Origin of the sequence: Streptomyces sp. AF1A, assembly GCF_047340315.1 — a bacterium.
Taxonomy (GTDB): Bacteria; Actinomycetota; Actinomycetes; order Streptomycetales; family Streptomycetaceae; genus Streptomyces.
In genome coordinates this window covers 1-48247 of sequence record NZ_JBLEBI010000034.1, presented here as the reverse complement: position 1 = coordinate 48247, position 48247 = coordinate 1, and the positions used below count along the sequence as shown (strand labels likewise).

Annotated in this window: 45 protein-coding genes and 3 pseudogenes; 22 read left to right on the top strand and 26 right to left on the bottom strand. The window is 71.9% G+C overall.

What is annotated here, in order from left to right; all coding sequences use genetic code 11:
• Positions 1–283 precede the first annotated feature (283 nt).
• Together ACLU3S_RS13495 and ACLU3S_RS13490 are read left to right on the top strand one after the other, a co-directional pair.
• Positions 284–1399 (top strand): LacI family DNA-binding transcriptional regulator, encoded by a 1116-nt coding sequence (locus ACLU3S_RS13495; protein WP_413952035.1) that lies wholly within the window; start codon positions 284–286, stop codon positions 1397–1399.
• On the top strand, positions 1396–2307 hold the full coding sequence (locus tag ACLU3S_RS13490) for a carbohydrate kinase family protein (RefSeq protein ID WP_413952034.1): 912 nt from the start codon (positions 1396–1398) through the stop codon (positions 2305–2307). The genes ACLU3S_RS13495 and ACLU3S_RS13490 overlap by 4 nt, the downstream gene beginning before the upstream one ends.
• Positions 2308–2452: 145 nt before the next feature.
• Here ACLU3S_RS13490 and uvrA read toward each other — a convergent pair whose 3' ends face one another.
• Positions 2453–5476: an excinuclease ABC subunit UvrA gene (gene uvrA, locus ACLU3S_RS13485; RefSeq protein ID WP_413952033.1), complete on the bottom strand. Its 3024-nt coding sequence runs from the start codon at positions 5474–5476 to the stop codon at positions 2453–2455.
• Between the two features lie 224 nt (positions 5477–5700).
• Between uvrA and ACLU3S_RS13480 the strand changes: the two genes are divergently transcribed.
• On the top strand, positions 5701–6387 hold the full coding sequence (locus tag ACLU3S_RS13480) for a maleylpyruvate isomerase family mycothiol-dependent enzyme (protein WP_413952032.1): 687 nt from the start codon (positions 5701–5703) through the stop codon (positions 6385–6387).
• Positions 6388–6464: 77 nt separating this feature from the next.
• Positions 6465–7121 (top strand): MBL fold metallo-hydrolase, encoded by a 657-nt coding sequence (locus tag ACLU3S_RS13475; RefSeq protein WP_413952031.1) that lies wholly within the window; start codon positions 6465–6467, stop codon positions 7119–7121.
• 36 nt (positions 7122–7157) lie between these two features.
• Here ACLU3S_RS13475 and helR read toward each other — a convergent pair whose 3' ends face one another.
• Complete coding sequence (gene helR, locus ACLU3S_RS13470) at positions 7158–9302, bottom strand: RNA polymerase recycling motor ATPase HelR (protein ID WP_413952030.1); 2145 nt, start codon at positions 9300–9302, stop codon at positions 7158–7160.
• 466 nt (positions 9303–9768) lie between these two features.
• Here helR and ACLU3S_RS13465 point away from each other — a divergent pair.
• Positions 9769–9903, top strand: a pseudogene (locus ACLU3S_RS13465) (amino acid ABC transporter substrate-binding protein); the annotation flags it as partial.
• A gap of 72 nt (positions 9904–9975) precedes the next feature.
• Positions 9976–10119 (top strand): annotated as a pseudogene (locus ACLU3S_RS13460) (peptide ABC transporter ATP-binding protein); the annotation flags it as partial.
• Positions 10120–10132: 13 nt separating this feature from the next.
• Here ACLU3S_RS13460 and aroQ read toward each other — a convergent pair.
• Entirely contained in the window at positions 10133–10606 is a 474-nt protein-coding gene (aroQ, locus tag ACLU3S_RS13455) for a type II 3-dehydroquinate dehydratase (protein WP_413952029.1), read from the bottom strand.
• A 213-nt stretch (positions 10607–10819) separates the two neighbouring features.
• Between aroQ and ACLU3S_RS13450 the strand changes: the two genes are divergently transcribed.
• On the top strand, positions 10820–12088 hold the full coding sequence (locus tag ACLU3S_RS13450; RefSeq protein ID WP_413952039.1) for an MFS transporter: 1269 nt from the start codon (positions 10820–10822) through the stop codon (positions 12086–12088).
• Positions 12089–12115: 27 nt separating this feature from the next.
• Here the strand turns inward: ACLU3S_RS13450 and ACLU3S_RS13445 are convergent, their stop codons facing one another.
• The 6 genes from ACLU3S_RS13445 to ACLU3S_RS13420 all read right to left on the bottom strand — a co-directional run bounded on the left by ACLU3S_RS13445 (position 12116) and on the right by ACLU3S_RS13420 (position 20366).
• Positions 12116–13216 carry a calcium:proton antiporter gene (locus tag ACLU3S_RS13445; RefSeq protein WP_413952028.1) on the bottom strand — a complete coding sequence of 367 codons (1101 nt, stop codon included), beginning with the start codon at positions 13214–13216 and terminating at the stop codon, positions 12116–12118.
• Positions 13217–13351: 135 nt separating this feature from the next.
• Positions 13352–14353 carry a TerC family protein gene (locus ACLU3S_RS13440; RefSeq protein WP_413952027.1) on the bottom strand — a complete coding sequence of 334 codons (1002 nt, stop codon included), beginning with the start codon at positions 14351–14353 and terminating at the stop codon, positions 13352–13354.
• Between the two features lie 221 nt (positions 14354–14574).
• A complete protein-coding gene (locus ACLU3S_RS13435; protein WP_413952038.1) occupies positions 14575–16506 on the bottom strand; it encodes a TerD family protein in 1932 nt (643 codons plus the stop codon).
• Between the two features lie 54 nt (positions 16507–16560).
• Positions 16561–17139: a TerD family protein gene (locus ACLU3S_RS13430; protein ID WP_413952026.1), complete on the bottom strand. Its 579-nt coding sequence runs from the start codon at positions 17137–17139 to the stop codon at positions 16561–16563.
• 157 nt (positions 17140–17296) lie between these two features.
• The gene (uvrB, locus tag ACLU3S_RS13425) at positions 17297–19453 is read right to left on the bottom strand and encodes an excinuclease ABC subunit UvrB (RefSeq protein ID WP_413952025.1); all 2157 of its coding nucleotides are present in this window, start codon (positions 19451–19453) and stop codon (positions 17297–17299) included.
• 40 nt (positions 19454–19493) lie between these two features.
• The gene (locus ACLU3S_RS13420; protein ID WP_413952024.1) at positions 19494–20366 is read right to left on the bottom strand and encodes an MHYT domain-containing protein; all 873 of its coding nucleotides are present in this window, start codon (positions 20364–20366) and stop codon (positions 19494–19496) included.
• Positions 20367–20643: 277 nt separating this feature from the next.
• On the opposite strand from ACLU3S_RS13420, the gene ACLU3S_RS13415 reads away from it, so the two are divergent.
• Positions 20644–21513: a glycerophosphodiester phosphodiesterase gene (locus ACLU3S_RS13415; RefSeq protein WP_413952023.1), complete on the top strand. Its 870-nt coding sequence runs from the start codon at positions 20644–20646 to the stop codon at positions 21511–21513.
• Positions 21514–21554: 41 nt separating this feature from the next.
• The gene (locus tag ACLU3S_RS13410; RefSeq protein WP_413952022.1) at positions 21555–22109 is read left to right on the top strand and encodes a methylated-DNA--[protein]-cysteine S-methyltransferase; all 555 of its coding nucleotides are present in this window, start codon (positions 21555–21557) and stop codon (positions 22107–22109) included.
• Between the two features lie 42 nt (positions 22110–22151).
• On the opposite strand, the gene ACLU3S_RS13405 is transcribed toward ACLU3S_RS13410, so the two are convergent.
• Complete coding sequence (locus tag ACLU3S_RS13405) at positions 22152–22583, bottom strand: VOC family protein (RefSeq protein WP_413952021.1); 432 nt, start codon at positions 22581–22583, stop codon at positions 22152–22154.
• Positions 22584–22682: 99 nt separating this feature from the next.
• On the opposite strand from ACLU3S_RS13405, the gene ACLU3S_RS13400 reads away from it, so the two are divergent.
• The gene (locus ACLU3S_RS13400) at positions 22683–23591 is read left to right on the top strand and encodes a pseudouridine-5'-phosphate glycosidase (RefSeq protein WP_413952020.1); all 909 of its coding nucleotides are present in this window, start codon (positions 22683–22685) and stop codon (positions 23589–23591) included.
• The gene (locus tag ACLU3S_RS13395) at positions 23576–24511 is read left to right on the top strand and encodes a carbohydrate kinase family protein (RefSeq protein WP_413952019.1); all 936 of its coding nucleotides are present in this window, start codon (positions 23576–23578) and stop codon (positions 24509–24511) included. The genes ACLU3S_RS13400 and ACLU3S_RS13395 overlap by 16 nt, the downstream gene beginning before the upstream one ends.
• Positions 24512–24979: 468 nt before the next feature.
• Here ACLU3S_RS13395 and ACLU3S_RS13390 read toward each other — a convergent pair whose 3' ends face one another.
• Complete coding sequence (locus tag ACLU3S_RS13390) at positions 24980–25777, bottom strand: methyltransferase domain-containing protein (RefSeq protein ID WP_413952018.1); 798 nt, start codon at positions 25775–25777, stop codon at positions 24980–24982.
• A gap of 401 nt (positions 25778–26178) precedes the next feature.
• Here ACLU3S_RS13390 and corA point away from each other — a divergent pair, with 401 nt between their 5' ends.
• Positions 26179–27306, top strand: coding sequence for a magnesium/cobalt transporter CorA (corA, locus tag ACLU3S_RS13385; RefSeq protein ID WP_413952017.1), 1128 nt, complete (start codon positions 26179–26181; stop codon positions 27304–27306).
• A 31-nt stretch (positions 27307–27337) separates the two neighbouring features.
• On the opposite strand, the gene ACLU3S_RS13380 is transcribed toward corA, so the two are convergent.
• Positions 27338–27970: a uridine kinase gene (locus ACLU3S_RS13380; protein WP_413952016.1), complete on the bottom strand. Its 633-nt coding sequence runs from the start codon at positions 27968–27970 to the stop codon at positions 27338–27340.
• Positions 27971–28231: 261 nt separating this feature from the next.
• On the opposite strand from ACLU3S_RS13380, the gene ACLU3S_RS13375 reads away from it, so the two are divergent.
• Together ACLU3S_RS13375 and ACLU3S_RS13370 are read left to right on the top strand one after the other, a co-directional pair.
• Positions 28232–28927, top strand: a complete 696-nt coding sequence (locus ACLU3S_RS13375; protein ID WP_413952015.1) for a DUF2293 domain-containing protein — start codon at positions 28232–28234, stop codon at positions 28925–28927.
• 264 nt (positions 28928–29191) lie between these two features.
• A complete protein-coding gene (locus tag ACLU3S_RS13370; RefSeq protein WP_413952014.1) occupies positions 29192–30676 on the top strand; it encodes a glutamate synthase subunit beta in 1485 nt (494 codons plus the stop codon).
• A 114-nt stretch (positions 30677–30790) separates the two neighbouring features.
• On the opposite strand, the gene ACLU3S_RS13365 is transcribed toward ACLU3S_RS13370, so the two are convergent.
• Positions 30791–31045, bottom strand: coding sequence for a DUF397 domain-containing protein (locus ACLU3S_RS13365; RefSeq protein WP_413952013.1), 255 nt, complete (start codon positions 31043–31045; stop codon positions 30791–30793).
• Positions 31046–31906, bottom strand: coding sequence for a helix-turn-helix domain-containing protein (locus ACLU3S_RS13360; RefSeq protein WP_413952012.1), 861 nt, complete (start codon positions 31904–31906; stop codon positions 31046–31048).
• Positions 31907–32114: 208 nt separating this feature from the next.
• On the opposite strand from ACLU3S_RS13360, the pseudogene ACLU3S_RS13355 reads away from it, so the two are divergent.
• Both ACLU3S_RS13355 and ACLU3S_RS13350 read left to right on the top strand, forming a co-directional pair.
• Positions 32115–32717 (top strand): annotated as a pseudogene (locus ACLU3S_RS13355) (ATP-binding protein); the annotation flags it as partial.
• 443 nt (positions 32718–33160) lie between these two features.
• Positions 33161–33559: a hypothetical protein gene (locus ACLU3S_RS13350; RefSeq protein WP_413952037.1), complete on the top strand. Its 399-nt coding sequence runs from the start codon at positions 33161–33163 to the stop codon at positions 33557–33559.
• Between the two features lie 45 nt (positions 33560–33604).
• On the opposite strand, the gene ACLU3S_RS13345 is transcribed toward ACLU3S_RS13350, so the two are convergent.
• The 3 genes from ACLU3S_RS13345 to ACLU3S_RS13335 all read right to left on the bottom strand — a co-directional run bounded on the left by ACLU3S_RS13345 (position 33605) and on the right by ACLU3S_RS13335 (position 35504).
• Positions 33605–33781: a hypothetical protein gene (locus ACLU3S_RS13345; protein WP_413952011.1), complete on the bottom strand. Its 177-nt coding sequence runs from the start codon at positions 33779–33781 to the stop codon at positions 33605–33607.
• Between the two features lie 213 nt (positions 33782–33994).
• A complete protein-coding gene (locus tag ACLU3S_RS13340) occupies positions 33995–34651 on the bottom strand; it encodes a DUF899 domain-containing protein (RefSeq protein WP_413952010.1) in 657 nt (218 codons plus the stop codon).
• Between the two features lie 202 nt (positions 34652–34853).
• On the bottom strand, positions 34854–35504 hold the full coding sequence (locus ACLU3S_RS13335; RefSeq protein ID WP_413952009.1) for a helix-turn-helix domain-containing protein: 651 nt from the start codon (positions 35502–35504) through the stop codon (positions 34854–34856).
• A gap of 141 nt (positions 35505–35645) precedes the next feature.
• Here ACLU3S_RS13335 and ACLU3S_RS13330 point away from each other — a divergent pair, with 141 nt between their 5' ends.
• On the top strand, positions 35646–36635 hold the full coding sequence (locus ACLU3S_RS13330; RefSeq protein WP_413952008.1) for an alpha/beta fold hydrolase: 990 nt from the start codon (positions 35646–35648) through the stop codon (positions 36633–36635).
• Positions 36636–36998: 363 nt separating this feature from the next.
• Here ACLU3S_RS13330 and ACLU3S_RS13325 read toward each other — a convergent pair whose 3' ends face one another.
• Positions 36999–37766 carry a nucleotidyltransferase domain-containing protein gene (locus ACLU3S_RS13325; protein WP_413952007.1) on the bottom strand — a complete coding sequence of 256 codons (768 nt, stop codon included), beginning with the start codon at positions 37764–37766 and terminating at the stop codon, positions 36999–37001.
• A 180-nt stretch (positions 37767–37946) separates the two neighbouring features.
• On the opposite strand from ACLU3S_RS13325, the gene ACLU3S_RS13320 reads away from it, so the two are divergent.
• Positions 37947–38363 carry a RidA family protein gene (locus tag ACLU3S_RS13320; protein WP_413952006.1) on the top strand — a complete coding sequence of 139 codons (417 nt, stop codon included), beginning with the start codon at positions 37947–37949 and terminating at the stop codon, positions 38361–38363.
• On the top strand, positions 38360–38812 hold the full coding sequence (locus ACLU3S_RS13315) for an N-acetyltransferase family protein (RefSeq protein WP_413952005.1): 453 nt from the start codon (positions 38360–38362) through the stop codon (positions 38810–38812). Before ACLU3S_RS13320 ends, ACLU3S_RS13315 begins: the two co-directional genes overlap by 4 nt.
• Here the strand turns inward: ACLU3S_RS13315 and ACLU3S_RS13310 are convergent.
• Positions 38794–39522, bottom strand: a complete 729-nt coding sequence (locus ACLU3S_RS13310) for a uracil-DNA glycosylase (protein WP_413952004.1) — start codon at positions 39520–39522, stop codon at positions 38794–38796. The genes ACLU3S_RS13315 and ACLU3S_RS13310 overlap by 19 nt on opposite strands.
• 144 nt (positions 39523–39666) lie before the next feature.
• Between ACLU3S_RS13310 and ACLU3S_RS13305 the strand changes: the two genes are divergently transcribed.
• Entirely contained in the window at positions 39667–40248 is a 582-nt protein-coding gene (locus ACLU3S_RS13305) for an RNA-binding S4 domain-containing protein (protein ID WP_413952003.1), read from the top strand.
• An 87-nt stretch (positions 40249–40335) separates the two neighbouring features.
• On the opposite strand, the gene ACLU3S_RS13300 is transcribed toward ACLU3S_RS13305, so the two are convergent.
• The 3 genes from ACLU3S_RS13300 to ACLU3S_RS13290 all read right to left on the bottom strand — a co-directional run bounded on the left by ACLU3S_RS13300 (position 40336) and on the right by ACLU3S_RS13290 (position 42580).
• The gene (locus ACLU3S_RS13300) at positions 40336–40806 is read right to left on the bottom strand and encodes a DoxX family protein (RefSeq protein WP_413952002.1); all 471 of its coding nucleotides are present in this window, start codon (positions 40804–40806) and stop codon (positions 40336–40338) included.
• A gap of 104 nt (positions 40807–40910) precedes the next feature.
• A complete protein-coding gene (locus ACLU3S_RS13295; protein ID WP_413952001.1) occupies positions 40911–41606 on the bottom strand; it encodes a class I SAM-dependent methyltransferase in 696 nt (231 codons plus the stop codon).
• 62 nt (positions 41607–41668) lie between these two features.
• Entirely contained in the window at positions 41669–42580 is a 912-nt protein-coding gene (locus ACLU3S_RS13290; protein ID WP_413952000.1) for an acyltransferase domain-containing protein, read from the bottom strand.
• An 87-nt stretch (positions 42581–42667) separates the two neighbouring features.
• On the opposite strand from ACLU3S_RS13290, the gene ACLU3S_RS13285 reads away from it, so the two are divergent.
• Complete coding sequence (locus ACLU3S_RS13285) at positions 42668–42964, top strand: DUF6343 family protein (protein ID WP_413951999.1); 297 nt, start codon at positions 42668–42670, stop codon at positions 42962–42964.
• Between the two features lie 29 nt (positions 42965–42993).
• On the opposite strand, the gene ACLU3S_RS13280 is transcribed toward ACLU3S_RS13285, so the two are convergent.
• The 4 genes from ACLU3S_RS13280 to rpsA all read right to left on the bottom strand — a co-directional run bounded on the left by ACLU3S_RS13280 (position 42994) and on the right by rpsA (position 46721).
• Positions 42994–43374: a tetratricopeptide repeat protein gene (locus ACLU3S_RS13280; RefSeq protein ID WP_413951998.1), complete on the bottom strand. Its 381-nt coding sequence runs from the start codon at positions 43372–43374 to the stop codon at positions 42994–42996.
• 50 nt (positions 43375–43424) lie between these two features.
• Positions 43425–44039 carry a dephospho-CoA kinase gene (gene coaE, locus ACLU3S_RS13275; protein WP_413951997.1) on the bottom strand — a complete coding sequence of 205 codons (615 nt, stop codon included), beginning with the start codon at positions 44037–44039 and terminating at the stop codon, positions 43425–43427.
• Between the two features lie 45 nt (positions 44040–44084).
• Positions 44085–45023 carry a PAC2 family protein gene (locus ACLU3S_RS13270; RefSeq protein WP_413951996.1) on the bottom strand — a complete coding sequence of 313 codons (939 nt, stop codon included), beginning with the start codon at positions 45021–45023 and terminating at the stop codon, positions 44085–44087.
• Positions 45024–45227: 204 nt separating this feature from the next.
• On the bottom strand, positions 45228–46721 hold the full coding sequence (gene rpsA / locus ACLU3S_RS13265; RefSeq protein ID WP_413951995.1) for a 30S ribosomal protein S1: 1494 nt from the start codon (positions 46719–46721) through the stop codon (positions 45228–45230).
• Between the two features lie 336 nt (positions 46722–47057).
• Here rpsA and ACLU3S_RS13260 point away from each other — a divergent pair, with 336 nt between their 5' ends.
• On the top strand, positions 47058–47927 hold the full coding sequence (locus ACLU3S_RS13260; RefSeq protein ID WP_413952036.1) for a class I SAM-dependent methyltransferase: 870 nt from the start codon (positions 47058–47060) through the stop codon (positions 47925–47927).
• Positions 47928–48247 lie beyond the last annotated feature (320 nt).

The following is a 48247-nucleotide window of genomic DNA, read 5'->3' as shown; positions in this document are numbered from 1 at the left end:
GCGGTGTGTGGTGCGGGGCGGTGCGCGGTGCGTGGCGCGGGGGGCGGGACGGGGCCGCGGGACGGGGCGCGGGAAGCGGTCTGGGACGGCACGGGGGGACGTAAACGCTTGCGCAAGCGTTTACGCAGGGGCGGTCGATGGGATACCGTCCCGGCCGGAAGCCCTGTGTGGCCCGACCCGATGACCCGGTGGCCGGCAACTCGGTGGCCGATGACTCGATGGCCGGTGACCCCGTGGCCCGGTGATGCTGCGGCCCAGCGGGACCGATGGAGGAGAGAACGCGATGCCCACCATGGCGGACGTCGCCCGGAGCGCCGGAGTCTCCGTGGCGACCGTCTCGCACGTCCTGAACGGCACCCGCCCGGTGCTGCCCCACACCCGGCAGGCCGTCCTGGACGCCATCGACGCCCTCGGCTACACGCCGAACACCCTGGCCCGCTCCCTGGTGACCTCGCGTACCCGCTCCATCGGGCTCGCGGTGTCGGCGATCAGCAACCCGTACTTCACGGAGATCCTGCAGGGCGTCGAGGCGGCCTGCCTGGAGGCGGGCTACAGCCTGCTCATCGCCGACCCGCACGACGACCCCCGGCACGAACGCAAGGTCGCGCAACTCCTCCACGAGCGCCGGGTGGACGGCATGATCGTCGCCCCTTCCGCGGACCCGCACGACCTCGTCGGCTACCTCCGCCGCCACGCCGTGCCGACCGTGTTCCTGGACCGGGTGGTCGACCCGGACGTGTACGACGGTCCCGGGCGGGGCGCCGCAGCCCCGGGCAGACCGTGCTTCGACCAGGTCTGCGCCGAGAGCGCCGCACCCACGGCCGAGCTGGTCGCGCATCTCGCCGGGCTGGGCCACCGCCGGATCGGCCTCGTCGCCGGCCTGCCGGGACTGAGCACGACCGGTGAACGCATCGACGGCTACCTGCACGGCCTCGCCGCCGCGGGTCTGGCGCGCGACGACCGCCTCCTGGTGTCCGGGCACTCCGAGTCCGCCGGCGCCGAACAGGCCACGGACGCCCTGCTCGGCCTGCCCGATCCGCCGACGGCGCTCGTCACCGCCAACAACGCGATGACCATCGGCGCCCTGCGCGCCCTGCGCCGGCGCGGACTGTCCGTGCCGGACGACATCGCCCTGTGCTGCTTCGACGACTTCGTCTGGGCCGACCTTTTCTCGCCCCGGCTCACCGCCGTTGCCCAGCCGAGCAGGGAACTGGGCGCCGAAGCCGTCCGGGTGCTCCTGGACCGCTTGGCGGAGCCGGACGGTCCGGCACGGACGGTCCGGCTGCCGTGCACCTTCGTCCACCGCACGTCCTGCGGGTGCCCGGAGGAGCCGGGCAGGGCCGGGACGGCCCGGCACATCGCATCAGCCCCCTTGTCCCAGAAGGGAACCGACTCGTGATCGTCGTCGCCGGTGAGGCACTGATCGACCTGGTACCGCAGGGCCCCGGTGCCCTCGCGGGCCTGAAGCCGGCGCTGGGCGGCGGCCCGTACAACACCGCCGTAGCCCTCGGCCGCCTCGGCTCGCGCACCGCGTTCTGCTCCCGGACGTCGAACGACGCCTTCGGCGAGGCCCTGCTCGACGGGCTGCGGCGGGCCGGAGTCGACGTGTCGGGCGTACAGCGCGGACCGGAGCCGACGACCCTCGCGGTGGCCACGATCGACGACGGTGGCTCGGCCGCGTACACCTTCTACGTCGACGGCACCGCCGACCGCCTCTTCACCACCCCGGCCGCGCTGCCCGCGGACACGCGCGCGGTGTCCTTCGGCACCTGCTCGCTCGTCCTGGAACCGGGGGCGAGCGCCTACGAGGAGCTGATGCGGAGGGCGGCCGGACAGGGGCTGTTCACCGCGCTCGACCCCAACATCCGGGCCGGACTGATCCCGGACGCGGACGCCTACCGGGCGCGCTTTCGGAGCTGGCTGCCCTCGGTGACTCTGTTGAAGGTGTCCGCGGAGGACGCGGCGTGGCTGGGCGGCACGCCGCGCGAGTGGCTGGCCGCGGGCCCGTCGGCCGTCGTGGTCACGCGGGGCGGCGACGGCCTGACCGTGTTCACCCGTGACGGCGGGGAGTGCTCCGTGCCGGGTGAGAAGGTCGAGGTCGTGGACACCATCGGCGCGGGCGACACGGTGAACGCGGCCCTGCTGCACGGCCTGGCCACCCAGGAGGCGCTGTCTGCGCAGGCGCTCACCGCCCTCGGGACGGAGGGCTGGTCACGGCTGTTGCGCTTCGCGGCGCGCGCCGCGGCGATCACCTGCTCGCGGCCGGGGGCGGAGCCGCCGTACGCGGCAGAGGCGGGTGAACCGTAGCGGTCCTTCTCCGCTGTCGTCTTTTCAAGGTGCGGCCGGTCCTGCGCTGCGGGGACCCGACGAACCGCAGGGCCGGGGTGGCTGATGATGGAACGAGCGGCGCCCCGCGGGGAGTTCCCGCGGGGCGCCGCTTTCTGAGCGGGTGTCAGGCCTTGCGTGTCCGCGTCGACTTCTTCGCGGGCGCCGCCTTCTTCGTGGCTCCGGCGGCCTTCTTCGTCGCCGTGTTGTTGGCGTTGGCCGTCACCGTCTGCCGGGTGGCCGACCTGGCCGCGGCCGTCTTCCTCTTCGCGCCGCGCGGCGCCGGCACCGTGTCCGCGTCGCTGATGCGGTCGGCGCCGAGGATCTCGCGCAGGAACTTGCCGGTGTGGCTGGCCGGGACACCGGCGACCTCCTCGGGCGTGCCCTCCGCGACCACGAGACCACCGCCCGCGCCGCCCTCCGGGCCCATGTCCACGATCCAGTCGGCCGTCTTGATCACATCGAGGTTGTGCTCGATGACGATGACCGTGTTGCCCTTGTCGACCAGGCCGCCGAGCACCGTCAGCAGCTTGCTGATGTCCTCGAAGTGCAGACCGGTGGTCGGCTCGTCCAGGACGTAGACGGTGCGGCCGGTGGAGCGCTTCTGCAGTTCGCTGGCCAGCTTCACGCGCTGGGCCTCACCGCCGGAGAGGGTGGTGGCGGACTGGCCGAGGCGGACGTAGCCGAGGCCGACGTCGTTCAGCGTCCTCAGGTGGCGGGAGATCGCCGGGACCGCCTCGAAGAAGTGCATGGCCTCCTCGATCGGCATGTTCAGCACCTCGGCGATGGACTTGCCCTTGTAGTGGACCTCCAGGGTCTCCCGGTTGTACCGGGCGCCGTGGCAGACCTCGCACGGGACGTAGACGTCCGGGAGGAAGTTCATCTCGATCTTGATGGTGCCGTCGCCCGCGCAGTTCTCGCAGCGGCCGCCCTTGACGTTGAAGGAGAAGCGGCCGGGCAGGTAGCCGCGGACCTTCGCCTCGGTGGTCTCGGCGAACAGCTTGCGGATGTGGTCGAAGACACCGGTGTACGTCGCCGGGTTGGACCGCGGGGTGCGGCCGATGGGCGACTGGTCGACGTGCACGACCTTGTCGACCAGGTCGTCGCCGTCCACGCGCGTGTGCCGCCCCGGGACGTTCCGCGCGCCGTTCAGCTCGCGGGCCAGGTGCGTGTAGAGGATGTCGTTGACCAGGGTGGACTTGCCGGATCCGGACACGCCGGTGACGGCCGTGAACACGCCCAGCGGGAAGGACACGTCGATGTCCTGCAGGTTGTTCTCGCGGGCGCCGTGCACGGTGAGCTGACGGGACGGGTCGCGGGGACGGCGCACGTCCGGGAGCGGGATCGCCTTGCGGCCCGAGAGGTAGGCGCCGGTCTGCGACTCGGTGTTGGCGAGCAGCTCCTTCAGGGAGCCGCTGTGCACGACCTTGCCGCCGTGCTCACCCGCGCCGGGGCCGATGTCGACGACCCAGTCGGCGACCTTGATGGTGTCCTCGTCGTGCTCCACGACGATCAGCGTGTTGCCCATGTCGCGCAGCCGGACCAGCGTCTCGATCAGCCGGTGGTTGTCCCGCTGGTGCAGGCCGATGGACGGCTCGTCCAGCACGTACAGCACGCCGACCAGGCCGGAGCCGATCTGCGTGGCCAGGCGGATGCGCTGGGCCTCGCCGCCGGAGAGCGTGCCGGCCGCGCGGTTGAGCGAGAGGTAGTCCAGGCCGACGTCGACCAGGAAGCGCAGCCGCTCGTTGACCTCCTTCAGCACCCGCTCGGCGATCTTCTTGTCCCGGTCGTTCAGCTTCAGCTCGCCCAGGAAGTCCGCGCAGTCGCTGATCGACATGGCCGAGACCTCGGCGATCGACTTCCCCATGATCGTGACGGCGAGGACGATCGGCTTCAGGCGCGTGCCCTCGCAGGAGGGGCAGGGCACCTCGCGCATGTAGCCCTCGAAGCGCTCCCGGCTGGCGTCGCTCTCGGCCTCGCTGTGCCGGCGCTTCACGAACGGCACCGCACCCTCGAACGGCGTGGTGTACACGCGCTCGCGGCCGTACCGGTTGCGGTAGCGCACCTCGATCTGGGTCTTGTGGCCGTAGAGCAGGGCCTTCTTCGCGCGCTGCGGCAGGCCCGCGAACGGGATGTCCGTGCGGAAGCCGAGCGCGTCCGCGAGGGCTCCGATCAGGCGGCCGAAGTAGTCCTTGGTGTGCCCGTGCGACCAGGGGTGGATGGCGCCCTCGTCCAGGGACTTGTCGGGGTCCGGGACGATCAGCTCGGCGTCGACCTCCATGCGCGTGCCGATGCCCGTGCACTCGGGGCAGGCGCCGAAGGGCGAGTTGAAGGAGAAGGAGCGCGGCTCCAGCTCCTCGAAGGACAGGTCGTCGTACGGGCAGTACAGGTGCTCCGAGTACATCCGCTCACGCTCGGGGTCGTCCTCGGGGAGGTCGACGAAGTCGAGCACGACCATGCCGCCGGAGAGGCCGAGGGCGGTCTCGACGGAGTCCGTGAGGCGTCGCTTGGCGGAGTCCTTGACCGTGAGGCGGTCGACGACCACCTCGATGGTGTGCTTCTCCTGCTTCTTCAGCGTCGGCGGCTCGGACAGCTGGATCGTCCGGCCGTCCACGCGCGCGCGGGAGTAGCCCTTGGTCTGCAGGTCGGCGAAGAGGTCGACGAACTCGCCCTTGCGCTCGCGGACGAGCGGCGACAGCACCTGGAAGCGGCTCCCCTCCGGCAGCTCCAGGACCTTGTCCACGATGGCCTGCGGCGACTGGCGCGTGATCGGGCGGCCGCACTCGGGGCAGTGCGGCTTGCCGATGCGCGCGAAGAGCAGACGCAGGTAGTCGTAGACCTCGGTGATGGTGCCCACTGTCGAGCGCGGGTTGCGCGAGGTCGACTTCTGGTCGATGGAGACCGCCGGGGACAGACCCTCGATGAAGTCGACGTCCGGCTTGTCCATCTGGCCGAGGAACTGCCGGGCGTACGAGGAGAGCGACTCCACGTAGCGGCGCTGACCCTCCGCGAAGATCGTGTCGAAGGCCAGGGATGACTTGCCCGACCCGGACAGGCCCGTGAAGACGATGAGCGCGTCACGAGGCAGGTCGAGCGAGACATTCTTCAGGTTGTGCTCGCGCGCGCCACGGACGATGAGACGGTCGGCCACGCCGGTCCGCACCTTTCTTGAGAGAAGTGACAGGGGCGGGGCCCCCGTGCTTCTTCAGACTAGGGGGAGCCACTGACAACGCCGGTCGGATTACCAGGGTGCATAACAACCCCCAGCCCTCCAGCATGCCCGACGCCGCCCTCGACGATATAGCACGAGCTTTCGATTTGCGGGCCGGGTTCACCACCTTCACCCGAACGTGTGGCCGGGCTAGGGTCAGGCCCATGATTGATCACGCTCATGACCTGGCCTGTGTACGCGAAGCGACCGAACGGCTTCTCACCGGGGTCGCCGCACTGGACAACGCCTCGCTCGCCGAGCCGTCACGGCTTCCGGGCTGGAGCCGCGGGCACGTCCTCGCCCATCTCGCCCGCAACGCGGACGCGCTCGTGAACGTCCTCGAAGGCCGCCCCATGTACGCGAGTGCCGAGGCGCGGGACGCCGACATCGCGCGCGACTCCTCGCGCCCTCTGGACGCCCAGCTGGCGGACCTGCGTGAGAGCGCGGCGGGCTTCCAGCGGGTCGGTGAGGCGCCGGCGGACTGGACGCGCACGGTGGAGCTGCGCAACGGGGTCACCGACGTGGCGGCCCGGGTGCCCTTCCGGCGCTGGGCCGAGGTGGAACTGCACCATGTGGACCTCGGAACCGGGTACGAGCTGGAGGATCTTCCGGCGGAGTTCGTCGAGCGCGAGATCGACTTCCTCACCCGGCGGTTCTCCGGGCTCCCCGACGTCCCGGCGACCCGGGTCACGGACGGCACGCGCGCGTGGAGCACCGGGCGGGCGGCGGACAAGCCCGAGGTGACGGTCAGCGGTGCGCCGGCGGAGCTGCTCGGCTGGCTCGCCGGACGGCGCGACGGCTGCGGCCTGACCACGGACGGCGACACACTCCCGAAGCTTCCCTCGTTGTAAGGCGGCTGCGGTCCGATTCCCCCGTTGCCAGGGCGGCTGCGGTCCGCCGAACCCCTGCCCGCTATAGGCTGATCACCATGATGTACACGGGAGAGGTCAAGGTCGGCGGACCGGCGGACGTGCACGAGCTGAAAGACCTGATGATCACCAAGATCGCGGTCGGCCCGATGGACAACAACGCCTATCTGCTGCGCTGCCGGGCCACCGACGAGCAGCTCCTGATCGACGCCGCGAACGAGGCTCACACCCTGCTGGGGATGATCGGTGACGACGGGATCGCGTCCGTCGTCACCACGCACCAGCACGGGGACCACTGGCAGGCCCTCGCCGAGGTCGTCGCAGCCACCGGCGCGCGCACGTACGCCGGCCGTGAGGACGCCCCCGGCATCCCGGTGCCCACCGACGTCCTCGTCGACGACGGCGACGTCATCAGGGTGGGGCGCGTGGAACTCACCGCGCGCCACCTCGTCGGGCACACCCCGGGCTCGATCGTCCTGGTGTACGACGACCCGCACGGCCATCCGCATGTCTTCACCGGCGACTGCCTCTTCCCCGGTGGGGTCGGCAACACCCGTAAGGACCCGAAGGCCTTCGCCAGCCTGATCCACGACGTCGAGACGAAGATCTTCGACGTGCTGCCGGACGAGACGTGGGTCTACCCCGGTCACGGCGACGACACCACGCTGGGTGCCGAGCGGCCGCACCTGCCCGAGTGGCACGCGCGCGGGTGGTGAGATGGCGGGTGTCGGGATGGGGGTTCCGGTCGCCCGTCACGGTGTGAGGACGACGAGCTGCCGGGTCGCCCGGGTCATCGCGACGTAGCGGTCGACCGCGCCCTCGACGCCCTCGCCGAACCCCTCCGGGTCGACGAGGACGACCAGGTCGAACTCGAGCCCCTTCGACAGCTCGGGGGTCAGCGACCGGACGCGTGGCGTCTTTGGGAACGCGGGATCGCCGATGACGCAGGCGGTCCCGTCCGCGTGCGCGGTGAGCCAGTCGTCGAGGACCCGGTCCAGGTCCGACACCGGCCCGTGGACGACGGGGATGCCGCTGCTGCGGACGGAGGTCGGCACGTTGGCGTCCGGCAGTGCGGCGCGGATGACCGGCTCGGCCTCCGTCATGACCTCTTCGGGCGTCCGGTAGTTGATGCTCAGGGAGGCCACCTCGATGCGGTCGAGGCCGATCCGTTCGAGGCGTTCCTGCCACGGCTCGGTGAACCCGTGCCTGGCCTGGGCACGGTCGCCGACGATGGTGAAGCTCCGGGACGGGCAGCGCAGCAGCAGCATCTGCCACTCGGCGTCGGTCAGTTCCTGGGCCTCGTCGACGACGACGTGCGCGAACGGGCCGGCGAGCAGGTCCCGCTCGGCGCCGGGCAGCGCGTTCCCGTCGATCAGGCTGTCCTGCAGGTCACGCCCGCGCAGCATGGTCACCGCGCCCTCGCCGTCGTCGTCGGCCGCGAGCACGTTGTCGATCACGTCGGCCATGCGCGCGCGTTCGGCGGCGGCCGCGGCCTCCTGGCGGCGCCTGCGGCGTGACGCCTCCGGGTCGCCGAGCCGCTGCCGTGCCGCGTCGAGGAGCGGCAGGTCGGACACCGTCCAGGCCTGGGGGTCCTTGCGCTGCAGCCTGCGTACGTCGTCGGGGCCGAGCCAGGGAGCGCACATCCGCAGGTAGGCGGGGACCGACCACAGGTCTGCGACGAGATCGGCCGCGTCGAGCAGCGGCCACGCGCGGTCGAGGGTGCCGACCAGCTCCTCGTCGTGCAGCAGAGCCCTCCGGAACAAGTGGGGCGGGACGTCCAGGTCCTGCTTGTCCAGCAGGATCGTGACCAACTCGTCCCAGATCTGGTCGCGTGCCTCGTTGTGCGGCGTGCCCGGTCCCGGCGCCCGGAACGCCTCCGCCCAGTCGTCGGCGCTCAGCCGGACGTCGGACCAGGGTGTCGTGACCGTCATGCTCTCGGCGGGCGGCTCCTCGTAGAACCTGACGGCCGTCTCGATCGCCTTCACCATCCGCGCGGACGACTTCAGGAGGGCCACGTCCGGGTCGCTCTCGGGCACCGCTCGGGCTCCCTCGGCGACGAGGTCCCGCAGCGTGCAGGTCTGCACGCCCTCCTCCCCCAGACTGGGCAGGACGTCGGCGACGTAGGCCAGGTAGGGCTGGTGCGGGCCGACGAAGAGCACGCCGCCCCGACGGTGGCCGAGGCGGGGATCGGAGTGGAGGAGGTAGGCGGAGCGGTGCAGGGCGACGACGGTCTTCCCCGTGCCCGGACCGCCGTCGACGACCAGAGCGCCGCGGGAGCCGGCCCGGATGACGGCGTCCTGGTCGGCCTGGATGGTGGCGAGCACGTCCCGCATCCGGGGCGAGCGGCTGCCGCCCAGGGCGGCGATGAAGGCGGACTGGTCGTCGAGGGCGGCGTGCCGCTCGAGCCCCTCCGCGATGAAGACCTCGTCCCAGTAGTCGGTGATCCGGCCGTCGGTCCAGCGATACCTGCGGCGGCTCGCCAGCCCCATGGGGTTCGCGTGGGTCGCCGCGAAGAACGGCTCGGCCGCCGGGGAGCGCCAGTCGACCAGCAGCCGGCGTCCCGCGCTGTCGGTGAGGCCGAGCCGCCCGATGTACAGGGGCCGGCCCTCGTCCGCGCCGACGACGCGCCCGAGGCACAGATCCAGGCCGAAGCGGCGCAGGGCGCGCAGACGGCCGGTCAGCCGGTGCACCTCCGCGTCCCGGTCCATCGCCGCCCGGCCGGCGCCGCCGGGCGCCCTGAGTTCGGCGTCGAGGCGGTCGGAGAGTTCGGCGACCGCCTGCGCGAGGCTCTCGGCGATGGCCTCGAAGTGCTTCTCGTCCTCGCCGATCAGCGCCGGGTCGGCCTTCGGGGAGAGGCGGTCGGGAAGGTCGAAGGCGCTGGTGGTCAGGGGACTCATCGCCGCGGCCCCGATCCGGAAACAGCCTCAAGGGCCGACAAGAACACATGCACTTCGCGATTTCCTCATTTCCGCTGGTCCCGGCTTCGGCCAGCGATTGTGCGGCACGACCGGGGCCTTGCCGCAAGCCCCCCGGTGCGCTATACGTTGAGAGTGGCAGGGAGCGGGTCTCCTTGCCCTTTCCTGTCTGCGGGTGTTTCCGCGTCCTCCCACCCGGACTTCCTGGGGGGAGGACGCCCGGCGCGCAGGGCACTTCACGCGCCCCGTGTGAACACTTCGCACAGACCGATGCAGCGTGCGCGCTCCCGACGCGCGGTCCTGCGCAGTCAACTGGTGGCAGCCCCGCACAGGATGACGGCTCCTGAGCGGTAGGGCCGCCGGTCTTTCACCCCGCCCTCGACCGGCGGCCCGGCCCCGCTCGGGCACGCGCGCGTGGGCTGCGTCGACCGGTGTGCACACGGCCGCGCTCATGCTGGACGAGGGCAGCGCGCCGGCCCCGTGCGTGACCGGCGCGGTCGACGCCCTGCGCCGGGACGGCACCCCGGCGAGACCGGAGAAGCAGTGGCTGTCCGACGCCGTCGACGCGCCGGTGCTCAAGTGACCGTCACGGAGGGCGACTCCGCGCGGGAGGGAGCGGACGGCAACGGCGGCATGCCCGGCGGCCGACGCCCACGGTGAGGCGCACGCCTGCCCGGACCGGCTCAGCGGCGGCCGGCGGCAGTGGGCGGCGATCGCCGCGCGGCCCCGGCCGTCGCTGCTGGACGAGATCACGGCCGCGCTCGACCCCGAACTCGTGGACGGGGTAGTGGAAGTGCTGTGGCGGCCGGTGGCTATGCGTTCGCCCGGGCGGCGCCCAGCAGGGCGGCGACGCGCTCCACGCCGAAGACGTAGCCCTGCACGCCGCAGCCCGCGATCACGCCGTCGGCGCGCAGGGAGACATAGGAGTGGTGCCGGAACGACTCCCGCTGGTGGATGTTGGAGATGTGCACCTCCAGCACGGGCATGCCGTCGCAGGTGTTGAGCGCGTCCAGAATCGCGACCGAGGTGTGCGAGTAGGCGCCGGGGTTGATGACGATCCCGCAGTGGTTCAGGCGTGCCTCGTGGATCCAGTCGACCAGTTCGCCCTCGTGGTTGGACTGCCGGAAGTCGATCGTGCCGCCGTGCGCGGCCGCCGCCTTGGCGCACAGCGCCTCGACGTCGGCCAGGGTGTCCCTGCCGTAGATCTCGGGTTGACGCCGGCCGAGCAGGTTGAGGTTCGGCCCGTTGAGGATCATGATCGGGGCGTTGGCCAGGGTGCGGGGCACGGTTCCTCCGGTCCGTTCGGGGCGGTGCGGGTACGACCGCTGCTCGCACTCGGTCTATCACGGTCGCCGGCGCGCACGGCCGGCCACGGGCGTCGCGGTCGCTCCGGGCGCGCACTCCGGCGCCTTGATCACTTCCGTACGCTCCCGTGACCACCGATCACGGTGGGTAGTTGACGTGACATGCACGATGCACGCTCCGTGAGAGCCCCGTCCATGCCGCGCCTCGCCGCCGCCTCCCTCGCCGGCACGGCGATCGAGTTCTACGACTTCTTCGTCTACGGAACCGCGGCCGCGCTGGTTCTGGGGCCGTTGTTCTTCCCGACGTTCTCACCGGTCGCCGGGACGCTGGCCGCGTTCGCGACGTTCGGGGTGGGGTTCGTGGCGCGGCCGCTGGGCTCGGTGCTGTTCGGGCATCTCGGGGACCGGCGCGGACGACGGCCGGTGCTCGTGGTCTCGCTGCTGCTCACCGGCGCCTCGACGGTCGCGGTGGGCTGTGTGCCGTCGTACGGGACGGCCGGTGTCGCGGCTCCCGCGCTGCTGCTCCTGCTGCGGTTTGTGCAGGGCCTCGGGCTGGGCGGCGAATGGGGCGGGGCGGTGCTGCTGACCGCCGAGCACGCGCCCGCCGGGCGACGCGCCTTGTGGTCGAGTTTCCCGCAAGTGGGACCCGCGGTCGGCTTCGTGCTCGCCAACGGTGTGATGCTCGCGCTGTCGGCGGCGCTGTCCGACGCCGAGTTCGCGCGCTGGGGGTGGCGGGTGCCGTTCTGGGCGGCCGGGGCGCTCGCTCTGGCCGGGCTGTGGCTGCGCTCGTCGCTCACCGAGAGCCCGCGGTTCCTGGAAATCGACGACCACGCGCGCGTACCGCTCGCCGAGGTCGTGCGGCACCACGGGCGGCTGGTGCCGCTGACGGCCGGGGCGATGGCGGTCGGGTACGCGGTGTTCTACGCGGTGACGACCTGGTCGCTGGCGTACGCGACGGAACGGCTCGGGGTCAGCCGCACGGTCATGCTGGGCTGCGTCATGGCCGCGGTGGCCGTGAAGGGCGCGCTGACTCCCCTGCCCGCGCTGCTCGGCGACCGTTACGGCCGCCGGACGATGTGCCTGGCCGGGTGCACGGCCTGCGCCCTGTGGATGCTTCCGATGGTCGCACTGCTGGCGACCGGCGAACCGCTGCCGATGTTCCTCGGCATCCTCGGTGCGCTGCTCGCCTTCATCACCATGTTCGCGGTGGTCGCCGCCTATGTGCCGGAACTGTACGAGGCACGGGTGCGCTGCACGGGCGCCGCGGTGAGCTACAACCTCGGCGGCGTCCTCGGCGGCGCGCTCACCCCGATCGTGGCCACGAAGCTCGCGGAAGGAGGCGGGCGCGTCCCCTGGGGCGTGGGCGTGTATCTGACGGGCGTCGCCCTGGTCAGCCTGGGGTGCTTCGCGCTGCTGCCGGAGACCCGGCCGGTCCCGGTGCCGGCCGTGGAGCCGGCCGCGTGACCCTGCTCGGACGGGTGAGCGGCCGCGCTACGGGTTGATCGCCAGTTCGAGGTAGGCCGCGAACAGCACCAGGTGGACGCCGCCCTGCAGCGGGGTGGCCCGTCCCGGCACCACCGTCAGGGACGCGACCACCACCGTCAGCGCGAGCAGCAGCATGTGGACCGGGCCTAGGCCGAGGATGAGCGGTCCCGGCAGCCAGACGGAGGCGAGCGCCACGGCCGGGATGGTCAGGCCGATGCTGGCCATGGCGGATCCCAGGGCGAGGTTGAGGCTGGTCTGCACGCGGTCCCGCCGCGCCGCGCGCAGCGCGGCGATCGTCTCGGGGAGCAGCACGAGCAGGGCGATGATCACACCGACGACGGCCTGGTTCAGGCCCACCGCCGCCACGCCCGACTCGATGGTGGGCGACACGCCCTTGGCCAGGCCGACCACGCCGATCAGCGCCAGGCCGAGCAGGCCGAGGCTGATCCCGGCGGTGCGGGCGGACGGCGGCTCGGCATGGTGCTCGGCGGTGATGACCTCGCCGTGCCGGGTGATGGGCAGGAAGTAGTCGCGGTGGCGCACCGTCTGAGTGGCCACGAACAGGGCGTACAGGATCAGCGAGGAGAGTGCGGCGAACGTCAGCTGCAGGGAGGAGAACTGCGGCCCGGGCTTGCTGGTGGTGAAGGTCGGCAGTACGAGACTCAGCGTGGACAGGGTCGCCACGGTCGCCAGGGCGGCGCCGGTGCCCTCGGGGTTGAAGACCGCGATGCGGTGCCGCAGAGACGCGACGAGCAGGCACAGGCCGGCCACGCCGTTGCACGTGATCATCACGGCGGCGAAGACCGTGTCTCTGGCCAGGGTGGCGCTCTTGGGGCCGCCGTCGACCATCAGCGTGACGATCAGGGCCACCTCGATGACCGTGACGGCGATGGCGAGCACCAGGGAGCCGAAGGGCTCGCCGACCCGGTGGGCGACGACCTCAGCATGGTGGACGGCCGCCAGCACCGATCCGGCGAGGACGAGGGTCACCACGGCGACGACCGCGCCGGGCAGGCTACGACCCCAGGTGAAGACCAGAAGCACGATCGCGAGCACCGGCACGAACATCGTCCAGCGCCGGGCGAGCGACCGCAGCCCAGTGATCATGCTGCGATCGTCGCAGAAGGCCACAGGGTTCGCATTCTTTGCTTTCCCGATACTTTCACCCTTTCGGCGGGGCCCGGTACCGACGCGGCCGGGCCCCGCTGTTCGTGTTCCGAGGACGCTCCTGTGCGGGTGCGGTCAGGCCTCCACGCTTTCCTTCCGTGTGTCGTCGTCGCCCGCACCCGTCGCCGAGAGCGCCGTCTGCTTCCGGGAGGCCACGAGGCTGGTGACGGTGGTGACGATCAGGACCCCGCAGATGACACCGAGCGAGACCGGGATGCCGATCTCGGGGACATGCACACCGGACTCGTGCAGCGCGTGCAGGACGAGCTTCACGCCGATGAAGCCGAGGATCACCGAGAGGCCGTAGGTGAGGTGGACCAGCCTCTTCAGCAGGCCGCCGATGAGGAAGTACAGCTGACGCAGGCCCATCAACGCGAAGGCGTTGGCGGTGAAGACGATGTAGGGGTCCTGGGTCAGACCGAAGATCGCCGGTATCGAGTCCAGGGCGAAGAGTACGTCCGTGCTGCCGATGGCGAGCATCACGACCAGCATCGGGGTCATGACCCGCTTGCCGTTCTGCCGGATCCACAGCTTGGTGCCGTGGTACCGGTCGGCCACGCCGAACCTGCGCTCCGCGGCCCTCAGCAGCTTGCTCTCCTCGAACTCCTCGGCCTTCCAGTCGGCGCGGGCCTCCTGGACGAGCTTCCAGGCGGTCCAGAGCAGGAAGGCGCCGAAGAGATAGAACACCCAGGAGAAGCTTGCGATGAGCGCGGCTCCGGCGGCGATGAAGGCCGCCCGCAGCACCAGGGCTATGAGGACGCCGACGAGCAGCACGCGCTGCTGATACCGGCTGGGCACCGCGAACTTCGCCATGATCAGGACGAAGACGAAGAGGTTGTCGACGCTGAGCGACTTCTCGGTGATGAAGCCCGCGAAGAACTCGCCGGCCGGCCGGCCGCCGCCGTAGGCGAGGAGACCGAGGCCGAAGAGGCCGGCCGCGCCGATCCATGCGGCGGTCCAGATGCCCGCTTCCTTGATCGACACCTCGTGCGGCTTGCGACCGATGAAGAAGTCGACCGCGATCAATGCGGCGAGACCCGCGATGGTCAGGACCCACAGGGTCAGGGGGACTTCCACTGGACCTCCGGCTTTTCGTCATGGCAAACACATAGGCGTTGTCATTGCCGGAGGTCTCTTCCGCCCGCGCGGGGCCGGCGCCCCGGGACCGGAACCGGCCCGTACTGACGGGTGCGCCGCAGTCAGGGAGTACTCCCCTCCGCAGTTGAGAGCCTACCCAATCACCAAGAAAAGGTAAAGAGAAAAGTAAAAGAAAGACCAAGTTGCCTGGCGGTAGCGCTTTACCGATACTTGGCCCGGGCTGCGGCCACCTCGGCCAGCACCTGCTCCACGATCCGGCTCCCGGCGGGCGCGAGTGCGGGCTCGTACGTCCAGGAATGGCCCACCCAGGGGTCGGCGAGGTGGTCGTCGGGCACAGGGGTCAGTCGCATCAGCGAACGCCACAAAGGGTCCAGCAGGGGGCCGTAGGCGGCTGCGTCCGCACGGTCCGCGACCATCAGCAGATGGACGCCGACGGCCGGGCCCTCGTCCGCCAGGTAGCGCAGGCGGGTGACGGCGCGGTCGTCGAAGCCGTGCGGGAAGTCGTTGACGATCAGCAACTGCTCTGCGGTGTCCACGTCGGCCGGCAGCGACTCGGCCGCGCCGCCGCGCACTGCCATGTGCACCAGGTCGACCCGCCGGGTGAGCCTCTCCAGCAGGTCCGTCACGCCCGCCGCGCCGGTCGCGGGCGGCGCCGCGAGTACTCCGGCGTGCGTCAGCGGCAGGAGCGCGCGCGCCCCCGCGCCGGCCGGGTCGACGATCTGCACGGCGAACTCCTCCACCGGGTGCACGGCGAGCAGCCGGGCCGCGAGCGCCACCGCGGCTTCCAGGGCCAGGTGCCGCAGCTCGGCGGAGTCCGGGAAGGAGCCGTCGGGCCCGGCCGCTGGGCCGCTGTCGATCCACAGACCCCGTTCCAGAGGCAGCCTGACCAGCACGGGGATGCGCAGCGGCACGCTTTCGGGCAGGTGCAGATCGCCGAGTCGCAGGGCGGGCGGCGGCTCGGCGGGCACACGGTGACCGTGCCAGACGGGGCTGTCCCAGCGGGCGTACGCCGGCGGTAGCGCGGGTTCGACGACCTCGGACTCGGCGGTGAGCTGCGCGAGGTCGCGGTCGAGGGCGGCGCGCGCCTGGCCGACCAGCTGGTCCCGACGGGCGTGGGCGGCCTCGCGCGCGGCGTCCACCGCCGAGCCGAGCCGGCCGTGCGGGTCGGTGAGGACCTGGTCGAGCTCCTTCTCCAGGCGGGAGTCGGCGAAGTCCGCAGCACTGCGGTACGCGGCCGTGGTGCGGGCGAGGTCCTCGAACATGCCCCAGACCTGGTTGTACAGGCGCTCCTCCATCGACCAGCCGACGGCATCGCCGGCGACGGGTCGGGCGGCCTGGGCGCCGGCGGCCGGGGAGACCGCGGTGGTGGGCGTGGGTGTGGCGTCTCGGTGAGAGCGGCGGGGGTGGGTGTAATCGATCGGACCGCCGTCGTCCGGCGACCGGGTGCCGGGAGTCCGCGCGTCGTCAGGGCGCCGGCCGTGCGCCGGGCGCGCGTCGTACGCGGATGCCGGCTCCTGCGGTACGGGGGTGGCCGCCTCTTCGGACGGGAGCGTGGACGACGGGGCCGGGATGGCGCGAGCCAGGTTCTGGGCCGTCGCCTGCTGGATGGCGAGGGCCAGGTCGGCGGCCTCGCGCAGTCCGCGGTCGGCGAGGAGGGCCGGGATGCCTTCGGCGTAGCCCTGGCCCATCGCGCGGACCTTCCACCCTCCCTGCCGGCGGTACAGCTCCAGGGCGAACACCGCGGCCTCGGCGTCGAGGCCGGTGAGCGTGTAGCAGACCAGCTCGGTGCCGTCGGGTCCGTTGACCGTGGTGTGCGGGGCGGGGACGGCACCGAACCGGCGAGGGCCGGCGGTCCCCGGGGGCAGGGCGAGGAACACGTCGACGCGGTGCACGGCGTCCGGCAGGGCGGACAGGTCGACGGCCAGGCGGTGCCGGTCGGCCGCCTGCCGCGGCACCTCGATGCCGGGCAGCGCGGGGGCGCCGGGGTGGGCGACCCACTGGGGTCCGTGCACCGTGCCGTTCTCGTCGCCGAGCGCGGCTCCGGCCAGGACCGGTGCCCCCGCCGAGATCCGTATCTCCAGCCGGACCTCGGACAGCGGGTGGTTCTGCCCCCGCACCAGCTCGGCCGCCATCGCCGCGCCCCCCTGTGTCGTCTTGTCGGGCACGCCCTGCCGGGCGGTCCGGTCCTACAGGTGCGGCAGGATCGCCGGCATCAGGTCCTGGAACGTGCGGCCGTTGGCGGGGGTGCCCAGGGCGGTCATCGTCCAGCCCGAGCCCGCCCGGTGCACCTTGGCCATGATCTGCGCGGTGTACTCGCCGCCGCCGGCCAGCGTGTAGCGGGCGAGTTCCTGGCCGTTGGTCTCGTCCACGAGCCGGCAGAACGCGTTGTGCACCTCCTGGAACGTCTGCCCCGTGAAGGAGTTCACGGTGAAGACGATCTGGTCGATGTGGACCGGGACGCGCTGGAGGTCCACGAGGATCGCCTCGTCGTCACCGCCCTGGCCGACGCCGCCGACGAGGTTGTCGCCGGTGTGGCGCACGGAACCGTCGTCGCTCACCAGGTGGCGGAAGAAGACGACGTCGACCGGCTGCTTTTCGGCGAAGAGCACCGCCGACGCGTCCAGGTCGATCTCCTTGGTGCGCGAGCCGAACAGGCCACGCCGCTTCGCCGCCTGCCAGCCGAGCCCCATGCGGACCGCGGTGAGGGTGGCCCCGTCCTTCTTCTCCAGGCTGATGGCCTGACCCTTGGTCAAGTTGACGGACACGGCTGAATCCCCTCTCGATGGTCCCCTGTTACCGCGCACTGCGCGGCTGTCCAGAACCCTACGCAGGCGCACCGACAGCGCCGAACCCCGGCCCGCGCTTTGTGTCGGTGTTGCAACACTTGGCGCATATGCCGAGGTCCGGCGGTGTGTCGCGGGGTCAGGCGAGGCCCGCCTCCCGCATCTGACGCAGTTCCTTCTTCATCTCGGAGACCTCGTCGCGCAGCCGGGCCGCGATCTCGAACTGCAGCTCCGCGGCGGCCGCGCGCATACGCTCGGTCATCTCCTCGATCTGCTCGGCCAGTGCGGCCGCCGGGCGGTCCGTGGGCACCGTGGTCGCCGCCTTGCCCTTCGCGGACTTGGCCGTCTTGCCGACCTTCGCGCCCTTGGCCGCCTTGTCGCCGAGCGACGGGACGGGTGCCTTGGCCCCCTTGCCGTCCTTCAGCTTGCGGTAACCGGAGCCGAGGAGTTGCTCGGTGTCGACCTCCTCCCGGGCGATCTGCGCGACGATGTCGTTGATCTTCTTGCGCAGCGGCTGGGGGTCGATGCCGTTTGCCTTGTTGTAGGCGATCTGCTTCTCCCGGCGGCGGTTGGTCTCCTCGATGGCCTTCTCCATCGCCGGGGTGATCTTGTCGGCGTACATGTGGACCTGGCCGGAGACGTTGCGCGCCGCGCGGCCGATGGTCTGGATCAGCGACGTGCCGGAGCGCAGGAAGCCCTCCTTGTCGGCGTCCAGGATGGCCACCAGGGACACCTCGGGCAGGTCGAGGCCCTCGCGGAGCAGGTTGATGCCGACCAGGACGTCGTACTCGCCGGAGCGCAGCTCGCGCAGCAGCTCGACGCGGCGCAGGGTGTCCACGTCGCTGTGCAGATAGCGCACCTGGATGCCGAGTTCCAGGAAGTAGTCGGTGAGGTCCTCGGCCATCTTCTTGGTCAGCGTGGTGACCAGGACGCGCTCGTCCTTCTCGGTGCGCTTGCGGATCTCGTGCACCAGGTCGTCGATCTGGCCCTCGGTGGGCTTGACCACGACCTCCGGGTCGACCAGGCCGGTCGGGCGGATGATCTGCTCGACGAAGCCGTCGGAGCGTGACATCTCATAGGTGCCGGGGGTCGCCGACAAGTAGACGGTCTGACCGATGCGCTCCTGGAACTCCTCCCACTTCAGGGGACGGTTGTCCAGGGCGGAGGGCAGGCGGAAGCCGTGCTCCACGAGGGTGCGCTTGCGGGAGGCGTCCCCCTCGTACATGGCGCCGATCTGCGGGACGGTGACGTGCGACTCGTCGATGACGAGCAGGAAGTCGTCGGGGAAGTAGTCCAGCAGGGTGTTGGGCGGCGAACCGGGCAGGCGGCCGTCGAAGTGCATCGAGTAGTTCTCCACGCCGGAGCACGTGCCGATCTGGCGCAGCATCTCGATGTCGTAGGTGGTGCGCATCCGCAGGCGCTGGGCCTCCAGGAGCTTGCCCTGCTTCTCCAGCTCGCCCAGACGCTCCCCCAGCTCCTTCTCGATGTCGTTGATGGCCCGCTCCATGCGCTCGGGGCCGGCGACGTAGTGGGAGGCGGGGAAGACGTACAGATGTTGGTCGTCGCTGATGATCTCGCCGGTGACCGGGTGCAGCGTGGACAGCGCCTCGATCTCGTCGCCGAACATCTCGATGCGGACGGCCAGCTCCTCGTAGACCGGGAAGATCTCGATGGTGTCTCCGCGGACGCGGAAGGTGCCGCGGGTGAAGGCCATGTCGTTGCGCGTGTACTGGATGTCGACGAAGCGGCGCAGCAGCTCGTCCCGGTCGATCTCGTCGCCGACCCGGAGGGGGACCATGCGGTCCACGTACTCCTGCGGGGTGCCGAGGCCGTAGATGCAGGACACCGAGGCGACCACGACGACGTCCCGGCGGGTGAGCAGCGAGTTGGTCGCCGAGTGCCGCAGGCGCTCGACCTCCTCGTTGATCGAGGAGTCCTTCTCGATGTAGGTGTCCGACTGCGGGACGTAGGCCTCGGGCTGGTAGTAGTCGTAGTACGAGACGAAGTACTCGACCGCGTTGTTCGGCAGGAGCTCGCGGAACTCGTTGGCCAGCTGGGCGGCCAGCGTCTTGTTCGGCGCCATCACGAGAGTGGGGCGCTGGAGCTTCTCGATCATCCACGCCGTGGTGGCGGACTTGCCGGTGCCGGTCGCGCCCAGCAGGACGACGTCCTTCTCACCGGCCTCGATGCGCCGGGCCAGCTCGGCGATGGCCGCGGGCTGGTCGCCGCTGGGCTGGTAGGGGCTGACGACCTCGAAGGGCGCCACCGTGCGTTCGATGTGGGAAACGGGCCGCATGTCATCAACCGTACGACCCCGCACTGACAACGGGTCCCGATCATCGCTTCTGCGGGGTGCGGTCGCCCTGGTGCCGGGGCCGGCGGGCCGGCCGCTGCCCGTCCTGCAGCGCGGTCCGGCGGTCGGTGTGGGAGGCGACGGCGGCGGCCGGGACGCCCGGCTTGTGCTCGACGGGTGTCCAGTCGGGCCCGCCCATGACCGTCAGCGGATCGAAGATCACGACGACCCCCGCGATGAGCAGGAAGGCGAGCGGCCCGATCAGCATCGGGACGAGGACGGACGGGGAGTCGGCGGCGCCGTGGGGCGTGCCGTCGAGGTGGACGGTCAGGGCGGCCATCCCGGTGTAGTGCATGCCGCTGACGGCGAGCCCCATGATCAGGCTTGCGCCCACGCTCCACAGGAAGCCGCGGACGCGTCCGGCGGCCCACAGGGCGGCGGTGGCGGCGACGACCGCTATGACGACGGAGGCGGCGACGGTGAGCGTGTTGTAGGTGAACCGCCCGTGGAACCGCATGCCGGCCATGCCGAGGTAGTGCATCGAGGCGACGCCCAGGCCGGTGATCGTGCCGCCGGTGAACAGCGGGGTACCGGTGGCGCCCCGGTAGCCGACGATGAAGATCCCGACGCCGACCATGACGACCGCGAGCCCGAGGCTCGCGTAGGTGATCGTCTCGTCGTAGTGGATCGGCGTCTCCTTGATGCTGAAGCCCATCATGGCGACGAAGTGCATGGTCCATATCCCGGAGCCGATCGCGGCCGCGCCGAGGGCCAGCCAGGCCGGCCGCCAGGAGTGCGTCACCAGCAGGGACCGGGTGGTGCAGCGCAGACCGAGAGCGCCGCCGAGGCAGGCCATCAGATAGGCCACCAACGGGGTGACGGCCCCATAGCTGAATCCGTCGACCGTGCCTTGCATCCGCGGCTGCCCTTCCGCCCACTTGCGTCCCGGAATACCTGAAATCTCCCCCGTCCCAGGACCGCCAGGGCGGCCAGGGTTGTCGCAGAGAGTATGACCCCCACCGGAATGGTCGAACGATTTTCCGGCAAAGAAACACTCCCTTCCCCGGTTGTGCGGCACCGGTGAGTGCCGTCGGGCGTCTTCCGTCCATGTGTGGCCATCGTGCACCCGTGTGTCGATGACCCTCTGCTGTCAGTCTGGTGCTGTCCGTACACGCACGACGCAAGGAGTACGCATGCACGCGCGCGTAGTCGCGACCTTGGCCGCGCTGGCCCTGGCGACGGCGGCCCTCGTGAGCCCCACCTCCGACGCCCGGGCGGGCGAGGTCGGCAAGCCCAGGGTGATCGCCCACCGGGGCGCCTCCGCCTACGCACCCGAGAACACGCTGGCCTCGATCGACAAGGCGGCGAAGCTGGGCTTCACCTGGGTCGAGAACGACGTCCAGCGCACCAAGGACGGCGAACTGGTGGTCATCCACGACGACAGCCTGCAGCGCACCACGAACGTCGAGGACGTCTTCCCCGGCCGGGCACCGTGGAAGGTGAAGGACTTCACCGGCGCCGAGATCGCCAGGCTGGACGCGGGCGGCTGGTTCTCCCCCGCGTACGCGGGCACGCGCGTGCCGACGCTCAAGGAGTACATGCGCCGGGTCGAGCACAACCACGAGAGCCTGCTTCTGGAGATCAAGAACCCGCAGCTGTACCCGGGCATCGAGCAGCAGACCCTGAAGCTCCTCGGCAACGAGGGCTGGCTGGACCGCCGCCACCTGGGGCGGCTCGTCGTACAGAGCTTCAGCGCCGACAGCGTGCGGACCGTCCACGAGCTGAAGCCCGCGCTCACCACCGCCTTCCTCGGTGCGCCGTCCGAGGCACAGCTGCCTCAGTACGCGCGCTTCTGCGACCTCGTCAATCCGTCGTACGGGTCCCTCTCGGCCGGTTACGTGGCGGCCGTGCACACCGTCGACGGGCCGCACGGCAGGCCGCTCAGGGTGTTCGCCTGGACGGTGAACGACGCGGCCACCGCGCGCAAGGTCGCCGGGTACGGCGTCGACGGCATCATCACCAACAAGCCCGACGTGGTCCGGGCCGCGCTGGGCTCGGGCTGAGCCGGGCGGGCGTTGTCAGCGGCGGGTCGTACCGTGGGCGCATGGACAGCCATGGGCAGGACGAGCAGCGGGTCGTGTGGACCGTCGTCGGGACCGACATCGGCCCGCTGATGCTGGCGGCGACCCGGGACGGACTGGTCAACGTCGTCTTCCACGCCACGGACGCGGTGCGCGACCGGGCGCTGGAGCGGCTGACGGCCCGGCTCGGTGGAGCGCCGGTGGAGGATCCGGACGCCCCGCTGCTGACCGAGGCGATACGCCAGCTGCGGGCCTACTTCGCGGGTGAGCGGCAGGACTTCGACCTGCCGCTGGACTGGTCGCTGATCTCCGGGTTCAACCGCCAGGTCTTGCGCGAGCTGGCGTCCGGGGTGCCGTACGGCAGCGTGGTGGGGTACGGCGATCTCGCCGGACGGGTAGGGCAGCCCGGTGGGGCCCAGGCGGTGGGCGCGGCGATGGGCGCCAATCCACTGCCGGTGGTCGTGCCCTGCCACCGGGTGGTGGAGAGCGACGGCGGCATCGGCGGCTTCGGCGGCGGCCTGGAGACCAAGCGGAGGCTGCTCGCCCTGGAAGGCGTGCTGCCCGAGCCGCTGTTCTGATCCGGTGCGGCCCGCGCGCCCGTCGCGCGGGCGCGCAAAGGTCTACTCGGCGTAGTGCCGGACCTCGATTACGTTGTCGTCGAGGTCCCGGAAGTAGAAGTTCCGGGTGGCCCTGCCGCGGGCGCCGAAGGAGTCGTGGCCGATGTCGGTCATGGTGACGCCGTGCCGGCGCAGCCGGCTGCGCAGGTCGTCGAAGGCGTCGGCCGACAGGGACAGGCACACGTGGTTGACGGGGTGGCCGGCGCTGCCGGCCGAGCCGGGCAGCATCTTCATACGGTCCGCGAGGGTGCGCGGGGCCAGGTCGAGGATGGTCTCCTCGTTGACGCGGACGGAGGGGAAGGAGACCTTTCCCTCGGCGAACTCGGCGACTCGCAGCGGTTCCAGTCCGACGGCCGCCTCGTAGAAGCCCGCCGCGGCCACCGGATCGGCCACCCACAGGACGACGTGGTCAAGACGCGGGGTGTTGTTCGTCATGCGGCCCAGGCTGGTGGTGTCGCCCACAAGCCGCAAGCGTTTAACCGGGGGCGACGCCCGCCAGAGATGAGGAAGGACCGACGGACAGGAGGCGGGCACGTGGTGCTGGTGATGTCGGAAGAAGTCCGGGAGGCGATCGACGCGCGGCGGCCGGTGGTGGCGCTGGAGTCCACGATCATCGCGCACGGACTGCCCCGCCCGCGCAATCTGCAGGTCGCGCTGGAGCTGGAGGACGCGGTGCGGCGCGAGGGCGCGGTGCCGGCGACCGTCGCAGTGCTCGACGGACGCCCGCGGATCGGCCTGGACAAGGAGCAGCTGGAGCGCGTCGCGAACGAGGACGGCATCCGCAAGCTGGGCCACCGTGACCTGCCCCTCGCCGTGGCGGCGGGGGCGAGCGGGGCGACCACGGTGTCGGCGACCGCGCAGCTGGCGGCGCTCGCGGGTATCCGGGTGTTCGCCACCGGCGGGCTGGGCGGGGTGCACCGGGAGTGGACGGCGACGCAGGACGAGTCGGCCGACCTGGGGCTGCTGGCGCGCACCAGGATCACGGTGGTGTGCGCGGGCGTGAAGTCGATCCTGGACGTGCCGGCGACCCTGCAGCGGCTGGAGACGCTCGGTGTGGCCGTCGCCGGGTATTGCACGGACCGGTTCCCCGGCTTCTATCTGTCCGACTCGGGGCACCTGGTGGACTGGACGCTGGGCAGCCCGGACGAGGTCGCGGCCGTCATGCGTGCACAGGACGCGCTGGACGCGCCGGAGTCGGCGCTGATCGTCGCCAACCCGGTGCCGGAGGAAGAACAGCTGGACCCGGAGGTGCACGCGCGCGTGCTCGACGACGCGCTCAACGCCTGTGCGCAGCAGGGCGTCACCGGTCAGGCCGTGACCCCGTTCCTGCTGGACTACCTCGTGCGGCACACGGACGGCGCTTCGCTGAGCGCCAACCTGGCGGCGGTGCGCGGCAATGTGCGGCTGGCGGCGCGGATCGCCGCGGCGTGGGCCAGGGGGTGACCCCGGGACGGAAGGGGGCGTTGCTGGTCGTCGGGGATGTGGTCACGGACGTGGTCGCCCGGCACCGGGGACCGCTGGCGTCCGGCACCGACACCGCCGCGGTGATCCGGACGCTGCCCGGCGGCGCGGGCGCCAATGTGGCCTGCTGGGCTGCGCACACGGGCTGTGCGGACGTACGGCTCCTCGGGCGGGTGGGCGCGGACGCGGCGGCGTGGCACGAACGCGAGTTGCTCGCAGCCGGAGTGCGGCCCCGGCTGGTGGTCGACCCGGATGCGGCGACCGGGACGGTGGTCTGCCTCGTCGACACGGGTGCGGCGGCCGAGCGCACCTTCCTCACGGACAGCGGGGCGTCGCTGCGTCTGGAACCCGCCGACTGGTCGGACACCCTGCTCGACGGCGTCTCCTGGCTTCACCTCTCGGGCTACCTGCTGTTCTCCGAGCCGAGCCGGGCGCTCGCGCGGGCGGCGCTCACCGCGGCACGCGCGCGTGGCGTGCCCGTCAGCATGGATCCGGCCTCGGCGGGTTTCCTGGCGGCGTGGGGGGTGGACCGTTTCCTGGCGTTCGCGGAAGGGCTGGAGGTGCTGCTGCCCAGCCGGGACGAGGCGTGTCTGCTGACGGGCCTGCCCGATCCGGTGGACGCGGCGGCCAAGCTGAGCCGTCTCGTGCCGCTGGTGGTGGCCAAGGCGGGAGCCGACGGAGCGCTGGTGGCCCGGTCCGGCAGCCCCCCGACCCGGATCCCGGCCGCACCGGCCGTCCCTCGGGACACCACCGGCGCCGGCGACGCCTTCACCGGCGCTTTCCTCGCCGCCCACCTGGCGGGCGCGCCCCCGGAGGAGGCGGCAGCTCACGGCTGCCGGGCGGGCGCGGAGGCAGTGGGCCGCGTCGGCGGCCGACCACCGCACAGGGGGGAGGGCGCCTGAACGCGTGGGGGCGGCGCCTGAACACAGGGGACGGCGCCCTGAAGGAGTACGGCAGCGAGGCGTGGGCCGCGGTTGTCCGTCCCACGATGGGTGCGGAGGCCAAGGCCGGGAGCCGGCCAACGATGGCCAGGGCTGCATGCCGGGCGGCGGGGCCGGAGCTGTGTGCACGCCAACGAGGAGAGGCGCGGGAATCAGGGCTCCGAGCCGGGCGACGGGAGGCCGGGGCTGTATGCAGGGCCTCGTGGGGGCGGGAGTTGGGGCTGCGTGCCGGGTGCGGCGGCCCGCGTGCCGGGTGCGGCGGCCCGCGTGCCGGGTGCGGAGGCACTCCGCCACGGCCGAACGCCCGCCGCCGACGAGTACAGCACCGGGCCTGCACACCCAGTGACTGCGCTGCGGCTCTGCGGCCGCTCGCGTCGTCGGCGCGTGGACACGGCGCCCGGGTCGCCCGGCGGATGCGGACACCGGTGACTAGGCCTTGCGACCCCAGGCCGAGATCATCGGTGCCGTGGCCAGGTCCATGTCGCCTCGCTCGACATGGGCCAAGTGCTGGTCGATCTCCTCGTCGGTGGCCAGGGCCGCCGTGACGAGCCGGTCGCGGATCTGACGTACCGTCGCCGCTTCCAGAGCGGTGCAGGCCCGCGAGGTCATCGGGAAGTAGGCATCGGCCTCCACCTCCAGCAGCCCGGCCTGCCTGAGCAGACGGGGGAGCTTGCGGCCGTAGGCCAGGTCGGCCCCGCGGTCGGCGAGCAGCTTGCGGAAGCCCTGCCGGAGCCGGTTGGCGAGCCGTTGCTCGGGGCCGTACTCGTCGGGGCAGCTCAGGGGCTGGAGGGCGGGGTCCGCGTCCTCGATCAGCAGCCGCCCGCCGGGCCGTAGCGCCTGGATCATCGTTCTCAACGCCCGCTCCCGGTCCGGGACGTGGACGAGGACCAGCCGGGCGTGGACCAGGTCGAAGCCCTCCTCCGGCGGCTCCTGCGCACCCACGTCGTGGATGTGGACCTCCACCGGCGGGCGGGCCACGGAATCGAGCCGGGAGGTGTCGATGTCGGTGGCGACGACCTTGCCGGCGGGACCCACCTTCCCCGCGAGCCAGGACACCACGGAGGTACCACCGGCCCCGACCTCCCAGCAGCGCCAGCCCGGCGCGATGCCGAGCCCCTCGATGTGCCGGAAGGTCGTGGGATCGAAGAGGGTGGCGAAGGCGTCGAAGCGCTCTCCCGCTTCGTTCTGCCGGTTGTCCAGGAGGTATCCGTCGTCGGATGGCGTCATACCGCGATCATCCCAGCCGCCCCGCGCCTGCGGGCCGGTCGGCCCCTCGTCCGAACCCGGGAACCGGCCGGCACTCCATCCGAACGCGGGACCGGCCCACGCTCCACCCCAACGCAGGACCGGCCGGCGCTCCGCCCGAACCCGGAACCGGCCCACGCTCCACCCCAACGCAGGACCGGCCGACGCCCCACCCGAACCCGGAACCGGCCGGCGCTCCACCCCAACGCGGGACCGGCCGACGCTCCGTCCGAACCCGGGACTGGCCGGTGCTCCGTCCACAGGTGGGAACCAAGCGGAACCCGCCATTCCCACAGGCTTGCCCGCGCTTTGCTCCGGGCTGGCAGACTTGCCCGGCAAGGCGCGAAAGCGTTGCGCGAGCGGATCCACGCAAGGAGATCCAGATGTCCATGGCAGGGAATCTGCGGAAGGTCACGGGGCTGGGCAGGGTCGGCGGCCTGCGCAAGGTGGCGCGGCTCGCCCGGCGGCAGCCGCGCGTGGACCTGAGTCATCCCGCCAGGTCCCCGCTGGGCTCGTCGGTGGTCAACTGCGTGACGTATCAGGACGGCGTGCGGGTGCCGGGCTGCGCCGACCTGGTGGACGCCGTGAAGATGGTGCGCAAGAGCGGCGAGGGTTTCGTCTGGCTGGGGCTGCACGAGCCGACGGACCAGGAGTTCGCGGGCATCGCCGAGTTGTTCGACCTGCATCCGCTGGCCGTGGAGGACGCGGTCGAGGCCCACCAGCGCCCGAAATTGGAGCATTACGGCGACACGCTGTTCGCGGTGTTCAAGACGGTCTGCTACGTGGAGCACGAACAACTGACGGCGACCAGCGAGGTGGTGAACACCGGCGAGATCATGCTGTTCGTCGGCGAGGACTTCGTCATCACGGTCCGGCACGGCCGGCACGGTTCACTGGGCCCGCTGCGCGAGGAACTGGAGGCGCATCCGCAGCAGTTGGCGAAGGGACCGGCGGCGGTGCTCCACGCGATCGCCGACCACGTCGTCGACGACTACCTCAGCGTCACGGACGCGGTGCAGGCCGACATCGACCAGGTCGAGACGGAGGTGTTCTCCGAGGAGAGCACGCGGCTCGATCCGGGCCGCATCTACCAGATGAAGCGTGAACTGCTCGAGCTGAAGCGGGTGGTGGTGCCGCTGGGCCGCCCGGTGGAGGACCTGGCCACCCGCCCCATCCGGGTGGTCGCACCCGAGATACAGGCGTACTTCCGGGACGTGCTCGACCATCTGATACGTGCGAAGGAGCAGATCGCCGCGTTCGACGAACTGCTCAACTCCATCCTCCAGGCCCACCTCGCGCAGGTGACCGTCGCGCAGAACGAGGACATGCGGAAGATCACAGCCTGGGCGGCCGTGATCGCGGTGCCGACGATGGTGTGCGGGGTCTACGGCATGAACTTCGAACACATGCCGGAGCTGCACTGGCGGTTCGGCTATCCGCTGGTCATGGCGGTGATGGGGGCGGTCTGTCTGGCGCTGTACCGGGGATTCCGGCGCAACGGCTGGCTCTGACCGATCCGGCGTCGGGGAAGGCCTTGCCGGCTCAGCCGCTCCAGGCGGGGTGCCGCGGGTCGTCGGCACGCACCAGGACGTCCGCCGCGGTGGCCGGGTCGGTCTCCGCCGCGTAGCGCTCGAAGGCGGGGAGCATCCAGTGGTCGGCCTCAGGGGTCCGGCGGTGCAGGGCGGGCGGGGAGAGGAGGACGTGGACGGTCAGGTCGAACGGGAACCAGTGGCGCAGAAGGAGGGGTCCGTGCAGCAACAGAATTCCACCGGGCGGAAGTTGGACATACGGACTGCGGGTGGCCCGGTCGGTGGCCGGATCCCACAGGTCGGGCAGGACGCGCCCGCTGCCTCCGGGGTCGAGCGGGCCGAACACCTCGCGCCACAAAGCGCCGGTGTCGAACCATCCGCTGAAGTACGACTCCGCGTCGCGCCGCCCGTGCTCCAGGCGCAGTGACGCGGGGCGCAGAAAGCCTTCGGCACCGACCACGAGCGAGGGCCGGCCGCGCACCCGCAGCGCCTGCGCCACGCGCTCCGCGAGGTCTCCCGGGCGGGCGGCCGGAGCCCCGTCGAAACCGACCCGCGGCCAAGCGCCGCCGTCGGCCGCCTCCAGCCCGGTCAGCCGGTCGGCGAGCTGTTCGGCGAGCCGGTCCCAGGTGATCGCTTCGAGTCGCACAGGCCCATGATGCCGGGTGAACCGAACGGCCGGCGCGGGTGCCCTCCCGGGAGGGGTGCTGGCAGAGGGCGCTCACGACGCGCGACCGGAAGGCCCGCGAGGAGAGGTCAGTCACCACACCCGACCGCAGGACGCGCGAGGAAAGGACAGTCACCACACCCAGCCGCAAGACGCGCAAGGAGACGACAGTCACCGCGCCCGGCCGGGAGCGGCGGTCGGGTGAGGTGGGAGGCGCGGGCGGTGGCGGGGAAAGAAGCGCGTATGGCGCTTCCCGCAACTCCCCACTCGCCCGGTCGGCTTGTCGTCGTCCAGCCGCTGAAGCAGAAGCGGTGTGCGGCGTGCCGGCGCGGCCCGCTGTCGCTGCTGGTGCTGGAGGACGGAGCGCCGCGCTGCCTGCACTGCGCGGACCTCGGGCACCTGGTGTTCCTGCCGCGCGGGGACACGGCGCTGACCCGCAGGTCGCGTGAGGAGAGCACCTTGTCGGCGGTGGTGGTGCGGTTCAACCGGCGCATGGGCCGCTATGAACGGCAGGGCGTGCTCGTGGAGGAGGCGGCGCTGGCCCGCGCGGAGGCGCGCTGTCTGGCCGACGCGGAGGCGCGGCGTCGGCGGCGGGCGCGGGACGCGCGGCGCAGGGCGGTGGAGGACGAGCGGTTCGCGGCGGCGTTCGCGGCTGAGATCCGGCGGCTGTTCCCGGGCTGTCCCGCCGAGAGGGCGCGGGCGATCGCCGCGCACGCCTCCGCGCGGGGCAGCGGACGCGTGGGGCGCAGCGCGGCCGGGCGGGCGCTGTCCGAGGGCGCGGTGATCTCGGCGGTCGTGGCCGGCGTGCGGCACGTGGACACGCCGTACGACCAGCTGCTGATGAGGGGGGTGCCACGGCAGGAGGCGCGGCGCCGGATCGGCCCTGCCGTGGAGAGAGTGCTCCGGGCCTGGCAGGGCGCCGGGACGGACGTGGGCTGAGGGCGCGGGACCCTCAACCGTGCCGCCGCCCAGGCGCCCGGTTGGACCGCCGTCCTCACCGCGGCGACGCCGGGTCGTGTGCCGGCTCTCACCTGACCACGCCGGTCCCCCACCCCGTGGAAGAAAGCGCTGTCCACCACTCTGCACGGCCGTCGGCACGGACGTATCGTGGCCGGAAGAGTACCGATATGTGCCGCCGTCCGACGACAGCACGGCCCGTCGTACACCTGGCGCCTCCGGTGCCCGTACGCGAGGAAGACGACCATGGCCGATCCCAAGGGCTTCATGACCACGCCGCGCCAGGAGTGGCCGCGGCGGCCCGTCGAGGAGCGGGTGCGGGACTGGGACGAGGTGTACGTCCCGGGAGGGCTGCTGCCGATCATCAGCAAGCAGGCCGACCGCTGCATGGACTGCGGCGTCCCGTTCTGCCACCACGCCTGCCCGCTGGGCAATCTCATCCCGGAGTGGAACGACCTGGTCTCCCGCGAGGACTGGCGGGCCGCGAGCGACCGGCTGCACGCCACCAACAACTTTCCCGAGTTCACCGGGCGGTTGTGCCCGGCCCCGTGCGAGGCGGGGTGCGTGCTGGCCATCAACCAGCCGGCCGTCACCATCAAGAACGTCGAGTGCGCGATCGCCGACCGGGCCTGGGAGGAGGGTTTCATCCCGGCGCGGCCCCCCGATCGGTTGTCGGGGAAGACGGTCGCCGTGATCGGCTCCGGGCCCACCGGGCTCGCCGCCGCACAGCAGCTGACGCGGGCGGGGCACACGGTCGCGGTGTACGAGAAGGACGACCGGCTCGGCGGGCTGATGCGGTACGGCATCCCCGCGTTCAAGATGGAGAAGCGCCATCTGGAGCGGCGGCTGGAGCAGATGCGGTCCGAGGGCACGAGGTTCCGTACGTCCGTGGTGGTCGGCCGGGATGTCGGGGGGGCGGAGCTGCGAGGGCGGTACGACGCCGTCGTCATCGCCACGGGTGCGACGGCGTGGCGGGAACTGCCGGTACCGGGCCGGGAGTTGGACGGGATACACCAGGCGATGGAGTATCTGCCGCTGGCGAACCGCGTGTGCGAGGGGGATCTGCGGGTTTCACCGATGTCCGCGGCCGGCAAGCATGTCGTGATCGTCGGCGGCGGGGACACCGGCGCGGACTGCCTGGGGACCGCGGTGCGCGACAGGGCCGCGTCCGTGACCCAGCTGGACATCTACGCGCAGCCGGGTGCCGAGCGCGACGACGACACCGAGCCGTGGCCGACTTACCCGAAGATCTACCGCTTGTCGGCGGCGCACGAGGAGGCGCGGGACCTGGGTACGGCACCGGCGGCGGACGCGGACGCGCGGCTGTTCGCGGCGTCCACGCTCCGCTTCAGCGGCGACGGCGGGCACGTGCGGTCGCTGCACCTGGTGGAGGTCGACGAGCGGCGGCAGCCGGTGGCGGGCACCGAGCGGAGCCTGCCCGCCGACCTGGTGCTGCTCGCCCTCGGGTTCTCCGGGCCCGACCGGGGGGACGGGCTGATCGACCAGTTGGGGCTGGCGCTGGACGCACGCGGCACGATCGCCCGGGACGACGGCTTCGCGACCAACGTCCCCGGCGTGTTCGCCGCCGGGGACGCGGCACGCGGGCAGTCGCTCATCGTCTGGGCCATCGCGGAGGGGCGGGCGGTGGCAGCGGCCGTGGACCGGTATCTGACGGGAGCCTCCCATCTGCCGGCCCCGATCGCCCCGACGGATCGGCCGATGAGGGTGTGACAGCGGCGCCACGGCGGGGGGCCGGGTCTCGACACGGGGTTCGACGAGCACGGCCGGTGTGGTCACGTCACATTGACTGCGGGGAAATTGGGCTGGTGCAACGTGTAACCAGCGTCAAGAAAGCAGGAAATCGGCCTCCCCCGCCTTGGCTCCCTCTATGAACGCGGTCATCTCGTCCGTGGTGTAGATCAGCGCCGGGCCGTCGGGGTCGGTCGACTGGCGCACGGCGATCCGGCCGTCGGCCAGCTTCATCGCCTCCAGGCAGTTTCCGCCGTTGCCGCCACTCCAGGGCTTGTGCCATCCCTCGGTGCCCAACTCCCGTGCGGGCATGCCGTTGTAGACCCGTCCGCGCGGCTCGATGCGATCCATTCACAGCTCCTTGCGGAGATCCCGGAGGATCTCCTTCGTGCGTTGTGCCGTTGCGGCCTGTGCCGCCATGCGGTCCATGACCTCGAGGTGGGTCGCCACCTCGGATCGCGCGTCGAGATAGACCGCGCCGGTCAGGTACTCGCTGTAGACCATGTCCGGCAGTTCTGACATGGCAAATCGGAACAGCACGAACGGCCCGTAGGTCCCCGGGTGCGGCCCGTTGGCGAACGGGGCGACCTGAAGCGTCACATTGGGCAGCTTCGTGGCCTCGAGCAACTTGTCGATCTGCGCACGCATCACCTCCGGGCCACCGACCGTGCGGCGCAGCGCGGTCTCGTCCATCACCGCCCAGAAGCGCGGGGCGTCGGGGCGGGTGAGCAGTTCCTGGCGTTGCATGCGCAGCGCCACATGGCGCTCGATGTCCTCCGGGCTCGTCTGCCCGACGGCACCGGACTTGAGCACTCCGCGCGCGTAGTCCTCGGTCTGGAGCAGCCCCGGGACGAAGTGCGGTTCGTAGGAGCGGATGAGGGAGGCCGCGCCCTCCAGGCTGACGTACATGGAGAACCAGCCCGGCAGGATGTCGTGGAACCGCTGCCACCAGCCGGGCCGGTTGGCCTCCTCGGCCAGCTGGACGAAGACGTCCGCCTCGTCGGTGGGAACGCCGTAGGCCTTCAGCAGGAGTTGGAGATACGGGATCTTGAGGGAGACCTCGGCCATCTCCATGCGGCGGATGGTGGCGGGGGCGACACGGAGGACGCGGGCGGCGTCCTCGCGCTTCAGTCCGGCACGTTCCCGCAGGTCCAGCAGGCGCCGCCCGAGGACCACCTGGCCCACCGTCGGCGCGGACCGCGGTTCGCTCACGTTTCCACCTCCGTCCGAACCGGCAGCATCCTGACAGCCCTGCGGCGCCATTCGAAGACACAGTCGAAGACCGGGTTGGATCTTCGATGCCCCAATTGGCGCCGCTGGACGTGCTGTTGCGAGCAGTCTGCCACGGCCTCTGACCGAGTCACACAGCACTCTGCATTTTTCAGAGTGATACTTGCCAAGTGTCCACGGCAGGGCGATAGTGGCAGGCGTGATTCCGTCCGTGCCTTTAGGAACAGACGCCGCCGCAGACCGGTCCGGTCTCGGGGGAGCCGCGGCAGCCGCCCCTCAGGGGGGCGCTGCCGAGCGCCGGTTCCGCTTCGAGCTGGCCGCACAGCCGGGTTCCGTCGCCCAGGCGAGACGCCTGACGTACGCCCGGCTGACCGGCTGGTCGGTGTGCGCGGACACCTGCGACAGCGCGGCTCTGGTCATCTCCGAACTGGTCACGAACGCGATCGTGCACACCGCGAGCAGTCGCGTCGTGTGCGAGCTGCACGACCACGACGACATGGTGCGCATAGCCGTACGCGACGAAGGTTGTGCCCCCGGCGAACCCCGCCCGTCCCCGCAGCGACCCGACGAGGAGCACGGGAGGGGGTTGCTTCTCGTGGACGCGCTGTGCCGGGCCTGGGGGGCACAGGAACACGGCCTCGGCCTGCTGGTCTGGGCGGAGCTGGCTCGCCAGGCCGGCCCGGCCCGCGAGGGCGGCGAGCCGCGGGACGACCTCGGCTGGGGCGCGCCCTCCAAGCCGGGTCAGCCGGACGACTCCGGCGACGACGAGCCCGCCGAGGCCCACCAGGGCGCCCCTTGCCGGTACCGGCCCACACCTCCGGGCCGGTCCGGTCAGGGGGCGCCGCACGCTTCGAGTGAGCCCCCGCAACGGGTCCCCGACCAGCGCGTCCGAGAGGAACCGAGCGCCCCCGGGGCACCCGGACAGCGCCTGGACGAGGCACCGGGCGAGCCCCACCACCGGGTGTCCGAGCCGCACCCGCACGGGACGGTGGAGCACCGCGGGCTCGAACTGCCGGAACCCCGTCCGCACCCGGTGGATGAGCCGTATCGGCACCGGGCCGTGGACCGGCCGCCGCGCCGGGCCCAGGAACACGGCCGCGGCTGGGAGCGACCGTGAGCGGCGAGGCGGACTCCGGGCGACGCGGCACAAGCGGCTTCAGCGGCGACAACGACACGGGCGGGCGCGGTCCGCACCGTGCGGCCGGTACCGGTCACGTCGGCGGCCCCGAGCGACCCCTGGGACTGGACACCCTGGTGCAGCTGCAGCGCCGGCGACCGGCCGCGGACCCGCTGCACCGGCTGCAGCTGCCCGAGGGCATGACGGTTCCGCTCGGCTGCGACGCCGTGGCCGTACCCGACCGCCTCGGGCCGCTCGTCATTCCGCGGCTGCCGCGGCTGGGCTGTGTGTACGCCGACGGGGCGCACTGGTGGTGGATCGTCCCGTCCGACTCCGACTACGCGCTGCGCTGGCCGTCCCCGGCCCACTACGCGCCCGGCGCGCTGGTCACCGGCACGGCCCGCCTCATCCACCGCCCGCGGGGGACGGTCCCGTACACCCCGCCGATCCCCCTGTACCTGACCCTGTGCAGGGTGACAGGGACCAGCCCGGACTGGTCGAGGGCCGTTTCGGCGTAACCGCCGCGCACCACCCGACGGAGCCGCCCGGGCGGGCCGGCCGGCTCACTCGGCCGCTTCGCCCCCGCGCACGATCACCAGGAACATGTCCGTCGCGAGGTCCATCACGACCTCAGCGGGCAGGCCTTCCATGCGCCGCGCGTGCGCGAACTCCTCCGCGGGCCACGATCCCCGCGGACCACCGGCGGGAAAGCGTTCGAGCACCGTTCGCCCGTTCACCATCTCGCACCTCCAAGAGCGTCGTACTCGTAGGAGTTAAACGCTCAGGGGAGGGGAAACGCCTCGGTCAGTGACGCGACTGAGACATTGTCGACACCGCTCTGGCGCGGACCGTGAAGGCCCGTTCACGTTGTGACACGAACCGCACCCTCCGTGTCGGCCATGGCACTCGTCATGTCACGAGTCGTACTCGTCGTGTCGTGCGCGCTCGTCATGTCACGCGTCGTACTCGTCGTGGAGGCGGAGCGGTTCGCCGCCGGCGGGGCTGCGGCCGAGCACGGTCAGGTCCAGGAGACCGGCGGTGGTACCCAGTTCGTCCAGACGGCCGTCGTACACGGAGTAGGTGTGGAAGACCCGGTCGTGGTCGCGCAGGAAGCAGCTCACGCCCGGCCGCTCGACCAGCCGGCCGCCCGGCTCGCCGAGCGGCGCCACCGTCGCCTCGAAGTCGAGGTTGAAGTCGCTGTTCCAGGAGGAGTACCAGGGCACCGCCCAGCCCATCCGGGCCTTGAACGGCAGGATCCGGGTGAACGGCGCCCGGGAGACGGCGGCGAACGAGGTGTTCCGGGCGCGCAGATGGGCGAGGTGGCCCACCTGGTCGAGGAAGGCGGAGCAGCAGGGGCAGCCGGACTCCCACTCCGGGGCGAACATGAAGTGGTGGATCACCAGCTGGGTCCGTCCCTCGAAGAGGTCGAGGAGGGTGGCCTTGCCGTCACCGCCCTCGAAGACGTACTCCGGGTCGACCTCCACCATGGGCATGCGCCGCCGCTCGGCGCCCAGCGCCTCGCGCGCCCGGCTGACCACCTCCTCCTTGCGCAGCAACTCCTCGCGCGCCGCGCGCCACCGCTCGCGCGAGACGATCTCCGGAAACGACATGTGCCCTCCTGTCCGACGCTCGGTTCGGAGTGCTGACCGACATCGGATACGGAACTCATCGCTGCGCCCGCAGTTTTCTTTCGGCCGACCTTCTGTGCGGGGCAGGCGGTAGCGCGCGAGTTCCAGGAATCCGGGCGGCCCTTGGCCGCGCACCTACGTGCAGGTCGTGATGTCGCTGTCCGGTCGGAGCGGCTTCCGGATCCTACGGCTGTTCTTCGCGGCAGGCCCGGGCGCGACTCGGCTGTCGGTTCCCCCGGCCGGCGGCTGGAGAGGTGCGCGGCCGCAGGCGCTCGCCCTGGGGTCCGAACATGATCAAATACTCGACCGGTCCGCCGGAGCCGGCGTTCGCCACCCCGTGCGGGGTGCGGGTGTCGAACTCGGCGACATCCCCGGGGGTCAGGATGAGGTCCTGGTCGCCGAGGGCGAGCCAAAGCCGCCCGTACAGGACGCACAGCCACTCGTGGCCGTCGTGGGAGACCTGACGGGGCCGCGCGGGCGGGTCCTCGAGGGCGGGCAGGACGTGCTTGTGGGCGTGCAGGCCGCCGACGTACCGGGTCAACGGCAGCACCGCCTTGTCGTCGCCGAAGCTCAGCGGCGCCGTGGTACGCGGCTCGGCCGCGGGGGCGCGTGCGGTGCCGGCCAGCTCGTCCAGGGAGACGCCGTACTCCTTCGACAGGTGCAGCAGCACCTCCAGGGTGGGCTTGCGCCGGCCGGTCTCGATCCGGGACAGCGTGCTGGTCGGGATGCCGGTCGCGCGGCTGACACCGGCGAGCGTCGCGCCGTGGTGCTCGCGCGCGGCCCGCAACCGGGGCCCCATCGCGGCCAGCGTGCCGTCCACGTCGTCGACTGCCACCTTGCCCGCTCCTTCCCACCGTGCCGCTCCGCCGCTCTGTCCTGCGAGTTTGCCAGATCGGCAAGGCCGATCGCGTCGGGCGGGCGCCGCGCCGCATGATCGATGGGTAGCCGCGTCCGCCCACGACCCGAGGAGAAGCCCATGCAGCCCGAGCCGACCGCCGAGCTCCGCCACCGCACCGTCGAGGCCCCGGCCGGGCGCCTGCACCTGGTCGAGCAGGGCACCGGCCCGCTGGTCCTGCTCGTCCACGGCTTCCCGGAGTCCTGGTACTCCTGGCGCCGCCAGCTCCCGGCCCTCGCCGCGGCCGGCCACCGGGCGGTGGCGCTCGACGTGCGCGGCTACGGCCGCTCCTCCAAGCCGGAGGCGACCGACGCCTACCGGATGCTCGACCTGGTGGCGGACAACATCGCCGTCGTGCGCGCCCTCGGCGAGGAGAACGCGGTGGTCGTCGGCCACGACTGGGGCTCCAACATCGCCGCCGCCTCGGCCCTGCTCCACCCCGAGGTCTTCCGCGCCGTCGGCCTGCTGAGCGTCCCCTACGCGCCGCCCGGCGGCCCCCGCCCCACCGATATCTTCGGCCGGATCGGCGGGCCCGAGCAGGAGTTCTACGTCTCCTACTTCCAGAAGCCCGGCCGCGCCGAGGCGGAGATCGAGCCCGACGTCCGGGGCTGGCTCGCGGGCCTCTACGCGGCCCTGTCCGCCGACACCATGCCCGCCCAGGGCGAGCCCGACCCGCACTTCGTCGCCCGCGGCGGCGGCCGGCTGCGCGACCGCTTCCCCGCGGGGGTCCTCCCGGCCTGGCTGAGCGAGGACGACCTCGACGTCTACGCCGGGGAGTTCGAGCGCACCGGCCTGACCGGCGCACTCAACCGCTACCGCAACATGGACCGGGACTGGGAGGACCTCGCCCCGCACCGCGGAGCCCCGATCGAGCAGCCGTCCCTGTTCATCGGCGGCGCCCTGGACGCCTCCACCACCTGGATGTCCGACGCCATCGACGCCTACCCCACCACCCTCCCCGGCCTGTCGGCCTCCCACCTCTTGGACGGCTGCGGTCACTGGATCCAGCAGGAGCGCCCCGACGAGGTCAACCGCCTGCTGACCGACTGGCTCGCCACCCTCCAGGGCTGAATATGGCGGGCTACCTGGGCAGCTTGGCGGTTCGTCCGGGGTGGGCGGCGGTGACGTAGCGCAGGGCGGTCTGTTCGGTGATGCCGAACAGCCGCATCAGCCTGAGCCGGTCGGCGCCCTCGGCCGCTTCATCGAGGACGCGGTCCTGTCTCAGGCCGCTCAGCGTCAGCCCGGGGGACGCGGTCCTGTCTCAGGCCGCTCAGCGTCAGCCCGGGGGACGCGGTCCTGTCTCAGGCCGCTCAGCGTCAGCCCGGGGGAAGGGCTCCGCTCAGGGTTGCCGACGGCCGGGTGGTCGGGGTCGACCGTGCTCTTCTGGCTGCTGTCGACACTCCTCCGGAACCCGCGCGTACTCCCACTCGTCCCCTACGGGTCCAGCGCCCCCACGATGATCTCCTCGGCTCGGGCCACAGCGGGAACCAGGGTCTCGGGGCCGGCTCGCAGCGCGGCCACGACCGCGTCGATCCGCCGCAGTCCGGCCCGCTCCAGCAGCCGCTTCTCGTTCGTCACCCACTCTCCGCGTGCCGCCAGCACCGCGTGCGCCGCCTGTGCTGCGGCCGTGGCGATGGCTCCGGCGGTCTCCGTGAGGCGCCCTCGGGGTGCGTGGCAGGCCTTGGCGTAGCCGAGGGTGGCGCGCGCGGTGCCGTGCCAGCGCTCGGCGGCCGTGACCCGCAGCTCGTCCGGGTAGCCCGCGGGGCGGGGCAGGGTGCCCCGGAGCACCTGGTTCACGGCGAGTTCGGCCACGATCAGATAGGTGGGGATGCCAGCGAGGTGGAAGAGCAGCGGCTCCACCCGGAACCGTCCCTGCTCCGTCTCCGCCAGTTCGTGCTCGACCACGTCCAGGTCCCGGTAGTGCACGTCCACCCGGCGCCCGTCGATGGTCAGCCAGGCCCCGCCGTTGAAGACGCCGCCGCCCCAGCCGCCGATGTCGGACACCTCCCCCTCCCAGCCGACGGCGCGCAGGTCGTCCGGGTCGAACGGGCCGCGGTAGTAGATGGCCAGGTCCCAGTCGCTGTCCGGGCGGTGGGTGCCCTGGGCGCGGGAACCGCCGAGGGCGACGGCCCGGACCGTGGGGAGCGACGCGAGGCGGTCGGCGGTGGCGTCCAGGAAGGCCTGATCGGTGTCGGGCGGCATGGGCGGCTCCGCGGGTCGACGGGGGCGTCGCCGGAGCGTACGCATGGCACGGTGGCCGCGTCAGGCGATTTTCCGCCCGGTACGCGGCCGCGTCGCCGCCCCCGGAAATTCGGATGCGGTCATGGGCGGGGAACGCCCATGATCGGGCAGTTGTCCCCTGAACGTCGTAGGAGCAGCTCTGTGATCCAGCGTGTCACCGTCCCGGATTTGTTCCCGCCGCCCACGTACGCACATGCCTCCGTCGTCGAGGCGGGCACGAAGCTGGCGTTCCTCGCCGGGGCCGTGCCGCTGGACGAGAAGGGGGAGATCGTCGGTCCGGGGGATCCCGTGCTGCAGGCCGAGCAGGTGATCGCGAATCTCCGCCGGCAACTGCGGGCCATCGGCAGCGACTTGGAGCATGTGGTGGCGACGGACGTGTACGTCGTGAGCAGCGAACCCTCGATGCTCTCGGCGGTGTGGGAGGTCGTGGAGGCGTCCGGGCTGAGCATGGGCCCCCACTCCTCCACGCTCCTCGGCGTGGCCTGCCTCGGATACACCGGGCAGCTGGTGGAGATCACGGCGACGGCCGTGGTGCCGGAAGCCGGGGCAGGGCGGTGACCGGGGTCGCCCTGCGGCGCGCGGGCGCGGCCGACGCCCGCGCCGCCGCCGACGTCTGGCTGCGGTCCTTCGACGCCGCGTTGCCCACGGTCAACCGGCCGCGCACCGACGACGACGTGCGGGGGTACTTCCGGGACGTCGTCGTGCCGCTGCGGGAGACCTGGGTGGCGGAGGCGGACGGGGAGCGGATCGTCGGTGTCATGGTGCTCGACGGGGAACTGCTGTCCCAGCTCTACCTGGCTCCGCAGTGGTGGGGGCGGGGCATCGGGGACCGGTTCGTCACTCTGGCCAAGGAGCGCAGCCCGGGCGGGCTGAGCCTGTGGACCTTCCAGGTCAACAAGCCCGCCCGCCGCTTCTACGAGCGGCACGGTTTCACGGCCGTGGAGTTCACCGACGGCAGCGGCAACGAGGAGCGGGAGCCGGACGTGCGCTATGTGTGGCGGCCCTGAGGCTCCGTGCCCGCAGCCGGCAGACCGGCCGCCCGCGCCGCCGTGCGCAGCACCTCGCGCAGCATCTCGGCGGTGAGCCGGCCGGTGAAGGTGTTGCGCTGGCTGACGTGGAAGCAGCCGAAGAGGTCCAGCTCCCCCAGCGCGACCCGGGTGCCGTGGGCGAAGGCCGGGCGGGGGCGGGGCACGCTCCAGCCCGCGTCGGCGAACGCGGGCAGCGCGGCCTGCCAGCCGAAGGCGCCGAGAACGACCGCTGCCCTCAGCGTCGGGCGCAGCAGCTTCAGCTCCTGCACCAGCCAGGCGCGGCAGGTGTCGCGCTCCCCGGGCGTCGGCTTGTTCGCGGGCGGCGCACAGTGCACCGGCGCGGTGATCCGGACGCCGTAGAGCTCCAGGCCGTCGTCGGCGCTGACCGAGGTGGGCTGCGAAGCCAGGCCCACGTCGTAGAGCGCCTGGTAGAGCACGTCTCCGGAGCGGTCGCCGGTGAACATGCGTCCGGTGCGGTTGGCGCCGTGGGCGGCGGGGGCCAGCCCGACGATCAGGAGGCGGGCATCGGCGGGGCCGAAGCCGGGAACCGGCCGCCCCCAGTACGTCCAGTCCGCGAACGCGGCCCGCTTGGTACGGGCCACCTCCTCGCGCCACTCGACCAGCCGGGGACAGGCACGGCAGTCGGCGATGCGCAGGTCGAGCCGGGCGAGGGCGCTGCTGTCGTCCATACGGCCAACCGTATGCCGCGCGCTGGTGCGACGAGACCGGCCGGGGCGGGATCGGCGGCACGCGCGGCGCCGGGGCGGCCCGGGGGCCGGCCTGCCCGGGACATCAGGTCCGACCGACCCTCCCCGGGGAGTTAAGGTCGGGACATGCCTTCCGAGGATGCGGACGAGAGCGTGAGCCGTGGGACCGACGCGCCGGGCGCGACGAGTTCCTCGCCGGACGCCGAGGGCTCCGGCCCGTCTGCCGGGCAACCGCTCGATCCGAAGATCGCGGCCGCGGTGGCCGCGGCCGAGGCCGCAGGGCCCGCAGGCGGCGAGACGGTCCGGATCGACAGCTGGATCTGGGCCGTGCGGCTGATCAAGACGCGCTCCCTGGGCGCCGCCGCCTGCCGTGGCGGGCATGTGCACGTGAATGGTGAGCGGGTCAAGCCCGCCTACTCGGTACGCGTCGGCGACGAGGTGCGCCTGCGGCACGAGGGGCGGGAGCGGGTGGTGATCGTCAAGCGCCTCATCCGCAAGCGGGTCGGCGCGCCGGTGGCCGCTCAGTGCTACATCGACAACTCCCCTCCGCCCCCGCCCCGCGAGGCCGTCGCCCCCGCCGGCCTGCGCGACCGAGGCGCCGGCCGCCCCACCAAGCGGGACCGCCGCGAACTGGAGCGCCTGCGCGGCCTGGCCCAGGGCGCCCCCGGTGCCCTCGGCGACCCCGGCGGTCGCCCCCGGTCGCACTGACGGCCCCCTCGGCGACGTGCCGGACCTGCACCGGCTCCATCCCGGCCGCACGCCGCGTCACCTGCCGGGCCTTCCCTTCCCGCCCCGTCACCCCCGCCGCACCAGCCGCACCAGCCGCACCAGATCCGCGTTGTGGGCGCGGCGCGTCCACGCGATGAGGGTGAGGGGTGCGATCAGGATCAGCGGGGTCGCGGCGTTCTGGCCGTGGAAGGCGGTGAGCTGGACGATGAACGCTCCCACCATGAGCGCGCTGAGGGCGATCGCCGCCACGGACTGCAGGACCGGGATCAGCAGCGCGACCGCTCCGGCGAGTTCGAGGGCGCCGATGGTGTACATGGCGCCGTCGCCCCAGCCGATCCTGGCGAAGGACTCGGCCGCCGACGGGTGGGCGATGAGCTTCGGCAGGGCACTCGCGAGGCCGTAGAACAGGGCGAGCAGGATCTGCACGGAGCGCAGGGCGGCCCGGGCGAGGCGCGCCCGGTCGGTGCGGGCGGCGGCAGGGGCCGTGGACGTGGCGGTGCCGGCGGGAGCGATGCCGTCGGACGTGAGGTCGGACATGAAAGGTCTCCTGGTGAAGCGGTGCCGATTGCTTTCACCTGTAGACCGGGCGCCGCTGCAGAAGTCATCGCTTCGCGCCGGCCCGTCCGCGGCGGGCTACGCGTCTACGCCGTGGGCACGGCCCGCACCCATATCCGGTCGGGGGTCAGGTACGCGTCCACCTTCAGTCCCGCCTCCGCCAGGGCCGACTCGAACTGCTCCGTCGTCAGCGGGCGGGACAGGAACGTGTGCGTCCATCTCCCGTCCGGGAACTCGTACTCGACGTGGACCGAGTCCACCCCGTCGCCGGCGGGCTGCACCGAGGCGATCCGGACGGTGAAGCCGCTGGCGTCGACCCGCTCCCTGGGCACGTTGGTGTGGTAGTCCTCGCCCTCTCGCTGGATCAGCACACAACCGCCGTTCGCCACGTGCCGGGCGCAGGTGCGCAGCAGGCCCCGGCGCACCTCCTCGTCGCCGGCGTGCACGAGGAACGACGCGAGCAGCACCACGTCGAAGGTCTCGCCGGACATGTCCAGGTGCTCAATGGGGCTGCACACCGTGCGCGCCCCGCGGATCCGGGCCAGCATCTCGGCCGACTCGTCCACCGCCGTGACCGTGAAGCCGCGCTCCAGCAGGGGGCGGGTGATCCGGCCGGCCCCGCTGCCCAGCTCCAGGATGTGCGCCCCGGGCGGTATCGCCGCGGCGACGATGTCCGGCTCGTCGCCCGCCGGCAGCCGCTCGTACACCCCGACCGCGCAGCCGTCCGGGGTGATCGCACCGGGTCCCGTGCCCTCGTATCCCTCACGCATCTCGACCGTCATGCCCGGACAACGGACCGTCCCCGCGGACCCGTTCCCGTTCGACACGTGTTCACCCGTTCGAGTTATTCGGCCGGGAACGGGAACCATCCGTGTCCGATGTACCAGTGACCGCCCGCCCGCAGGTGGTCCCCGACCGCCCGCTCCACGGAGGTGCGGCGCGGCAGCTCGGCCACGGGCAGGTCCGGGTCCCCGAAGACGAACTGGACGGGCTCGGTGTCGGCCGGCTCGGTGTCCTCGCGGGCGACGCGGAAGCGGTCCTGGAAGCGCACGATGTTGGAGTGGGCGGGCAGGTACCGCCTCAGCTGCGGGTCGAGCAGCCAGGAGTGGCACAGCGCGGCCCGCGGGCGCTCCTCGGGGAAGTGCCGCGCGAAGAACTCCCGGGCCAGCGCCACGGAGCGGTCGCAGGCGGACGGGGTCAGCGGACCGTGGAAGTCGGGGATGTGCAGGTTCAGGCAGGGCGTGCCGGGCGCCACGTCGAGTCCGGCCGCCGCGATGACGGCCGACGTGCGCTGTCCGTGCCGCGCCCGCTCGAACTGGAGCCGCCCGAGCTGGTACAGCTCCCCGCGGAAGTGCCGGACGAGCCAGTTCCGCGCTTGCAGCCCGGCCGAGCCGTGCCGTCTGCGGTGGATGGCCATCTGCCGGCCCAGGTCGGCCAGGGTGCGGCGGGTGACCGCGGCCGGTATGCCCCGCTCGCGGTGTCGGGCGAGCGTGGTCGGCAGCGCGGCCAGGAAGACGTACACGGCGAACGTGCCGTCCAGCCCCGCGGGAGCCGAGGCGAACAGGTTGTCGAGGCCGGGAGGGTGGCCGGCGGCCTCGGGCCCCCGGAACAGCTCCTGCACGCATTCCCGGACGAGTCTCAGCGCCCCGGGGTCACCGGCCAGCCGGCGCCGGCCCGCGACCAGCTCGTTGATGTCCTCGTGCGGCACTGCCAGGTCGAGGAGGAGTTCGGGCAGGTCATCGGCGTCCGGCAGCAACGGTTGCCCCCTTGGGTCCAGGTCCGGCGCACATCGTTGATGTGCGCCGTCGTCGAAGAGTACGTTGCTGGAAGGAGTGGTGATCCGATGCGTACGGGCAATGAGCCGGTGACCGCGCGCAGTGCGCTGCGGACGCGGTTGTGGCTGAGCGTGTGGGGACTGGTCTGGGCGACCTTCGGCACGGCGGCGTTCTCGCTCGTCGGGCGCCCCGGCTGGGCGGCGGCCTGCGGGGCGCTGTGGCTGGTGGTCACCATCGACATGGCCATGATCATCCGGCACATCCGGCAGGGCCCGCACTACCAGCCGGGTCGCGACGTGCCGCCGTACCGGCCGCCCGACGGCGGGCCGCCGCACCCCGGGCCGCCCCGGCACCGGCATCCGTGACCGGCGACGCGCCGCTCGGTCCGGGCCGCTCAGTCGTCGAAGCGGGCCGCCTTGAGGTACTGCGGGTTGGGGTCGAGCGCGGCCGCCAGCCGAAAATGCCGTTTGGCCTGGTCGGGGCGGCCCTGACGTTCATAGGTGCGGGCGAGGGCGAAGTGCGCGAACGCGTTGTCCGGCTCCCGCTCCAGCACGATGGTGAACTCCAGCTCGGCGGGTCTCAGTTGCGCGGCGGCGAAGAAGGCACGCGCGCGCAGCAGCCGGGCCGCGGTGTTCTCGGGATGGGCGGCGATGACTCCGTCGAGCAGCTTCACCGCGCCCCGCGGGTCCCGCGCGTTGAGCAGATGCTCGGCGGCACGGAAATCGATGACGTCTGTCTCCGGAGTACGTCCGGGAGATCCGCTGTTCTCGGGCACGGCAGAGTCCTTCCCTCGCTCCCGCACTTCAACGCCCCCGTCGGGGGCCGCTATTCCGCGGCGGCCGTCGAGCGGGCCCGGCGCACGAGGTCGTCCCAGACCTCGTCGACGCGCTTTCTCAGCGCGTCCAGGGGCACGTCGTTGTCGATCACGATGTCCGCGATCGCGCGGCGCTGCTCGCGGGTGGCCTGCGCGGCCATCCGCGCGCGTGCGTCCTCCTCGGTCATGCCGCGCAGCCGCATCAGCCGGTCGAGCTGGGTCTCCGGCTTCGCGTCGACCACGATGACGACGTCGTAGAGCGGCGCCAGGCCGTTCTCGGTGAGCAGGGGCACGTCGTGGATCACCACGGCGTCGTCGCCCGCCGCGCTCTCCAGGTCGCGGGAGCGGGCGCCCACCAGCGGGTGCACGATCGAGTTGAGTACGGCGAGTTTCTCGGGGTCGGCGAAGACGATCGAGCCCAGGCGCGGCCGGTCCAGCCCGCCGTCGGCGGCGAGGACGTCCTCGCCGAAGGCCTCGACGACGGCCGAGAGGCCGGGTGTGCCGGGTGCCACGACCTCGCGCGCGATCCGGTCCGCGTCGATCAGTACGGCTCCGTGCTCCACGAGCAGCCGCGACACCTCGCTCTTGCCGGCGCCGATGCCACCGGTCAGGCCCACTTTCAGCATGAGCCGAAGCCTAGGCGCTGCCCCCGGCGGCGGGCGCGGCGGAGGTCAGTTGTCGCCTTCCCGCTCGGCCAGGAACCGTTCGAACTCGCGCCCGATCTCGTCGGCGGACGGGATCTCCACCGGATCGGCGAGCATGTTGCCCCGGGTCTCGGCGCCCGCCGCGGCGTCGTACTGGTGCTCCAGGCCCTGGACGAGCGAGGTCAGCTCCTCGTCGCCCTCCTGGATCTGCCGGTCGATCTCGGTCTGTGTGCGGTGCGCGTCGGTGCGCAGGGAGTGCGCGACGCCCGGCAGCACCAGGCCGGTGGCGGCCGTGACGGCCTCCAGGACGGTCAGCGCGGCGTCCGGGTACGGCGACCGGGCGATGTAGTGCGGCACGTGCGCCGCGATGCCCAGGACGTCGTGCCCCGCCTGCATGAGCCGGTACTCCAGCAGCGATGCGGCGCTGCCGGGCACCTGGGCCTCCTCGAAGGGGCTGCGATGTCCGGGGATGAGGTCGGTGCGGTTGCCGTGCGGGGTGAGCCCGACGGGGCGGGTGTGCGGAACGCCCATCGGGATGCCGTGGAAGTTCACGGACAGGCGGACCCCGAGCCGCTCCACGATCTGCCGCACCGCCGCCGCGAAGCGCTCCCACTCCACGTCCGGCTCGGGACCGGACAGCAGCAGGAAGGGGGCACCGGTGGTGTCCTGGACGAGGCGTACCTCGATGGCCGGGACCTCGTAGTCGGTCCAGCGGTCCCGCGTGAAGGTGAGCAGCGGCCGGCGAGCCCGGTAGTCCACGAGCCGGTCGTGGTCGAAGCGGGCGACGAGCTGGTGGGGCAGCGAGTCGAGCAGTCCGTCGACGATCAGGTCGCCGGTCTCGCCCGCGTCGATGTATCCGTCGAAGTGGTAGAGCATGACAAGGCCGGCCGACTCCTGGGCGAGCGCCATGTCCACCACGGCGAGGCCCTTCGGCTCCCAAGCGTACAAACCCTGCGGATCAAGCACAGTGACCGCTCCTCCTCGTGTTCACTCATCGACAACGCGTCGTGAAGCGGCGGCATTCCCCGGCGCGCCGTTGATCAGGGATCTCACGGAGCCGGTACGAATGCACTACGAAGCGGCCCTCGGACAACGCCCGAGGGGCCGCACCTCGAAAGGTGCGGCCCCTCGGGACCAGCTATCGGCCGAGCCTCAGCGGCAGCCGAGCGGTCAGCTCTGGCCGCCGGCCAGCTTCTCGCGCAGCGCGGCCAGCGCCTCGTCCGAGGCCAGCGCACCGGAGTTGTCGGCGCCCTCGGAGGAGTACGAGCCACCGGTCGCGGCCGGAGCGGCGGCCTCGCCACCGCCCTCGGCGGCAGCGGCGGCGTCGGCCTCGCGGCTCTTGATGACCTGCTGCTGGTGCTGCTCGAAGCGGGACTGCGCCTCGGCGTACTGGCGCTCCCACTCCTCGCGCTGCTTCTCGTAGCCCGGCAGCCAGTCGTTGGTCTCCGGGTCGAAGCCCTCGGGGTAGATGTAGTTGCCCTGGTCGTCGTAGGACGCGGCCATGCCGTAGAGGGTCGGGTCGAACTCGACCTCCTCCGGGTGGGCACCGAAGGACTCGTTGGCCTGCTTCAGCGAGAGGCTGATGCGACGGCGCTCGAGGTCGATGTCGATGACCTTGACGAAGATCTCGTCGTTGACCTGGACGACCTGCTCCGGGATCTCCACGTGGCGCTCGGCCAGCTCGGAGATGTGGACCAGGCCCTCGATGCCCTCGTCCACGCGGACGAACGCGCCGAACGGCACCAGCTTCGTGACCTTGCCGGGCACGACCTGGCCGATCTGGTGGGTGCGGGCGAACTGCTGCCACGGGTCTTCCTGGGTCGCCTTCAGCGACAGGGAGACGCGCTCGCGGTCCATGTCGACGTCGAGGACCTCGACGGTGACCTCCTGGCCGACCTCGACGACCTCGGAGGGGTGGTCGATGTGCTTCCAGGACAGCTCGGAGACGTGGACCAGACCGTCGACGCCACCCAGGTCCACGAAGGCACCGAAGTTGACGATCGAGGAGACCACACCGGAGCGGACCTGACCCTTCTGCAGGGTCGTGAGGAACGTCTGGCGGACCTCGGACTGGGTCTGCTCCAGCCAGGCACGGCGGGACAGGACCACGTTGTTGCGGTTCTTGTCCAGCTCGATGATCTTGGCCTCGAGCTCCTTGCCGACGTACGGCTGGAGGTCGCGGACACGGCGCATCTCGACCAGGGAGGCCGGGAGGAAGCCGCGGAGGCCGATGTCGAGGATGAGACCACCCTTGACGACCTCGATGACGGTACCGGTGACGATGCCGTCCTCTTCCTTGATCTTCTCGATGGTGCCCCAGGCACGCTCGTACTGGGCGCGCTTCTTCGAGAGGATCAGGCGGCCTTCCTTGTCCTCCTTCTGGAGGACCAGGGCCTCGATCTCGTCGCCGACGGCCACGACCTCGTTCGGGTCGACGTCGTGCTTGATCGAGAGCTCGCGGCTCGGGATGACACCTTCGGTCTTGTAACCGATGTCGAGCAGGACCTCGTCCCGGTCGACCTTCACGATGACGCCGTCGACGATGTCGCCGTCGTTGAAGTACTTGATCGTCTCGTCGATCGCTGCGAGGAAGGCTTCCTCGTTACCGATGTCGTTGACCGCTACCTGCGGGGTGGTGGCGGTGGTCTCGGTGCTGCTCGTCATGTGGGAAAGGGCTCCGGTACGGACATTGAAGTCGTAGGTACTGCTTACGCCGGGAGCCCGTTTCGCTCTGATGAAGCCGGACAGCCAAGGAAGCGCCACCTAAAAGGACACCGGGTGCCCGGTGGCGCCTCGAGAACCGAGGGGACATACAACAGATGCGAGCGCAGCCTGCTACGTCTGAGGTGCGCAGGCCCGCAGCGCAACTTGTAGCATACGGGGGCAGCCGGACATGGTCAATGCGCGAACGCGCACACCGGGGGCAGATCGCCGCATACCCGGCAGAAGAAGCGTCCTCCGAGGCCGCGCAGGCCTGGGGATCCCCTTCCGTGTCGCGCCATCGCCCGGCGGGTTGGACGGAAGAGTACGACGAGGGAGCCGATCATCCAAGAGCCGGAACAGTTCGACCCTTCGGGGGCCGAACCCGAAGCCACCCGGCGTGAGGCGGGGGTCGCGGAGAGCAGCCGGGCCAACCGGGGCTGGTGGGACCGCAACGCGGACGAGTACCAGGTCGAGCACGGCACGTTCCTCGGCGACGACCGCTTCGTGTGGGGCCCCGAGGGCCTGGACGAGGTGGAGGCCGAGCTGCTCGGTCCGCCGCAGGAGCTGAAGGGCAAGGACGTCCTGGAGATCGGCGCCGGTGCCGCGCAGTGCTCTCGCTGGCTCGCCGCCCAGGGCGCCCGCCCGGTGGCCCTGGACCTCTCGCACCGCCAGCTGCAGCACGCGCTGCGCATCGGCGGATCGTTTCCCCTGGTGTGCGCGGACGCCGGCGCGCTGCCCTTCGCGGACGGCGCGTTCGACCTGGCGTGCTCCGCGTACGGTGCGCTGCCGTTCGTGGCGGACCCGCGGCTGGTGCTGCGCGAGGTGTGCCGGGTGCTGCGGCCGGGCGGCCGGTTCGTGTTCTCGGTGACGCACCCGATCCGCTGGGCCTTCCCGGACGAGCCGGGTCCCGAGGGCCTGTCGGTGTCCGCCTCCTACTTCGACCGCACGCCCTACGTCGAGCAGGACGAGGAGGGCCGTGCGGTGTACGTGGAGCACCACCGGACGCTCGGCGACCGCGTCCGCGACATCGTGGCCTCGGGCTTCCGCCTGGTGGACCTGGTGGAGCCGGAGTGGCCGGCCTGGAACACCTCCGAGTGGGGCGGCTGGTCCCCGCTGCGCGGCCATCTCATCCCGGGGACGGCCGTCTTCGTGTGCGAGCGGGACTGAGCCCTCCCCCGCGGTTCTCTCCGCCCGCGCGCGGGCGCGGCCGCAGCCATGACGGAACGGCTTGCGTCCTCGTTCGCGCCCCGCGCGCGAGGCGGCACGCGCCCCGGCCCCGTGCCGCCGTGCCCGCCTGCTCGCCGCCCGCGCGCGTGGGCGGCGAGCGCTTTCGCCGGTGCGCGCGTGGAGGGCGTTCCCGCGGTCGTACGACACTGGGGGCGTGATCCGCTACGACGCCCTGGACGCGCTGCCCGTGCGCTCCGCCCTGCCCGCCCTGGCCGACGCCCTCGCGGCCGACGGCACCGCCGTGCTGGTCGCGCCGCCCG

Coding starts and splice junctions, on each gene's coding strand:
- coaE (WP_413951997.1), bottom strand. CDS start 44,039: ATGCTGAAAGTGGGCCTGACCGGTGGCATCGGCGCCGGCAAGAGCGAG.
- ACLU3S_RS13310 (WP_413952004.1), bottom strand. CDS start 39,522: ATGGACGACAGCAGCGCCCTCGCCCGGCTCGACCTGCGCATCGCCGAC.
- ACLU3S_RS13415 (WP_413952023.1), top strand. CDS start 20,644: ATGCACGCGCGCGTAGTCGCGACCTTGGCCGCGCTGGCCCTGGCGACG.
- helR (WP_413952030.1), bottom strand. CDS start 9,302: ATGAGTCCCCTGACCACCAGCGCCTTCGACCTTCCCGACCGCCTCTCC.
- ACLU3S_RS13285 (WP_413951999.1), top strand. CDS start 42,668: ATGCGTACGGGCAATGAGCCGGTGACCGCGCGCAGTGCGCTGCGGACG.
- ACLU3S_RS13435 (WP_413952038.1), bottom strand. CDS start 16,506: ATGGCGGCCGAGCTGGTGCGGGGGCAGAACCACCCGCTGTCCGAGGTC.
- ACLU3S_RS13340 (WP_413952010.1), bottom strand. CDS start 34,651: ATGTCGTTTCCGGAGATCGTCTCGCGCGAGCGGTGGCGCGCGGCGCGC.
- ACLU3S_RS13375 (WP_413952015.1), top strand. CDS start 28,232: ATGGCGCTTCCCGCAACTCCCCACTCGCCCGGTCGGCTTGTCGTCGTC.
- corA (WP_413952017.1), top strand. CDS start 26,179: ATGTCCATGGCAGGGAATCTGCGGAAGGTCACGGGGCTGGGCAGGGTC.
- ACLU3S_RS13325 (WP_413952007.1), bottom strand. CDS start 37,766: ATGCCGCCCGACACCGATCAGGCCTTCCTGGACGCCACCGCCGACCGC.
- ACLU3S_RS13295 (WP_413952001.1), bottom strand. CDS start 41,606: ATGACGGTCGAGATGCGTGAGGGATACGAGGGCACGGGACCCGGTGCG.
- rpsA (WP_413951995.1), bottom strand. CDS start 46,721: ATGACGAGCAGCACCGAGACCACCGCCACCACCCCGCAGGTAGCGGTC.
- ACLU3S_RS13330 (WP_413952008.1), top strand. CDS start 35,646: ATGCAGCCCGAGCCGACCGCCGAGCTCCGCCACCGCACCGTCGAGGCC.
- ACLU3S_RS13300 (WP_413952002.1), bottom strand. CDS start 40,806: ATGTCCGACCTCACGTCCGACGGCATCGCTCCCGCCGGCACCGCCACG.
- ACLU3S_RS13370 (WP_413952014.1), top strand. CDS start 29,192: ATGGCCGATCCCAAGGGCTTCATGACCACGCCGCGCCAGGAGTGGCCG.
- ACLU3S_RS13450 (WP_413952039.1), top strand. CDS start 10,820: ATGCCGCGCCTCGCCGCCGCCTCCCTCGCCGGCACGGCGATCGAGTTC.
- ACLU3S_RS13420 (WP_413952024.1), bottom strand. CDS start 20,366: ATGCAAGGCACGGTCGACGGATTCAGCTATGGGGCCGTCACCCCGTTG.
- ACLU3S_RS13345 (WP_413952011.1), bottom strand. CDS start 33,781: ATGGTGAACGGGCGAACGGTGCTCGAACGCTTTCCCGCCGGTGGTCCG.
- ACLU3S_RS13410 (WP_413952022.1), top strand. CDS start 21,555: ATGGACAGCCATGGGCAGGACGAGCAGCGGGTCGTGTGGACCGTCGTC.
- ACLU3S_RS13305 (WP_413952003.1), top strand. CDS start 39,667: ATGCCTTCCGAGGATGCGGACGAGAGCGTGAGCCGTGGGACCGACGCG.
- uvrB (WP_413952025.1), bottom strand. CDS start 19,453: ATGCGGCCCGTTTCCCACATCGAACGCACGGTGGCGCCCTTCGAGGTC.
- ACLU3S_RS13475 (WP_413952031.1), top strand. CDS start 6,465: ATGATGTACACGGGAGAGGTCAAGGTCGGCGGACCGGCGGACGTGCAC.
- ACLU3S_RS13445 (WP_413952028.1), bottom strand. CDS start 13,216: ATGATCACTGGGCTGCGGTCGCTCGCCCGGCGCTGGACGATGTTCGTG.
- ACLU3S_RS13390 (WP_413952018.1), bottom strand. CDS start 25,777: ATGACGCCATCCGACGACGGATACCTCCTGGACAACCGGCAGAACGAA.
- ACLU3S_RS13480 (WP_413952032.1), top strand. CDS start 5,701: ATGATTGATCACGCTCATGACCTGGCCTGTGTACGCGAAGCGACCGAA.
- ACLU3S_RS13365 (WP_413952013.1), bottom strand. CDS start 31,045: ATGGATCGCATCGAGCCGCGCGGACGGGTCTACAACGGCATGCCCGCA.
- ACLU3S_RS13495 (WP_413952035.1), top strand. CDS start 284: ATGCCCACCATGGCGGACGTCGCCCGGAGCGCCGGAGTCTCCGTGGCG.
- ACLU3S_RS13405 (WP_413952021.1), bottom strand. CDS start 22,583: ATGACGAACAACACCCCGCGTCTTGACCACGTCGTCCTGTGGGTGGCC.